47 protein-coding genes and 1 tRNA gene (2 of these 48 running past the window's edge) are annotated in these 57,671 nt (G+C 69.7%); 27 read left to right on the top strand and 21 right to left on the bottom strand.

What is annotated here, in order from left to right:
* The 9 genes from OG257_RS05635 to OG257_RS05595 all read left to right on the top strand — a co-directional run.
* A protein-coding gene (locus tag OG257_RS05635) for an FG-GAP repeat domain-containing protein (protein ID WP_329205276.1) crosses the window boundary here: on the top strand, positions 1-642 show its end. It extends 942 nt beyond the left edge of the window; 642 of the gene's 1,584 nt are visible here — the last part of the coding sequence; its start codon lies off the left edge, out of view; it ends in the stop codon at positions 640-642.
* A 23-nt stretch (positions 643-665) separates the two neighbouring features.
* Entirely contained in the window at positions 666-4,310 is a 3,645-nt protein-coding gene (locus OG257_RS05630) for a LamG domain-containing protein (RefSeq protein ID WP_329205275.1), read from the top strand.
* A 160-nt stretch (positions 4,311-4,470) separates the two neighbouring features.
* Positions 4,471-11,328, top strand: a complete 6,858-nt coding sequence (locus OG257_RS05625) for an RHS repeat-associated core domain-containing protein (protein WP_329205274.1) — start codon at positions 4,471-4,473, stop codon at positions 11,326-11,328.
* Positions 11,321-11,740: a hypothetical protein gene (locus OG257_RS05620; protein ID WP_329205272.1), complete on the top strand. Its 420-nt coding sequence runs from the start codon at positions 11,321-11,323 to the stop codon at positions 11,738-11,740. Before OG257_RS05625 ends, OG257_RS05620 begins: the two co-directional genes overlap by 8 nt.
* A gap of 455 nt (positions 11,741-12,195) precedes the next feature.
* Complete coding sequence (locus OG257_RS05615; RefSeq protein ID WP_329205271.1) at positions 12,196-14,232, top strand: ATP-binding protein; 2,037 nt, start codon at positions 12,196-12,198, stop codon at positions 14,230-14,232.
* Positions 14,229-14,663 carry a roadblock/LC7 domain-containing protein gene (locus OG257_RS05610; RefSeq protein ID WP_329205269.1) on the top strand — a complete coding sequence of 145 codons (435 nt, stop codon included), beginning with the start codon at positions 14,229-14,231 and terminating at the stop codon, positions 14,661-14,663. Before OG257_RS05615 ends, OG257_RS05610 begins: the two co-directional genes overlap by 4 nt.
* A gap of 2 nt (positions 14,664-14,665) precedes the next feature.
* Positions 14,666-15,037 (top strand): DUF742 domain-containing protein, encoded by a 372-nt coding sequence (locus OG257_RS05605; protein WP_277330725.1) that lies wholly within the window; start codon positions 14,666-14,668, stop codon positions 15,035-15,037.
* Positions 15,015-15,635 (top strand): GTP-binding protein, encoded by a 621-nt coding sequence (locus OG257_RS05600; protein ID WP_329205268.1) that lies wholly within the window; start codon positions 15,015-15,017, stop codon positions 15,633-15,635. The genes OG257_RS05605 and OG257_RS05600 overlap by 23 nt, the downstream gene beginning before the upstream one ends.
* Positions 15,632-16,213 carry a GAF domain-containing protein gene (locus OG257_RS05595; protein ID WP_329205266.1) on the top strand — a complete coding sequence of 194 codons (582 nt, stop codon included), beginning with the start codon at positions 15,632-15,634 and terminating at the stop codon, positions 16,211-16,213. The genes OG257_RS05600 and OG257_RS05595 overlap by 4 nt, the downstream gene beginning before the upstream one ends.
* Before the next feature lie 9 nt (positions 16,214-16,222).
* Here the strand turns inward: OG257_RS05595 and OG257_RS05590 are convergent, their stop codons facing one another.
* Positions 16,223-17,248 (bottom strand): LacI family DNA-binding transcriptional regulator, encoded by a 1,026-nt coding sequence (locus tag OG257_RS05590; RefSeq protein ID WP_329214917.1) that lies wholly within the window; start codon positions 17,246-17,248, stop codon positions 16,223-16,225.
* A 243-nt stretch (positions 17,249-17,491) separates the two neighbouring features.
* On the opposite strand from OG257_RS05590, the gene OG257_RS05585 reads away from it, so the two are divergent.
* The 3 genes from OG257_RS05585 to OG257_RS05575 are packed head-to-tail and all read left to right on the top strand — an operon-like array spanning position 17,492 to position 20,230.
* The gene (locus OG257_RS05585) at positions 17,492-18,355 is read left to right on the top strand and encodes an ABC transporter permease (RefSeq protein ID WP_329205264.1); all 864 of its coding nucleotides are present in this window, start codon (positions 17,492-17,494) and stop codon (positions 18,353-18,355) included.
* Between the two features lie 25 nt (positions 18,356-18,380).
* Positions 18,381-19,400: an ABC transporter substrate-binding protein gene (locus OG257_RS05580; protein WP_329205262.1), complete on the top strand. Its 1,020-nt coding sequence runs from the start codon at positions 18,381-18,383 to the stop codon at positions 19,398-19,400.
* Positions 19,397-20,230, top strand: coding sequence for an ABC transporter ATP-binding protein (locus OG257_RS05575; protein WP_443054301.1), 834 nt, complete (start codon positions 19,397-19,399; stop codon positions 20,228-20,230). The genes OG257_RS05580 and OG257_RS05575 overlap by 4 nt, the downstream gene beginning before the upstream one ends.
* Before the next feature lie 63 nt (positions 20,231-20,293).
* Here OG257_RS05575 and OG257_RS05570 read toward each other — a convergent pair whose 3' ends face one another.
* Both OG257_RS05570 and OG257_RS05565 read right to left on the bottom strand, forming a co-directional pair.
* Positions 20,294-21,151 carry a sugar phosphate isomerase/epimerase family protein gene (locus tag OG257_RS05570; RefSeq protein WP_329205258.1) on the bottom strand — a complete coding sequence of 286 codons (858 nt, stop codon included), beginning with the start codon at positions 21,149-21,151 and terminating at the stop codon, positions 20,294-20,296.
* A 4-nt stretch (positions 21,152-21,155) separates the two neighbouring features.
* Positions 21,156-24,653, bottom strand: coding sequence for a ThuA domain-containing protein (locus OG257_RS05565; RefSeq protein WP_329214915.1), 3,498 nt, complete (start codon positions 24,651-24,653; stop codon positions 21,156-21,158).
* Between the two features lie 201 nt (positions 24,654-24,854).
* Between OG257_RS05565 and OG257_RS05560 the strand changes: the two genes are divergently transcribed.
* Complete coding sequence (locus tag OG257_RS05560; protein WP_329205256.1) at positions 24,855-25,226, top strand: MmcQ/YjbR family DNA-binding protein; 372 nt, start codon at positions 24,855-24,857, stop codon at positions 25,224-25,226.
* Positions 25,227-25,233: 7 nt separating this feature from the next.
* On the opposite strand, the gene OG257_RS05555 is transcribed toward OG257_RS05560, so the two are convergent.
* Together OG257_RS05555 and OG257_RS05550 are read right to left on the bottom strand one after the other, a co-directional pair.
* Complete coding sequence (locus tag OG257_RS05555) at positions 25,234-26,133, bottom strand: transketolase family protein (RefSeq protein WP_329205254.1); 900 nt, start codon at positions 26,131-26,133, stop codon at positions 25,234-25,236.
* Between the two features lie 53 nt (positions 26,134-26,186).
* On the bottom strand, positions 26,187-26,891 hold the full coding sequence (locus OG257_RS05550) for a transketolase (protein ID WP_329205252.1): 705 nt from the start codon (positions 26,889-26,891) through the stop codon (positions 26,187-26,189).
* A 128-nt stretch (positions 26,892-27,019) separates the two neighbouring features.
* Between OG257_RS05550 and OG257_RS05545 the strand changes: the two genes are divergently transcribed.
* Positions 27,020-27,093, top strand: a tRNA-Pro gene (locus OG257_RS05545).
* Between the two features lie 121 nt (positions 27,094-27,214).
* Here the strand turns inward: OG257_RS05545 and OG257_RS05540 are convergent.
* The 5 genes from OG257_RS05540 to OG257_RS05520 all read right to left on the bottom strand — a co-directional run bounded on the left by OG257_RS05540 (position 27,215) and on the right by OG257_RS05520 (position 32,360).
* Complete coding sequence (locus OG257_RS05540; protein WP_329205250.1) at positions 27,215-27,625, bottom strand: ATP-binding protein; 411 nt, start codon at positions 27,623-27,625, stop codon at positions 27,215-27,217.
* 127 nt (positions 27,626-27,752) lie between these two features.
* Positions 27,753-28,175, bottom strand: a complete 423-nt coding sequence (locus OG257_RS05535; protein WP_329205249.1) for an STAS domain-containing protein — start codon at positions 28,173-28,175, stop codon at positions 27,753-27,755.
* Positions 28,172-29,266, bottom strand: coding sequence for a cobalamin B12-binding domain-containing protein (locus OG257_RS05530; protein ID WP_443054300.1), 1,095 nt, complete (start codon positions 29,264-29,266; stop codon positions 28,172-28,174). Before OG257_RS05530 ends, OG257_RS05535 begins: the two co-directional genes overlap by 4 nt.
* On the bottom strand, positions 29,263-30,945 hold the full coding sequence (locus OG257_RS05525; RefSeq protein WP_443054299.1) for a PP2C family protein-serine/threonine phosphatase: 1,683 nt from the start codon (positions 30,943-30,945) through the stop codon (positions 29,263-29,265). Before OG257_RS05525 ends, OG257_RS05530 begins: the two co-directional genes overlap by 4 nt.
* A gap of 236 nt (positions 30,946-31,181) precedes the next feature.
* Entirely contained in the window at positions 31,182-32,360 is a 1,179-nt protein-coding gene (locus tag OG257_RS05520; RefSeq protein WP_329205247.1) for a PP2C family protein-serine/threonine phosphatase, read from the bottom strand.
* 37 nt (positions 32,361-32,397) lie between these two features.
* On the opposite strand from OG257_RS05520, the gene OG257_RS05515 reads away from it, so the two are divergent.
* On the top strand, positions 32,398-32,946 hold the full coding sequence (locus tag OG257_RS05515; RefSeq protein WP_329205246.1) for a MarR family winged helix-turn-helix transcriptional regulator: 549 nt from the start codon (positions 32,398-32,400) through the stop codon (positions 32,944-32,946).
* A gap of 31 nt (positions 32,947-32,977) precedes the next feature.
* Here the strand turns inward: OG257_RS05515 and OG257_RS05510 are convergent, their stop codons facing one another.
* Entirely contained in the window at positions 32,978-33,334 is a 357-nt protein-coding gene (locus tag OG257_RS05510; RefSeq protein WP_329205244.1) for a hypothetical protein, read from the bottom strand.
* Positions 33,335-33,917: 583 nt separating this feature from the next.
* Between OG257_RS05510 and OG257_RS05505 the strand changes: the two genes are divergently transcribed.
* The gene (locus OG257_RS05505; RefSeq protein ID WP_329205242.1) at positions 33,918-34,922 is read left to right on the top strand and encodes a YdcF family protein; all 1,005 of its coding nucleotides are present in this window, start codon (positions 33,918-33,920) and stop codon (positions 34,920-34,922) included.
* Between the two features lie 138 nt (positions 34,923-35,060).
* Here the strand turns inward: OG257_RS05505 and OG257_RS05500 are convergent, their stop codons facing one another.
* Entirely contained in the window at positions 35,061-35,960 is a 900-nt protein-coding gene (locus tag OG257_RS05500) for a DUF2510 domain-containing protein (protein ID WP_329205240.1), read from the bottom strand.
* Positions 35,961-36,512: 552 nt separating this feature from the next.
* On the opposite strand from OG257_RS05500, the gene OG257_RS05495 reads away from it, so the two are divergent.
* From OG257_RS05495 to OG257_RS05465, 7 genes are all read left to right on the top strand, one after another.
* Positions 36,513-37,802, top strand: a complete 1,290-nt coding sequence (locus tag OG257_RS05495) for an ATP-binding protein (RefSeq protein ID WP_329205239.1) — start codon at positions 36,513-36,515, stop codon at positions 37,800-37,802.
* Positions 37,799-38,203, top strand: coding sequence for a roadblock/LC7 domain-containing protein (locus tag OG257_RS05490; protein WP_329205238.1), 405 nt, complete (start codon positions 37,799-37,801; stop codon positions 38,201-38,203). Before OG257_RS05495 ends, OG257_RS05490 begins: the two co-directional genes overlap by 4 nt.
* The gene (locus tag OG257_RS05485) at positions 38,200-38,586 is read left to right on the top strand and encodes a DUF742 domain-containing protein (RefSeq protein ID WP_329205237.1); all 387 of its coding nucleotides are present in this window, start codon (positions 38,200-38,202) and stop codon (positions 38,584-38,586) included. The genes OG257_RS05490 and OG257_RS05485 overlap by 4 nt, the downstream gene beginning before the upstream one ends.
* Positions 38,567-39,160 carry a GTP-binding protein gene (locus OG257_RS05480; RefSeq protein ID WP_329205235.1) on the top strand — a complete coding sequence of 198 codons (594 nt, stop codon included), beginning with the start codon at positions 38,567-38,569 and terminating at the stop codon, positions 39,158-39,160. The genes OG257_RS05485 and OG257_RS05480 overlap by 20 nt, the downstream gene beginning before the upstream one ends.
* Positions 39,157-40,614 (top strand): cytochrome P450, encoded by a 1,458-nt coding sequence (locus OG257_RS05475; protein WP_329205233.1) that lies wholly within the window; start codon positions 39,157-39,159, stop codon positions 40,612-40,614. The genes OG257_RS05480 and OG257_RS05475 overlap by 4 nt, the downstream gene beginning before the upstream one ends.
* The gene (locus tag OG257_RS05470) at positions 40,611-41,708 is read left to right on the top strand and encodes a cytochrome P450 family protein (RefSeq protein ID WP_329205231.1); all 1,098 of its coding nucleotides are present in this window, start codon (positions 40,611-40,613) and stop codon (positions 41,706-41,708) included. The genes OG257_RS05475 and OG257_RS05470 overlap by 4 nt, the downstream gene beginning before the upstream one ends.
* 172 nt (positions 41,709-41,880) lie before the next feature.
* Positions 41,881-42,603 (top strand): FadR/GntR family transcriptional regulator, encoded by a 723-nt coding sequence (locus OG257_RS05465; RefSeq protein ID WP_329205229.1) that lies wholly within the window; start codon positions 41,881-41,883, stop codon positions 42,601-42,603.
* 87 nt (positions 42,604-42,690) lie between these two features.
* On the opposite strand, the gene OG257_RS05460 is transcribed toward OG257_RS05465, so the two are convergent.
* Entirely contained in the window at positions 42,691-43,884 is a 1,194-nt protein-coding gene (locus OG257_RS05460; protein WP_329205227.1) for a PP2C family protein-serine/threonine phosphatase, read from the bottom strand.
* Between the two features lie 258 nt (positions 43,885-44,142).
* Between OG257_RS05460 and OG257_RS05455 the strand changes: the two genes are divergently transcribed.
* The 3 genes from OG257_RS05455 to OG257_RS05445 are packed head-to-tail and all read left to right on the top strand — an operon-like array spanning position 44,143 to position 47,083.
* Entirely contained in the window at positions 44,143-44,910 is a 768-nt protein-coding gene (locus tag OG257_RS05455) for a (Fe-S)-binding protein (protein ID WP_329205225.1), read from the top strand.
* On the top strand, positions 44,907-46,451 hold the full coding sequence (locus tag OG257_RS05450; protein ID WP_329205223.1) for a lactate utilization protein B: 1,545 nt from the start codon (positions 44,907-44,909) through the stop codon (positions 46,449-46,451). Before OG257_RS05455 ends, OG257_RS05450 begins: the two co-directional genes overlap by 4 nt.
* On the top strand, positions 46,448-47,083 hold the full coding sequence (locus OG257_RS05445; protein ID WP_329205221.1) for a LutC/YkgG family protein: 636 nt from the start codon (positions 46,448-46,450) through the stop codon (positions 47,081-47,083). Before OG257_RS05450 ends, OG257_RS05445 begins: the two co-directional genes overlap by 4 nt.
* Here OG257_RS05445 and OG257_RS05440 read toward each other — a convergent pair.
* The 6 genes from OG257_RS05440 to OG257_RS05415 all read right to left on the bottom strand — a co-directional run bounded on the left by OG257_RS05440 (position 47,080) and on the right by OG257_RS05415 (position 54,585).
* Positions 47,080-48,984 (bottom strand): DUF2264 domain-containing protein, encoded by a 1,905-nt coding sequence (locus OG257_RS05440; RefSeq protein ID WP_329205219.1) that lies wholly within the window; start codon positions 48,982-48,984, stop codon positions 47,080-47,082. The two genes, OG257_RS05445 and OG257_RS05440, sit on opposite strands and share 4 nt — an antisense overlap.
* Positions 48,981-50,009 (bottom strand): hydroxyacid dehydrogenase, encoded by a 1,029-nt coding sequence (locus OG257_RS05435; protein ID WP_329205217.1) that lies wholly within the window; start codon positions 50,007-50,009, stop codon positions 48,981-48,983. The genes OG257_RS05440 and OG257_RS05435 overlap by 4 nt, the downstream gene beginning before the upstream one ends.
* 37 nt (positions 50,010-50,046) lie before the next feature.
* Complete coding sequence (locus OG257_RS05430; RefSeq protein ID WP_329205216.1) at positions 50,047-50,922, bottom strand: carbohydrate ABC transporter permease; 876 nt, start codon at positions 50,920-50,922, stop codon at positions 50,047-50,049.
* Positions 50,919-51,920 carry a carbohydrate ABC transporter permease gene (locus OG257_RS05425; RefSeq protein WP_329205214.1) on the bottom strand — a complete coding sequence of 334 codons (1,002 nt, stop codon included), beginning with the start codon at positions 51,918-51,920 and terminating at the stop codon, positions 50,919-50,921. The genes OG257_RS05430 and OG257_RS05425 overlap by 4 nt, the downstream gene beginning before the upstream one ends.
* 49 nt (positions 51,921-51,969) lie before the next feature.
* On the bottom strand, positions 51,970-53,334 hold the full coding sequence (locus tag OG257_RS05420; protein ID WP_329205212.1) for an ABC transporter substrate-binding protein: 1,365 nt from the start codon (positions 53,332-53,334) through the stop codon (positions 51,970-51,972).
* 102 nt (positions 53,335-53,436) lie between these two features.
* On the bottom strand, positions 53,437-54,585 hold the full coding sequence (locus OG257_RS05415) for a substrate-binding domain-containing protein (protein ID WP_329205210.1): 1,149 nt from the start codon (positions 54,583-54,585) through the stop codon (positions 53,437-53,439).
* 157 nt (positions 54,586-54,742) lie between these two features.
* On the opposite strand from OG257_RS05415, the gene OG257_RS05410 reads away from it, so the two are divergent.
* Positions 54,743-55,591 carry a sulfite exporter TauE/SafE family protein gene (locus tag OG257_RS05410; RefSeq protein WP_329205208.1) on the top strand — a complete coding sequence of 283 codons (849 nt, stop codon included), beginning with the start codon at positions 54,743-54,745 and terminating at the stop codon, positions 55,589-55,591.
* A 26-nt stretch (positions 55,592-55,617) separates the two neighbouring features.
* Here the strand turns inward: OG257_RS05410 and OG257_RS05405 are convergent, their stop codons facing one another.
* Positions 55,618-57,147: an amino acid permease gene (locus OG257_RS05405; protein WP_329205206.1), complete on the bottom strand. Its 1,530-nt coding sequence runs from the start codon at positions 57,145-57,147 to the stop codon at positions 55,618-55,620.
* A 75-nt stretch (positions 57,148-57,222) separates the two neighbouring features.
* A protein-coding gene (locus OG257_RS05400) for a hypothetical protein (RefSeq protein ID WP_329205204.1) crosses the window boundary here: on the bottom strand, positions 57,223-57,671 show its end. The gene runs 559 nt beyond the window's last position; 449 of the gene's 1,008 nt are visible here — the last part of the coding sequence; the start codon falls outside the window, past its right edge — the gene reads right to left on this strand; its stop codon occupies positions 57,223-57,225.

Here is a 57,671-nt window from a genome sequence, read left to right as displayed (position 1 = left end):
GCGGGTGACGCTTTCGGCACCGCCCTCGCCATGGTCCCGTACCGGCCCTCGGGCGCCACCTCGACGACCGAGGTCCTCCTCGCCGTCGGCGTCCCGGGCGAGGACCTGTCCACGACGGTCGACGCGGGAGCCGTTCAGGTCTTCCGGGTCACGGCCTCAGGGACCTTCACGCAGGTCTACTGGCTCGACCAGAACACCGCGGACGCCGAGGAACAGACCGAGGCCGGCGACTTCTTCGGACAGCGGCTCGCCGCGGTCAACACCGCCCCGAACAGCACGGCTTCAGCCACCACCACCCGGCTGGCAGTCGGCGTGCCGGGCGAGGAGTCCGACGAAGAACACATGGAGAAGGGCGGAGTGCAGATCTTCCCGCTCGTCGGTGCGCCCGGCGCCTCCGACGCCTGGCTCGACCCCGGCTCGGGCATCCCGGTGGAACCCGCTTCCCGCCAACTCGCCGGAATGAGCCTGGGCTCCACCCCCTCCGCCCTGTACGTGGGCATGCCCTACGGGCCCGCCGCAGGCCACGCCGTCCACTCCTTCAGCTGGAACACGGCATCGGGCGGCGCACCCACCCACACCTTCAAGCCCGGTGAGGGCGGCATCCCCACGGGTGACGTCGCGTTCGGAGCCGTGGCACGTTGATGAACGACCTGGAGAACACACGCATGTCCAGACGCATACGACGCGGCCCGGTGCTGCGCGGCGCGCTCGCCGCAGTGGTGGCGGGTGCTGTGATGACCGGCGTCCTCAGCGCCCAGTCGGAGGGCCCCGCCCCCGGCGAAGCCCCCGAGCCGTCCATCGCCGCTGCCGGCAAGCCGGTTCGGACCGAGGCCGAAGCGCTGACCGTTGCCAAGAAGAGCGGCGAGAAGGTCGAGATCCTCGGCATGCGCACCTCGCGCCGGGAGATCTACGCCGAACCGAACGGCACCTTCACGGCCCGTGAGTACACCGACCCCGTCCGTACCTTCCAGGACGGTACGTGGGTCGACATCGACCGGACCCTCGTACGGCACGCAGACGGAACGGTCACGCCGAAGGCAGCGGCGGTCGCCCTGTCCTTCTCCGACGGCACGGCCGGCAAGCCGTTCGTCACCATGAACCAGGCAGGCCGCGAGATGGCCCTGACCTGGCCGTACGGGAAGCTGCCCGCTCCCGCGCTCGAGGGCGACACGGCCACGTACAAGGACGCACTGCCCGGCGTCGACCTCACGGTGCGCGCCGAGGCGGACGGCTTCGGCCACCTCCTGGTCGTCAAGACCCCCGAAGCCGCAGCCGACCCGAGGCTGGCCAGGCTCGATCTGGGCCTGAGGACCGACGGCCTCAAGGTCAAGGAGGACGCCTCCGGCGCCATCAAGGCCGAGGACGCGGCCGTCGGCGGAACCGTCTTCGAAGCCGGCAAGCCGGTGATGTGGGACTCCGCCGCGGTGAAGGAAACCGCGGCCAGGGCCCAGGGTCCCAAGGCGGTGTCGAAGGCGCTCGCCGCCGCGGCCGCCGATGCCGCACCCGCCCCGGCGGTCGCGCCGAAGGCGGCCCTCGCCGGCCCCGGCGGCGGTGGCCGGACCTCGCCGCTGGGCATCGAGGTGGGCAAGGGCAAGCTGTCCCTCGTCCCCGACCAGAAGCTGCTCCAGGGCGACGACACCGTCTTCCCGGTCGTCATCGACCCGATCCAGCGCACCACTTCGCGCACGGCGTGGACCGGCGTGATGTCCGGCATGCCGGGCGAGCAGGACTGGAAGTACTCGGGCAGTGCGGGCGTCGGCAAGTGCCCCACCGACTACAGCCCGGTGTCCTGCAACGGTGTGGGGGTACGCCGGACCCTGTTCACGATGCCCATGTCGTTCTACAAGGGCAAGCAGATCCTCGGCGCGACGTTCTCCGCACGCGTCGAGCACATCTACAGCGCCTCGCCGACCGCCGAACCGATCCGGCTCTACCGCATCGGCGGCAAGAACTACAGCATCACCTCCTCCTCCAGCTGGTCCAACACCTCGGACGACTGGACCGACCACATCGGCACCGTCGACAAGGCCATCTCGCCCACGAGCTGTTCCAGCCAGGCCAACCTGCACTTCGAGTCGGGTGCGACCGGCGAGCTGACCGCGGAGGTCAAGACCGCGGCGGCCGAGGGCTGGTCGTCCATGACGCTGGGTCTGCGGGCCGCCGACGAGTCGCGGCTGCCCGAATGGAAGCGGGTCTGCGGCAACGCCTACCTGTCCATCAGCTACAACAACCTGCCGCGGAAGATCACGACGCTCTCGCAGAACCCGGGCGGCATCTGCACCAGCGGTGCCGGCCGCCCCTTCTCCGAGGTACCGCCGCAGCTGCAGGCCGTGGCGAGCGACCCCGACCACGGCAACGGCCTGACCGACAAGGTCAAGGTCGAGTTCAAGGTGGACTGGACGGACCCGGTCACCAAGGAGGCCAAGACCTACTCCTACCTCACCCCGTCCTGGCTGGCGCCCACGTCCGGCACCAAGTTCACCCACACGGTGAAGTCGTCCATCCCGCAGAACACCGTCATCTACTGGAGCGCGCGCGCCTACGACGGTGACGGATACGGCCCCTGGAGCTACGACGGGGACACCGTGCGCTGCGAGTTCATGTACGACAAGACGCTGCCGGGCAAGCCGAACGTGCTGTCCAAGCAGTACCCGTCCGACACCGTGTACCACGACGGTGTCGGCACCTACGGCTCCTTCACCTTCGCACCGAACCCGAACGACTCGGTGCCCGACACCGACGTCGTGAAGTACCGGTACGCGTTCGACGGCACCGCGACCCCGGCCACCACGGTCAACGCCGCCACACCCGGCGGACCCGCGACCGTGAACTGGATGCCCACCCGCTCCGGACGCCACTGGGTCGACGTCATCGCCGTCGACAAGGCGGAGAACCCGAGCACCAAGGCGCACTACGAGTTCCTGGTGACCGAGGGCACCCCCGTCGCCGGCCAGTGGAACCTCGCCGACGAGCCGTCGAGCACCGAGGCCCACGACGAGACCGGAGCGTTCTCGGCCGACACGGGCACCGGCGTCACCTTCGGCGTGGAGGGCCCCGGCGGCAAGGCCGACTCGGCCGCCCGCTTCGACGGCACCGGCGCCGCGTACGCGGACGTCAACGAAACGGTGCTGGACTCCTCGAAGAGCTTCAGCGTCAGCGCCTGGGTCCGCCCGAACGGCACCCCCACGCGCGACATGGCCGTCATCAGCCAGGACGGCACCGGCGAGCCCGGCTTCACCCTCGGCTACGACCAGGTTGCGGGCACCTGGGCGTTCTCCGTCCCGGTGACCGACGTCGACACACTCGGCGAGTGGAAGGCAGTGGCCACCGGCGTCAGCGTGGTCCCCGACCAGTGGGTACTGCTGACCGGCGTCTACGACGCGACCAAGTCCGAGCTGCGCCTCTACATCAACAAGGACTCCAAGGGCACCGCATCCCGGCGCTCGCTGTGGAAGTCGTACGGGCCGCTGCAGATCGGCCGGACCACGGCCAAGAGCGGCTACCGGGACAACTTCTCCGGTGACCTCGCCGAGGTCCGTGTGTTCGACCGCGTCCTGCCCGCCGCTCAGGTGGCGGAGATGATGACGGTCAAGCCGACCCGGATGAACTACTGGCAGCTCGACGCGGCGGCCGCAGGCGCCTCCGCGGACACGGGCACAGGCCAGAAGCTGACCCTCGCGGGCAACGCCTCGATCTACAACGCGCCCACGGACCCGCTGTCGCCCGATCCGTTCCCGATGGTCGGTGCGGGCCACCTGGTGCTCGACGGTAACGGTGACTTCGCTTCGACAGCGACGGCACCGGTCACCGGTGCGTCGAGCTTCACCGTGACCGCGCGTGCCCAGCTCACCGCCTCGGACGCGACCTCGGCCCAGACGGTGTTGTCCCTTCCCGGCACGGCGGCCAACCGCGTCGCCGTCCGCTACCGGCCTGCCGACGACGCCGAATCGACGTCCAGGTGGGAGCTCGCGGTCGCCGAGTCGGACTCCGCCACGGCACCGGTGAAGTCCTTCACCGACGATCAGGCGCTTCCGGACACCGATACGGCAGGCCAGCACCTGGCCGTCGTCTACGACGCGTTCGGGAACGAGATCCGGCTGTATGTGAACGGTCAGCTCGCCGACATAGCGCACGGCACCGACGACACCCTCTGGGGCGCCAGCGGTGGTCTCCAGGTGGGCCGTTCGGCACTCGGCGGCGGCGGCGAGTACTTCGCCGGCGCGATCGACGAAGTCCGTGTCTACAGCGGTGCGGCGGACAGAACCGCGATCCAGCAGCTGGCCAACCCGATGGCGCTGCCGGACATGTGATCCCCGTAGGAGGTGTGCCGGCATCCCACGCCGGATGCCGGCACACCTCCTGCGTTCCGACCCATTCCTCTTCGACGTGTGGAGACACGTGATGCGATTTCATGGCCGGCCCCTGCGCCGGCGCATGGCCGGGCGGTTGTTCACAGCGACCGTCCTGGGCATGATCATCACCTTGGCCGGGAGTACGGTGTACGCCGTCCCGGCCGAGGACAAGGGCCGGGGCAGACCCGGTGTGCAGAACCTGGGCGACCCCCTGGAGGGGAAGAACGCCAAGGCCGGGCCACGGCCCGCGGATCCCGCGAAGAAGGCCTCGATCAAGCGGCTGGACAAGGCCACCTGGCCCGCGGGCGGCAGTGCGGAGATATCCGTCGGTGCCGCCTCGTCCCCCGCGGTGAAGGTCGGCGGGCTTCCCGTCACTGTCACGGCCGTGCCCTCGAAGGCCGCCAAGAACAAGGCCGCCAAGAACAGGACGGCCGGCACCACAACTCCACCGGCGAAGGTCGCCGTCGACGTCCTGCCCACCGAGCGGGCAGACGACCTCGGGGCCGGTGCCGTCCTGCGCGTCCGGCGTGCCGACGCGTCCGACGTCGACGGCAAGGTCCGAATCGCCGTGGACTACTCGGCCTTCGAGGAGGCCTACGGCGGTTCCTACGGCGCTCGATTGCGTCTGGTCCAGCTTCCCGCCTGCGCGGCGGTGGCCACACCGGGCAGCAAGGCCTGTCCCTCCCTCGGTACACCACTGCCCACGGTCAACGACCCGGTCGAGAACACGGCCACCGCAGAGGTCACCGCGTCCGCGGGGGAGACCGGCACCTCCTCCGCCACGTCGGCGAAGGGTATGTCGCTCGTTGCCCTGGCCGCTGCGAGCTCCTCCTCACAGGGCACCTACGGAGCAACCTCCCTGACTCCGTCGGCCAGTTGGAACGTCGCACAGTCGACGGGCGGCTTCTCCTGGTCCTACCCCATGCGTACCGTGCCGGTGGCCGGAGGTCTGGCTCCCACGGTCGGGCTCTCCTACCAGTCGCAGTCGACCGACGGGCGTACATCGGCGACCAACAACCAGGGCTCCTGGGTGGGAGAAGGATTCAGCTACGAATCCGGCTACATCGAGCGCCAGTACAAGCCCTGCACCGAGGACGGCCACGACGGGTCGGCCGAGCAGTGCTGGGCCTTCGACAACGCCACGATCATGCTCAACGGCAGTGCGTCCCAGATCATCAAGGACGACAAGACCGGCGACTGGAAGCTCGCCAACTCCGACGGTTCGAAGGTCGAGAAGCTGACCGGTGCCACCAACGGCGACGACAACGGTGAGCACTGGCGGATCACCACACCGGACAGCAAGGAGTACTACTTCGGTCTCAACCGCCTTCCGGGCTGGACCACCGGCCAGGAGGAGACCGCTTCCACCTGGACCGTCCCGGTCTTCGGTGACGACTCCGGTGACCCCTGCTACAAATCGACCTTCGCCGACGCCCACTGCAAGCAGGCCTGGCGCTGGAACCTCGACTACATCAAGGACCCGCACGACAACGTGGTGTCCCACTTCTACGCGAAGGAGGTCAACCACTACGCCCTGAACGGCAAGACGGACGTCAACGGCACCGCCTACGACCGCGGCGGATACCTGAAGCGGATCGACTACGGCCAGCGGGACACCCAGGTGTACGCGGCGAAGGCCCCGGCCCGCGTGACATTCGACGTCGGCGAACGATGCCTGCCGGACAGCGGATTCGACTGCGCGGAGAGCAAGCGCACCACGGCCAATGCCTCCCGGTGGCCGGATGTGCCCGTCGACCGGGAGTGCAAGGCATCGACGAAGTGCGGCCCCGACCAGACGTCGGCCACCTTCTTCACCACCAAGCGGCTCAAGGCCGTCATCACCCAGATACGGAAGGACGCGACGAACTACCAGGACGTCGACGCCTGGTCCTTCACCCACCAGTTCCTGGACAACGGTGACGACTCCAAGACCCTGTGGCTGTCGAAGATCGACCACGAGGGCCGGGTGGGTACCGCGGTCAAGGTGCCTTCGCTGGAACTCTTCGGCGAGCAGATGGACAACCGTGTCGATGCGGTCGGCGACAACATCGCGCCCTTCAAACGGCTCCGGCTCTCCGCGGTGCTGAGTGAGACGGGCGCGCAGTTGGACGTCAACTACGCTCCGGCGGAGTGCACCGTGCCGACCCTGCCCGAGCCGGGCCTGTCGACCAAGCGCTGTTACCCGGTCAAGTGGGCCGCGCCCGGACACATCGAACCGATCGACGACTGGTTCCACAAGTACGTCGTCGCGGAGATCGTCGAGACGGACCGCACCGGCGGCGGCGACAAGATGGTCACGCGCTACGACTACCAGGGGCCGGCCGGCTGGCGGCATTCCAAGGCCGACGGCATCACCCCGGAGAAGTTCCTGACCTGGGGCGAGTGGCAGGGCTACGGGAAGGTCAAGGTCACCAGCGGTGCCGAGGACCAGCAGCGGTCCCGCATCGACTACACCTATTTCCAGGGCCTGAACGGCGACAAGAAGCCGGGCGGCGGCACGCGCTCCGCGAGCGTCACCGACTCCACGGGCGCGGAGTACACCGACGACGAGGACTTCACCGGTTTCGAGCTCGAGACCCAGGTGTACAACGAGGGTGCGGTCACCACCAAGGTCGTCAAGAAGCCGTGGAAGCACCATGCCGCGACCCAGACCAAGGACTGGGGAACGGTCAACGCGACCCTGGTCAAGCCCCTGGTCACCCGAGGCTTCACCGCGTTGAAGGCGGGCGGCTGGCGCGAGAGCCGTTCGGAGACCGAGTACGACACGACGAACGGCACCGGGCGCGTCACGAAGGTCGAGGACCTCGGCCTGGTGGTCCCCGCCACCGCCACGCAGGCGCAGAAGGACGCCGCGGCCGAGGACGACACCTGCACGCGTACCTGGTACACGGACAACACCGACGGTACCCAGAACTTCCTGGACCGTGTGGCCCGGGTGGAGACGGTGGCGGTCGGTTGCTCCGCAACGCCGGACCGCAAGAGCCAGGTGCTGTCCGACAGCAGGTCCTACTACGACAACCTCGCGCACGGTGCGGCACCGGTCCGCGGCCTGGAGACATCCGCCGAGCGGCTGGCCTCGCACAACGGAACGACCGCCACCTACCAGCAGACGTTCAAGAACGTCTACGACACCTACGGGCGACCCACCTCGTCCACCACACCCGGGACGGGAACGACCACAACCACCTACACCATGGTCAACGGTCTGACGACGCAGACCAAGGCGACCAACAGTGCGGGCCACGCCTACACCACGGACTACGAGCCCGCCTGGGGCCAGGCCAAGGGCAAACGGGACGCGAACGGCAAGCGCACCGATGTGGCCTTCGACGGTCTCGGCAGAGTCTCCGGTGTGTGGCTGGAGGACCGCAAGAAGGCTGACAACCAGACACCGAACACCAAGTACAGCTACCTGGTTCGCAAGGACGCACCGCTGGCGATCAAGACCGAGATCGTCGAGGAAGGCGGAACGTACTCCACCGAGTACACCCTGTACGACAGCATGATGCGTGCCCGCCAGCGCCAGGCCCAAGGGCCGGGCGGCACCCGTCTGGTGGCCGACACCTTCTACGACAGCCGAGGCAAGCTCAAGACCGCGTACGACACCTACAACGCCGCCGGCGCACCGTCCGACGAGCTGCTGATCGTGCACAACGGTGAGGTCGAGTCCCAGACGCGTCACGAGTACGACGACATGGGACGCCTGACGGCTACGATCTTCGCCGTCGCGGGCGTCGAGCAGTGGCGTACCACCACCCTGCACGAGGGCGACCGCACCCATGTGGTCCCGCCGCAGGGAGGGGTCCCCACCACGTCCCTGACCGATGCCTCGGGCCAGGTGACCGAACTCCGGCAGTACCAGACCGGCAGTCCCGCGTCGTCGGGTCCCTCGTCGTACACGTCGACGAAGTACACGTACAGCCCGGCCGGTCAGCTGAAGACCGTGACCGACGCCAAGCAGAACGTCTGGTCCTTCGACTACGACCAGCGTGGGCGCAGGACGAAGACGGTCGACCCCGATGCCGGGACGATCATCACCGGCTATGACGAGGCCGACCGGACCGTATCGGTGAAGCACGAGGGCCGCGACACGACGGTCACCACCGCCTACGACGGCCTCGGCCGGGTTCTGGCGACCTACGACGGCCCGATCAGCGGTGGCAAGAAGCTCACCGAGAACCGGTACGACCGTTCCGGTGCGCTCGGCAAGCAGTACGCGTCGCTGCGTTACACCAGCGCGACCGAGTACTACGCGACCTCCGTCCAGTCCTTCGACGACCAGTACCGTCCACTGACGACCGCCTATGTCGTGCCGGCCTCCGAGGGGGCGCTGGCAGGCACGTACACGTACACGAACGCCTACAACAGGGACGGCACGGTGCAGTCCGCGGGTCTTCCCGCCGCGGGCGGACTGTCCGCCGAGGCTGTCACCTTCGGCTACGACGAACTCCAGCGGCCCGTCACGATGACGGGCCTGTCCACCTATGTCACGGACACCGTCTGGTCGGCCACCACCGAACTGCTGCAGTTGGAGCAGAACGCCGGAGGGAAGAAGGTCTGGCAGAGCTTCGACTACGAGCGCGGCACCAAGCGCGTGTCGCGGTCGACGCTGGACATCGCGGGATCGGCGAGCGGACCGGCCAAGGTCAGCGGATACAGCTACGACAAGGCCGGGAACATCCTGTCCATCGCTGACACGGGGTCGGGTGCGGTCACACCGGACGTCCAGTGCTTCCAGTACGACCAGAACAGGCGTCTGTCCGAGGCGTGGACTCCCGAGTCGAGCGCCGAGGCAGCTCAGGGGACGGGAACGGTCGGTACCACGGCACCCGTGGACGGTTCCACTCCCGCGGCCTGCTCCGCCGCCCCCGGTGCCCAGGAACTGGGCGGCCCGGCCGCTTACTGGAAGTCGTACACGAACGACGAGATCGGAAACCGGACCCAGGACGTCACGCACGACATCGGCCTGGACGCGAGCAAGGACGTCACCCGCACCTTCACCTACGGTGAGGGCCCGGCCGGACCGCACGCCGTCACCAAGGTCGTGGAGAAGTCCCCGACCGGGGAACAGCAGTCGCTCTACGGCTACGACGCCGCGGGCAACATGGACGAGCGGACCCTCGGCGGAAACACCGAGACCCTCTCCTGGGACGTGGGAGGCAAGCTGGACAAGGTCTCCCACCCGGACGACGCCACGACACCGCAGAACGAGGCGTCGGAGACCACCTACCTCTACGGTCCCAGCGGGGACCGGATCAAGCGCAAGGACACCGACGGCACCACGGTGTACCTGCCGGGGACCGAGCTCTACCTGAAGACGGGCACGTCCAAGGTCGAGGCCACACGCACCTATGCGCACGCGGGTCAGGACGTGGCTGTGCGCACCGACGACAACAAGGTCACGTTCCTCTCCGCGGATCACCACAACACGGGTGACGTGGCCGTCGACGCGGCGACCGGTGCCGTCACACAGCGGCGCTTCGACCCCTACGGCAACGCCCGGGGAGCCGAACCCGCATCGTGGCCCGGCAGCAAGGGATTCGTCGGCGGGACCATCGACGAGAGCACCGGGCTCACCCATATGGGGGCACGGGAATACGACCCGGTGCTGGGCAAGTTCATCTCCGTCGATCCGCTGATCGACTTCGGCAACGCCCAGCAGATGAACGGCTACGCCTACGCCAACAATTCACCTGTCACGTTCTCCGACCCGACCGGGGCCATTCCCGCCGAATGCTGGGAAGGGCTCATCACCTGCCATATGGGGCCCAACGGATGGGAGTTCGGCGACGCCAAGCCCCCGCCCTCGGAGGAGGAGCAGGAGGTTCAGGCGGCACAGAGCAACAGTGCCTCCGTCGATCGGGTGGTCACCCAGGTGACCGAGAAGATCATCGAAGAGGTCAAGGACATCGTAGGAATCAACGCGCTTCAGGACTGCGCGTCGAATCCATCGGTGGGCACGTGCCTGAAGGCCGCGGTGGAAGTCGGATCCCTCTTCGTCGGATCAGCGCTGAAGGCGCTGTTCAAGAGCAAGAGAATCTACAAGGCTCTCACGCTGATCGACGACCTCTACGACTCGATCAACCGCATGCGCAAGGCCGAGAAGAGGTTGGACAAGGCCAAGGACGCGCTGGAGAAATCCAAGAAGGCGAAGGCGAGGGAGAAAAAGAAAAGGAAGGACAGGGACTCGTGTGAGAACCACAGCTTCCTGCCCGGCGCGAAAGTCCTGATGGCCGATGGATCCACGAAGGAGATCAAGGAAGTCGCCCTCGGGGACAAGGTCACCGTCACCGATCCGGGCACCAGGAAGAACTCGGCACGCGAAGTCGTCCGCACCATCGTCACGGAGGACGACAAGCACTTCGTGCAGCTGACGGTCGCCACCACCGACGGGCCGTCCAGCCTCACCACGACGGTGACCCATCCCTTCTGGGTCGATTCCGAGCAGCGGTGGGTCGATGCAGGTGACATGCGGGCCGGCATGGAGCTGCTCACTCCCGCCGGCGACAGGGTCCAGCTGACGGGGCAGCGCTTCTTCGACGAGCGGCAGCGCACCCACGACCTCACCATCGCCGGTGTGCACGCCTACTACGTGGCCGCGGGTACGACTCCCGTCCTCGTGCACAACTGCGACGACATCGCGCTGGGCAAGCAGACAGTCGACGGTGACGACAGTGCCCTGGACATTTTTGCCATGGAGCGGGGGGCCACCACCTACAAGGAATGGGACGACAGCGCCTGGTGGTACCAGCACGTGAACAATTTCCTCAAGGACGGCAAGACGAACATCCACGTCAACCTCGACGGAATCGATGATCCCGTCGCGTATGCCAAACTGGGCAGTTCGCTCACGCCGGAGCCCGAGATGCAGGGGGCGACACGGTGGGAGATGTATCGGCTCAGTAAGTCGTCCGGCGCATGGAGCAGGGTGACCTGGTACCGCAAGGGGAAAAAGGTGGGGAACCCGTTTGAGTGAGGCACAGAACTCCGGGAAGAAGGTCCTCTGGTCGAGTCCGCTGACCTTCCAGCTGTGGCTCTACGGCATCGGGCACTCCCAACTGCTCATCCGTAGCCTGTCGGGCCAGGGCCAGGACGCGGAGCCGATCGGTATCCGGTTCGAGGCGGTGGAGCGGATGAACATCGGCCGCACGTTTCGTGGTCTCAGTCTGGAGTCGGCCGACGACGCCCTTCTGGAGGAGATCGCGGCCACGGGCTACCTCCGGCCGCGACCGAATCCGCTGCTGGCGCTCGCGCTGCGCAGTGAGGACGCCGTGAGCTGGGTCGTCTGCTCGAAGGTGGCGGTCGGGGTGTCCGACTTCGTCGACGGGAAAGCCGGATTCTCCCTCGAACCGGTGCACTTCGCCGCGCGGGCGAGGAGACCGGACTGACCTGATCCAGCGAACACGACGCGGAGGACCGCCTTTCACGAGGCGGTCCTCTTCGGTTTTCCCGCCGTCACACATCGACGCCTCGGACGCCGAAGAGGCGGGCTCTCGGCCGTATCGTCCCCTGCGGGCCTCGGAATTCAAGGAGTGGCAGGCGCACGGTTCTGGCGGCGCCCCGCCGTGGTGTGTCAGTTCGACTGCGGCATAACCGGTCGGGTGCGGCGCCCGACATATTCGGCCACCCATGCGACCCCTCATACCAGAGCGGGACGCATGGTGGGCAAGTTCGACAACTGCACGGCGGACACGGGCGATACGCGACTACCGTGTGTTGCCGGTGATCAACGGTGGGCTCATATCGGTCGGGCCTGTCCAGCCGTTGACCCTGGCCTGACCGACCACCGTAGGTGTCACCACACGAATGCCGATTCCTGGTGCCCCACGTACCGAGGACGATGATGTCTCAACTTCGCGCACCCACCGCGCGACCGGAACGCCGCGAGGGTGGACGGCACGGCCGTCCGGGTGGCCGTTCGGGTAGCCGATCGCACTCGGCCGCGAGCAGGCCGCGCGCCGCGCAGCCCGCCCCCGACGCCCGAATGCGACCACAGCTGCTGCGGACGGCCGTGCTGCCTGCCGTCGCCGCCGTGCTGAGCGGGGCCGCGGCCGTCATCTTCACCATCCGGTCATCCGGCGTGCGCCCGTCCGGCAGTCTCCTGGCGGCGCTCGGCGGATCCGGGGCGCTGGCCGTCGCCGCCGTGGCGGCGGCCTTCCTCGGTGCGAACCGAGTCGTCACCGGGGTCCTCGACCGCTGCCTCGCACTCCGGCGCGCCAGCGCGCAGAGCGACGCCGATCTGCAGCGGCTCGTGGAGCAGCTCCGCAACGGCGAACCCGTGCCCGCCCGGCGGACCCCGACGCCCGCCGCGCCCGACGCCGACGCCTTCGACCTGCTCGCCCAGGAACTCGGCCGCTCGCAGGACGGGGCCGTCGCGGCCGTCGTCCAGGCTTCGCAGCTCTTCAACAGCACGGGGAACGAACAGAAGGTCGAGGTCTTCGTCAACCTGGCCAGACGACTGCAGTCCCTCGTGCACCGGGAGATCCAGATCCTCGACGAGCTGGAACACGAGGTCGAGGACCCGGATCTGCTCAAGGGCCTCTTCCACGTCGACCACCTCGCCACCCGTATCCGCAGGCACGCCGAGAACCTCGCGGTTCTCGGCGGCGCCGTTTCGCGGCGTCAGTGGAGCAATCCGGTGACCATGACCGAGGTGCTGCGCTCGGCGATCGCGGAGGTCGAGCAGTACCCGCGGGTCAAACTGGTGCCGCCCATCGACGGCACCCTGCGCGGGCACGCTGTCGCCGACGTGATCCACCTGCTGGCCGAACTCGTGGAGAACGCCACCGTGTTCTCCGCCCCGCACACCCAAGTCCTGCTCCGCGCCCAGCGTGTCACCGCGGGGCTCGCCCTGGAGGTCGAGGACCGCGGGCTGGGCATGCCGGGCCCCGAGCAGAAGCGGATGAACGCACTGCTCGCCGACCCCGACCAGGTCAATGTCGCCCATCTGCTCCAGGACGGCCGGATCGGGCTGTTCGTCGTCGCGTCCCTGGCCCGCAGACACGGCATCGCCGTACGCCTGCAGAGCAACATCTACGGCGGCACGCAGGCGGTACTCGTGCTGCCGCAGGTACTCCTGGGCATCGACGACGAGACCGCGGCGCGGGAAGGCGCAGCGCCGGTTCCGCCGCTCGGAGCCGTACACCGGCCCCCCGCCCAGGACGCCGCCCCGCTGCCCCCGGCTGCGGCCCAGCCCCCACTGCCGCAGGCCGCCCCGGCCCCTCTGCCGCAGGCGGCTCAGGCGCCACCCCGGTTGGACCAGCCGCCCCGGCAGACACGGCGCACGGGAGAGGGGCCCCCGCTGCCGCTCCGTGCCGAGCGGGTCGACGGCCCGAACCCTGCCGCGTCCCCGCCCGGAGCGAGCTTCTTCCCGGACAACGTTGCCCGTACCGGAACGGCGGCCCCGCCCCAGGACGGTGCGGGGGCGGCCACGAGTGCGCCCGGTGCCGTCGCAGACGCTCCGGGCCGTCCCCAACTCCCCAGGCGCAGCAACCAGGAGCACCTGGTACCGCAACTGAGGGAGGCCCCCGTCCCCCGTACCGAGGACGAGGACGCCCTGCACGACCCGGGCCTGATGGCCGCCTTCCGGCGCGGGGTCGACCTCGCCGAGGCCCAGTCGGCCGAGGACCCGGAGCCCGCACCCTCCTACGACCCCGCCGACGGCTCCCCGCTGCGCGCGACGCCGGACACCCGGCCCGTGACGACGCCAGGTCACTTCCCGTCCGTCGGTGCGCAGCGGACCCACGCCCCGGCCCCGCTGCCGGTCCGCGGCCTCACGGCCACGCAGGCCGGTGCCGAGCCGCCCGGGGAGGACTTCCCGGGCCTCCGGCTGCCCGAATCGGATCCACGAACCGAGAACACCTTCAAGGAGTCACCATGACGAGCGACATGCCGTCCGGTCAGGTCTCGGACCTCGACTGGCTGCTGAGCGGGCTGGTCCAGCGCGTTCCCTACACGCGCAGCGCGGTCCTGCTGTCGGCCGACGGCCTGGTGAAATCCGTCCACGGCATGGACGCCGACAGCGCCGACCACATGGCCGCCCTGGCCGCGGGTCTCTACTCCCTCGGCCGCAGCGCCGGCGCCCGGTTCGGTGACAACGGCGATGTGCGGCAGGTCGTGGTCGAGCTCGACTCGACGCTCCTGTTCGTCTCGACCGCCGGATCCGGAACCTGTCTCGCCGTCCTCTCCGGCCGTGAGGCGGATGCCGCCGTGCTCGGCTACGAGATGGCCATGCTGGTCAAGAGCGTCCGCCCGTACCTGGCGACCCCGCTCCGGCAAACCGCCGGGGCACCGTTCACCCCGGGGCTGTGAGAGTGCCGGCCCCGCAGGACGGGCCGTTGCTCGACGACGCGGCCGGCCGGCTCATCCGCCCGTACACCGTGAGCAACGGCCGCACGCGGCCGACCACCGTGCTCGATCTGCTGTCCCTGGTGATGGCGACGGGGAGCGACCCGCAGGTACACCTCGGCCCCGAGCACACCGTGGCGCTGGAGCTGTGCGGCGGCCCGACCTCCGTGGCCGAGATCGCCGCCCATCTCCGGCTGCCCGCCGTCATCACCAAGGTCCTCCTGTCCGACCTGGTCGACTGCGGCGCGGTCACCGCGCACGCCCCCGCATTCCATGACATGCCCACCGACCGATCTCTGCTGGAGGCAGTGCTCGATGGTCTACGACGACAGCTCTGACAGCACCCGAGGCTCCGAATACTTTCCCGTGGCCCTCAAGGTCCTGGTCGCGGGGGGATTCGGCGTCGGCAAGACGACGTTCGTGGGCGCCGTCAGCGAGATCGCGCCGCTGAGCACCGAGGAGTTACTGACCCAGGTCAGCGTGGGGACCGACAACCTCGAGGGCATCGAGTCCAAGACGGCCACCACCGTGGCCATGGACTTCGGCCGGATCACCCTTTCCGACCAGCATGTGCTCTACCTCTTCGGCACGCCCGGCCAGGAGCGGTTCTGGTTCATGTGGGACGAACTCTCCAAGGGCGCGCTGGGAGCTGTCGTGCTGGCCGACACACGCCGGCTCGCCGAGTGCTTCGCCGCAGTCGACTTCTTCGAGCGGCGGGGCATCGGATTCGTCGTCGCGGTCAACGAGTTCGACGGCGCCTACCGCTACGAACCCGACGAGGTGCGGGCCGCACTCGACCTCGGACCCGAGGTGCCGGTCGTGCTCTGCGACGCCAGGATCGCCAGCTCGGGCACCGGGGCGCTCGTCACCCTGGTCCAGCACCTCATCAACGCCACCGCCCCGGCGCCGCTCTCCGGCTTCGGGGCCCGTTCGTGATCCCTTACGGGACCGAACGGCCCCTGCTCACACCGGTCGACCGGGACGGGCCTGCCAGGGGCGCACGGCTGCGCGGACTCGGGCTGGGGGAGCGCACCGACACGACGTTCGACAGCTTCGACGCCTTCGCCGACAGGGTGGCCGAAGTGACCGCGACGCCGTTCTCGATGGTCAACTTCATCGATGAGAACCGGCAGTTCTTCGCCGGGCTGCACACCCCGGCCGGCACCCGCAAGGGGTCCGGCCTCGGTGCGGCCGCAGCGGGCAGCGGCCGCAGGATCCGCCATCTCGCCAGGGACCACGGCTACTGCCCGCATGTCCTCGTACGGCGCAAGGCCCTTGTGCTGGAGGACGTCTGCGACTACCCGCGCTTCGCCGGCAATCCGGTCGTCGACGACATGGGAATCCGCTCCTACCTCGGAGCTCCGCTGATCGACCGCACGGGCATCGCGCTCGGTACGGTCTGCGCCGTCGACACCGTGCCGCGCCCCTGGGGCCGGGCGGGGCTGGACACCATCAAGCTGCTGGCGCGCGAACTCGTCGGGCAGATCGACCGCAGGGAGGGGGCCCGCGGCTGAACCCGCCGGTCACCCCGCCGGCGGCCGGCCCGTACTGGCACGCAGGACGACCTCGCCCTCGATGCGGACCACCCGCGAACGGTGCTGCCCGCCCCCCGGTTCGCGCAGAGCCAGCGCGATCACGCTCTCGCCCATCGCGGTGAGCGGCAGGGCCACGGTCGTGAGCGGCGGCGACAGTTCCCGTACGAGGGGGATGTCGTCGAACCCTGCCAGCGACATGTCCCCCGGCACCTCCAGCCCCTCCTCCCGGAGCGCGGCCAGCGCGCCGACAGCCATCACATCGGTCACCGCGAACACACACGTCGGCCGGGGGCCTTCGCGGGCGAGCAGCCGGCGCGCGGCCTCATGGCCGCCCTCCCGGGTGAACGCGCCCTCCACGACCACCTCGAGAGCGATACCCGCCTCCGCGAGCCCTTCCCGGAATCCCGCGAGCCGGTCGGAGACCGTCGTCAGCGACGGAGGTCCGGTGAGCACCGCGAACCTCCGGTGCCCGAGCGCCACCAGCGACCGTGCGAGCGCGGCCGCACCCGAACGGTTCTCCGGTTGTACGGTGTCCACCCGCAGACTGCGGTGCCGGCTGACCACGGCGACCCGGCCGCCGACGCGTACGTACGGTGCCAGCTCGGCGTCCATGGCGCGCTCCCACTCCCGGTCCTGGAAGCCGGAGCCGATCAGCAGGATCGCCCGGGCTCGCTGGGCCCGCAGCATGGACACGTACGCGATCTCCCGCGACGGCTCACGGAAGGTCGAGGCCAGCATCACCAGCAGGCCCTGCTCGGCCGCCGCCCGCATCACGCCGCTGGCCACCCCCGCGAAGTACGGGTCACTGACGTCGTGACAGATGACGCCCACCGTACGGTTGCTGCCGGCGCCGGCCAGAACCTGGGCGTGGGCGTTCGGGATGTAGCCGAGCCGGCCGGCCGCGGTGCGCACCCGCTCCCGCAGGTCGTCGCGGACCCGGGTGGTGCCGTTGAGCGCACGCGACGCGGTGGCGAGCGAGACCCCGGCCTCGCGGGCCACGGCGTCGAGGGTCACATGCGTCGTCCGTACGCGGTCCGGCGGAACCGGCCGGTCCGGTGCTTCCTGTTCACTCAACTCGACCCCCGAGGGTGCGGTGGTGGCAGAGCCCCGAACTTCGGGACGACCTATTGACCCTGCGCGCCATGAGTCATTAGCGTGGCCAGACCTTACCAGAAAGCGCTTTCTGAAAGCGCCTTCTCAGGCACCTGAAAATTACCCGGCAATCAACAACTCGCCTACGAATGCAGGGAGTTTGCAGTGAGCCAGAGCGCTTTGGCCAAGAGCCCCGCAGAGATCGCGGGAGTCACCCGGCGCGCGGGGCCCTCCGTGGGGGAGCGGCTCGCCCGAGCGGCCGAGCAGAGCTGGCGTCCAGTCGCGCTGCTGCTGGCCTGCTTCGCGGTCTGGTGGGTGATCGCGGCGGCCGAGCTCGTGGAGCCGTATCTCGTACCGTCACCCGGCGCGACGCTCGACGTGCTGACCGGCAAGACGAGTTATCTGTGGCAGCACACCTGGGTGACCACCTACGAAACGCTGCTCGGCTTCCTCATCGCTGTGGCCGTCGGCGTACTGGCGGCCGTGATCATGGTCTACTCGTCGACCGTCGAGCGGACGCTCTATCCGATCCTGCTCTTCGCACAGGTCGTCCCCAAGATCGCGATCGCCCCGCTGTTCGTCGTCTGGCTGGGATTCGGTATCGCGCCGAAGATCCTCATCGCTGTCCTCATCGCCTTCTTCCCGGTGGTGATCTCCATGGTCACCGGGCTCAAGGCGGTCGACCCGGAGATGCTCCAGCTGTCGGCGACGATGGGCGCCAAACCCTGGCAGACCTTCGTGAAGATCCGCTTCCCGGCCTCGCTGCCGCATCTCTTCTCGGGGCTCAAGGTCGCGGTCACGCTCGCCGTTACCGGCGCGGTCGTCGGCGAGTTCGTCGGCGCCAACGAAGGACTCGGCTACGTCATCCTCCAGGCCAACGGCAATCTCGACACCCCGATGCTCTTCGCCGGGTTGCTCGTGATGTCCCTGATCGGCGTCGTGCTCTTCGTCGCCGTCGAGATCGCCGAGAAACTCCTGCTCCCGTGGCACGCCAGCCGCAGGGAAACCTCTGCCACCACCTCGTACTGACCTCGTCGTGAGAAGGGCCAAGCCCATGCATGCGCGCAGACTCCTGATCGGTGTCGTCCCCCTTGCCCTGATGGTCACCGCCTGCGGCGGGAACGATCCGGCGACCACCACCAGCGACTCCGGCAAGAAGCTCGACCAGGTCACGCTGACACTCAACTGGTATCCGTACGGCGAGCACGCGCCGTTCTACTACGGCAAGCAGCAGAAGATCTTCGAGAAGCACGGCATCGACCTGAAGATCCAGGCCGGCCAGGGTTCGCAGAAGACGGTGCAGGCGACCGCCGCCGGGCAGACCGACTTCGGCTGGGCCGACACCCCCGCGCTGCTCGCCGGGGTCGACAGCGGCGTCAAGGTGAAGAGTCTCGGTGTCTTCCTCCAGACGACCCCCGCCTCGGTGCAGTCCTTCGACGCCAAGGGCATCAAGACGCCCGCGGATCTCAAGGGCACAACCATCGCCGGCACCGCGGGTGACGCGCTGTCGAAGACCTTCCCGATCTTCCTGAAGAAGAACGGGTTGAGTGATTCGGACGTCAAGGTCCAGAACACCGACCCGGCGGGCAAGATCGCCGCGGTGATCTCGGGGAAGACCGACGGTCTGCTCGGCTATGCGAGCGACCAGGGACCCACCATGCAGCACAAGGCCGACAAGCCCGTGTCGTATCTGCGCTTCTCCGAGCACGGGCTGAACTTCTACTCCAACGGCCTGCTCGCCGGTCAGAAGATCCTCGCGTCCCAGCCCGATCTCGCCAAGCGCATGGTGCAGGCGGTCAGCGAGTCGTGGGCGGCGGCGGAGAAGGCCCCGGAGCCCGCCGTCAGCTCGATGGAGGGCGCCTCGGAGCAACTGCCGCCGAAGACCGTCCTGGCGGAGCAGTTCGCCACGACGCTCACCCTGCTGCACACCGCTTCGACCCAGGGCAAGGCACCCGGAGTCAACACCGACGCCGACTGGCAGCAGACCGTCGACGTCTTCGCCGAGGCGGGAATGGTCAGCAAGCCCAAGGCCGTGTCGGACTACTGGGACCAGAAGTCGGCGCTGAAGGGATGACGATGTCGAAGGAGGACGCGAGGACGCGGCAGCGGACGGCGGACGGAGCCGCGAAGGGCACCCCGGCCGTCGGACTGACGGACGTCTCGGTCAGGTTCCGCGGCAGGGACCGTGATGTCACGGCGGTCCAGGGGGTGTCGCTCGATGTGGCGCCGGGCGAATTCGTCGCCGTCGTGGGCCCCTCGGGATGCGGCAAGTCGACGCTGCTCAAGCTGGTCGCCGGACTGCTGAACCCGTCCGCGGGTGACGTCAGGGTCGGCGGGGAGCAGGTCAAGGGGCCGCGCCACGACATCGGTTACGTGTTCCAGCGCGCCGCTCTCCTCGAATGGCGCTCCGCGCTCCGCAACATCCTGCTCCAGGCGGAGATCAGGAAGATGGCTCCGGCGGTGGCACGCGAGCGGGCCGATGCCCTGATCCGGATGACGGGCCTCGGCGGCTTCGAGAACGCCTACCCCCACGAGCTGTCCGGCGGAATGCAGCAACGGGTGGCCCTGTGCCGGGCCCTGCTCCATGAACCGCCGGTGCTGCTGATGGACGAACCGTTCGGCGCGCTGGACGCACTGACGCGCGAGCAGATGAACATGGAGCTCAACCGGATCTGGCGGGAGACCGGAACCACCGTGATCCTGGTGACGCACTCGATCTCCGAGGCGGTCTACCTGGCCGACCGGGTGGTGGTGATGAGTCCGCGTCCGGGCACCGTCGCCGAGATCATCGAGGTGGGTCTGCCCGCCGAGCGCGAGTACAGCGAGACCCTCGGGCGCCCGGAGTTCCACGCGGCGGCCACGCACATCCGCGATCTGCTGGGCGCGGCCTCGGCGCACGACTGACCGACACGGCCGGGGGAGCAGCCCGGTCCGGCCCCGGTCTCCCGGGGCCGGACCGGGCCCGCCTCAGTACCGCAGTCGCGACAGATACGTATAGCTGGCGAGTGCCGAGGCGAACGGGTCAGCCGGCGCGTCGTGCTCCACCAGCCACTGCTTCACCCCGCCCCGCCGAGCCGTGTCGAACATCGCCGGGAAGTCCAGCACGCCCGACCCGACATCCTCGAAGTCCCCGTCGGGCGCCATGTCCTTCACATGGAGCGCGGGGAAACGCCTGGGATGGCGGACGAAGAGCTCACCCGGAGCCGAGGCGCCGCCGTTCGCCGCCCAGTACAGGTCCAGTTCGAAGCCGACCAGTTCGGGATCGGTCTCGGCGAGCAGGATGTCGTACAGGCTCACCCCGTCCACGACCTCGTGATCGCTGCCGTGATTGTGGTAGAGCAGTTTCAGCCCGGCCTCGCGCGCGACCTGACCCACCCTGTTGAACTCCCGGGCCACTTCCCGGTATCCGGCCGGTGAGTGCAGGGACCCCGGCAGGCTGGGCACCACGATCCACCGGCCGCCCAGCGTGTGGATGTCCTCCAGGGCCTGCGGCAGCCCCGCACCCTTCACGATGTCGTACGCGACGTGTTCGAGGACCGCTTCGAGCCCGGTCCCGTCGAGCATGCGGCGGATGTCCGCCGCACTGTTGCCGTGCCGCCCGCTCACCCCGACCGTGGCGTAGCCGATCTCGGCGAGCCGCTCCAGGGTGCCCCCGAAGTCCGAGGCCAGCGGCGTACGCATCGTGTACAGGTGCATACCGATGCCGGACGGGGGGATGCGCCTGCGGCAGCCGGACGGTGCGGCCCACGCCGTCCCCGTACCCACCGCCGCGGCTGCGGCGACGCCCAGGGCCGAACCGAGAAACGCTCTTCGTGTGCCGTTCATGCCGTCACTCGCCTCCACTCACGTCGATGCGGACCGATCCGGTGCTGGTGTCGCCCTTGTCGTCGGTCACCGTCAGATGCGCGGTGTACGCACCCGCGCGGGCATAGGTGTGCGTGGCGGTCGCGCCCTCCGGGGCGGCCGGATCCGTGTTGTCGCCGAAGTCCCAGTGGTACGAGGCGATCGTGCGCCCGCTCACCGGCTCGACCACACTGCTCAGCGACACCGCGAGCGGCGCGCCACCGTCGGCCGGGGCCGCCTTCACACCGACCTTCGTGCCGGGCTTCCTCTCCACGCCGGAGCCGTTGAAATGCAGCCAGTCGACCGCGAACAGATCGGCCTTCTCGCTGCTCCACACGGGGTTGGTGAACACCGCGTACAGCTTCGTGCTGCTGCCCGGGTTCGCGAGGGCCGTCGTCGGCGACACGACCGTGCCCCAGCCGCCGGTGTTCGGGACGGTCACCGAGCCGAGGAGCCGGCCGGCCGGTGAACCGGCCCGGAATTCGACCGTCCCGCCGAGACCGCCGGAAGCCGCACCGACCGTCACCGACGTGATGTTCTTGAGGTTCACCGGATCGAAGGCGACCCAGTCGCCGTCCTCGATCTCCGTCAGCCGCTTGCCGCCCGAGGCGTCCGCGCGGTCGGCGACCACGACACCGTCGTGCGTGCCTCCGGTCGAGGTGAAGTGCTCGGCCTCCCGGAACGCGGTGCGCAGCGTCAGTGAGGTCGAGCCGGTGAGCGCGGGGGAGTCCGCGGCACCCTTGTCCGTGTACTGCGCGGTGATCCCGTAATAGAGGTTCTGGCCCGGCCCGTGGCTGTCACCGGCGTCCGTGACGATCTCACCCGTGCACCCCGTGTAGTTGTCGAGAGGGTGCAGATGCGTGTCGTGGCCGAGCTGGGACTGCACCACGACGCGTGAGCAGTCGATCGGGGCGTCCCGGCCGTCCTCCTCGTCCTTCACCTTCACGGTGAAGGGAATGGTGTCGCCGAAGCTGAACATCCCACCGTCCGGAGGCTGTTGGATCGTCACCTGCGGTCTGTTGTTGCCGACGGTGATGTCCTGGACCGCGAGCGCCGTCAGGCCGCCCGGCCCGGTGACCGTGAGGTGCGCCGTGAACAGGCCCTTGGTCCGGTAGGTGTACGAGGGGTTCGCCTCCGTCGAGTCGGTGCTGCCGTTGCCGTCGAAGTCCCAGGCGTACGTGACCGGTTGCTCGCCCGGGAGTCCGGATCCGGCGCTGGAGAACGCGACGGTCAGGGGTGCTGAGCCGTTGTCACGGTCGGTGGTGATCTTCGCGTCGGGCAGTCGGCCGTCACCGACGTAGTCGATGCGGTAGATGCCCGCACCCTCGTTGCTGCCGCCGCGGCCCGTACCGCTGCCGAGACCGAAGTCGATGACGTACAGCGCCCCGTCCGGGCCGAAGTCGGCGTCGAAGGGCTGGTTCCACTCCATGTCCGCGAAGACGCCGTTGACGGACTGGAGATCGCCGGCCGCCACGGGAGCGAACCTCGGATCCGAGAACGTCTGGCTCTCCCGCTGGAAGGAGAAGGTCTTGAACCAGCGGCGGGTCAGCTCGTAGTTGAGCCACTTTCCTTCGAAGTACTCGGGGAACTTGGTGCGGTAGGTGTTCTTCGGGTCGTAGTCGTAGACGGGGCCGCTCATCGGGCCACCGCCCCCGGTGCCGAGCTCCGGGAATTCGGCGGACGCGGAGTAGGCGTACCAGACGGTGGCCGGCTGGGCGGGCGGCAGTTCGCGCAGACCCGTGTTGTTCGGCGAGTCGTTGACGAGCGCGTCGCAGTCGAAGGCCGGACCCGAGGTCTTCGTCGTGAAGTCGTAGTCGTTGAACGGGGTGTTGTTGCCGGTGCAGTACGGCCAGCCGAAGTTGCCCGCCTCGGTGATCCGGGTGTACTCGACCGTCCCCTCGGGCCCGCGTCCCGCGACGGCCTGCCTGGCGTCGGGGCCGTAGTCCGCGACCATCAGCGCACCGCTCAGCGGGTCCGTCGTGATCCGGAACGGATTGCGCATGCCCATCGCATAGATCTCCGGGCGGGTCCTGTCCGTGCCCGGTGCGAAGAGATTGCCCTCGGGCACGGTGTAGGTGCCGTCGTCCTGCGGAGTGATCCGGAGAACCTTGCCCCGCAAGTCGTTCGTGTTGCCGGAGGTGCCCTGTGCGTCCCAGGCGCGGCGGCCTTCGCCCTCGTCGATGGGCGCGAAGCCGTCGGAGGCGAACGGGTCCGTGTTGTCGCCCGTCGCCGCGTACAGATTTCCGGCCTTGTCGAAGGTCAGCGAACCGGCCATGTGGGAGTTGGCCCTGCCCTCACCCCGGAGCGTCGGAATGGTCAGCAGGCGCTTCTCGGACGCGGGATCGACGGTGTTCCCGGAGACGGTGAAGCGGGAGAGGTTGAGCCGTTTCTCGGTCTTGTCGGAATGCAGCAGATAGAGCCAGTTGTTCTCGGCGAACCCGGGATCGAGCGTGAGGCCGAGGAGGCCGTCCGACTGACTGGTCATCTCCGGTGTGTACGCGAAGTCCAGCGCCGTGGACACCTTCATGGTCTCCTGGTCGATGACCTTGAGCTTTCCGGTGCGCTGGGCGAAGAACACCCGTCGGTCGGGGGCGACGGCCAGTTCGAACGGGTCGGCGAGATCGCTGGTGGCCAGCGGAGTGCGCTGGAACGAGCCCGTCCGGGTGGCCGTGCAGTCACCCTGCTTGGCGCCCGCGGCCCATTCGATGCCGCCCAGCAGGTGCTTGACGAAGCCCTCCTCCTGGAAGGCCGAGGCCGCATGGCCGCCCGCGGTGAACCAGGAACGGCCGCCGTCGTAGTTCTGGCACCAGGACCACGGATGGTCCACACCCTCGTCGAGGCCGTCGATGCCGTCGCGTACCTTGATCTGCGCGAGGGTGTGCACCTTGGAGGTCGGATTTGTGCGCCAGTTGTACCACTCCTCGGTACGTTCCCAGAGGTCGGGAAGGTCCTTGGTCGAGGGGTGCGCGTGGTCGAGGACCTTGACGCGGCCGGTCTGAACCGCCGGGTGCTGGTCGAAGATGGCACCGACGAGACCCTCGTACCAGTCCCAGTCGCGCTCACTGGCGGACGCTGCGTGCAGACCGACCCAGCCGCCACCCGCCCGGATGTACTTCTGCAGGGCGGCGCGTTCGTCGGCGGTCAGCAAGTCACCCTTCTCCGGCGTGGAGTTGGTGTTGTTGAACACGATCGCCTGGAAGCGGGCGAGATCCGTGTCGTTGAAGACGGCCGAGTCGTCCGTCGCCTCGACCTCGAATCCGTTCTCGGCGCCGAGTTTCCTGACCGCTTCGATCCCGGCGGGAATCGAGTCGTGGGTGAAGTTCGTGACCTCGGAGTACACCAGAACGCGGAACGGCGCTGCCTGGGCTCTTGGCGGCGAGGCCACGAGCAGACCGAGGATCAGCGCCAGTAGTGCGGTGAGGGCGATGAGGGGCGGGGGGAGGGCGTGGGACGCGGGACTGCTCCGTAACGGGCGGCTGCTCATCATTGGGCGCTCCCTGTGCGGTTGAAGCCGACTGTGGGGTGTAGAAAGCGCTTTCTGGAGTGCGTTGTTCAGAGTAGGTTCACGTCTTCGGCGGGGTCAATGGGTCGGCAGCGCCCGGTGGGACTTCCCCTGATTGTCGGTGCCGGACGCTACGGTCGGATCGACCGCAGCCGCTGGAACCCACCGGAACGGGGACCGTCGATGACCACCACCGCCGACGATGTACGCACCATCGCACTGGCCCTGCCCGACACGGCCGAGAAGCTCGCCTGGGGGCAGCCCACCTTCCGGGTGGCGGGCAAGATCTTCGCCGCGCTGGGCGACGACGACACCACCATGGGTGTGAAGTGCCCGGTCGAGGACCGGGCCGAGCTGATCGCCTCCGAGCCGGAGAAGTTCTTCGTCCGCGAGGGCCACGACGACAACTACGCCTGGCTGCGGGTGCGGCTCGCCGCCCTGGAGGACGCGGCCGAGCTGACCGCCGTCCTCACCGACTCCTGGCGGCAGGCCGCCCCGCGCAAGCTTCTCGACGCCCACCCGGAGCTGAGCGTTCCGCCCGCTGCCGGCGGCTGAGGGGCACTCAGGGAGTCAGGAACTCCGTGATCCGCTGCCGCAGGCCGCGAGGATCCAGGCCGTGCGCCGCCAGGTGTTCCGCCTGCTGTCCGTACTTGCGCAGCTCGGCCCGGCCCACCCCGAGTCCGAGGACGCGGTGGGGCAGGTCGACGAGTGCGTCGCCCGCCGCAGCCGTGGACGTACCCGCCAGGTAGGGCTCGACGACCACGACGTCGGCGGTGGGGCCCGCGCCGGCCGCCCGGCGCAGTCCCGCCGCGTCGAAGGGCCGCACCGTGGTCGCGTACAGCACGGTCAGATCCAGGTCCTGCGTCGCCGCGAGCACGTTGTCGAGCATCGGTCCCACGGCGATCACCACGCCGCCCTTTCCTTCCCGGACCGTGCCGAAGCCGGTCCCGCCGACGGGGCGGCCCTTCCCGTTGGACTGGAGGGAGAGGCGCACGTACACGCGGCCGTCCGCCGCGACTGCCTGCCGCACGAGCGCCTCGGCCTCGTCCGGGTGGCCCGGCACGTGCACCGTCCAGCCGTCGAGTGTGTCCAGGAGGGCGATGTCGCCCGGTGACATATGGGTGAAGCCCCCGGCCGGCCAGTCGTACGAGGCCCCGGCGCTGACCAGCACACCGCCGACCCCCTGGTGCCCCAGGTCCAGCTTCACCTGCTCGAAGGGCCGCTCCACGAGAAAGCTGGCGAACGTGTGCATGAGCGGCCGCATCCCGGTCAGGGCCATTCCGGCTCCTGCCCCGATGAGCAGCTGTTCCCTGATCCCCACGTTGATCACCCGGTCCGGGTGCGTCCGCTCGGCCCGGTCGAAACCGTCCCGGCTGATCTCGGCGAGCACCAGGGCGAGGCGGGGGTCCTCGTCCAGCAGTCGCGAAGTGGTGTCGATGAACCGGTCACGCATGGTGTCCATAAGAAGTGTCTCCGTTGTCCTGTCTCGGCGTCGTCCTGCTCGGGGCGGGGTGTTCAGCGCTTGGGCGTCACGCGGGCGATCACGGCGTGCGGCCTGCCTGGATGCGGCGCGGTGAAGGCGTCGTACAGCGCCTCGTGGTCCCGGCCGTCCACACTCAGGACCGACCAGCCGGCGGCCTCGAACCGTGCGGCGATGCCCCCGGGCCTGGCGTGGGAGGCGGAGGCGTTGTCGATCACCAGGGTGTGGAGCTGGTCGAGGCCGGCCGGTCCGGCGTAGGCGATCGCCTCGTGATTGCTGCCCTCGTCCAGCTCCGCGTCCCCGGTCAGGACCCAGACACGCGGGTCGGTCAGCCCCTGCGCCCGGAGCCCCAGCACACTGCCCACGGCGAGGGGGAGTCCGTGCCCGAGGGACCCGCTGCCGATCTCGGCTCCCGGTACCAGCAGCCGGTCGGGGTGGTGCCCGAGCGGTGAGTCGTACGACCCGAAGCCCGGGAGGAGCTCCTCGCCGAAGAAGCCGCGTGCGGCCAGCACGGCGTAGTACGCCATCGGCCCGTGGCCCTTCGAGAGCAGGAGCCGGTCGCGGTCGGGGGAGTCGACGCTGCCGGGCGAGACCCGCAGCACCCGGTCGTACAGCACCCAGAGGGCGTCGAGTGTGGACGTCGCGGCGGGCCCGTGCTTCTCGTCACCCGTCATCAGGCTCATCAGCCGGTTCAGGTCGCTGTACCCGTGGACCGGCGCGGCGGCAGTCGTGTTCGTCATGCCGCCCAGCGTTGAACATCAAGCATGGTTGAGGTCAAGGGCGGGAAACGGTTCGTGACCACCCGTCCAAGTGCGGTATTGTTCTCATGCGCGTTCGGCCAGGGGAAAAGACCAGGTCAGACGGGCAACGGGACGTGGCGCAGCTTGGTAGCGCACTTGACTGGGGGTCAAGGGGTCGCAGGTTCAAATCCTGTCGTCCCGACTCGAAAGAGTCGCAGATCAGAGGCCGTATCGGAGTGATTCCGGTACGGTCTTTCGATTTTCCGTGGCCGCTTGCGGACCGGGCCTGTGTGACGCACCTCGACGTCGATCGACGGGTCGGGTCACCGGCTGAGGACGGCGCGTACGCACTTGCCGCCGCGCCCGGAGGGATCGACGGTGACCGTGCGGGCGAGGGACCGGACCAGGGGCCAGCCGAATCCGCCCCCACCCCCGCTCAGGTCCGGCGGGCGCTCGCGCGGCGGTGCGTGGCTCGGGTCCCGCACGACGATCTCCAGCGTGACCGGATCCGCGGCCAGGCTCATCGCGGTGAGGCCCCCCGCGTGCCGTAGCGCGTTCGTCACCAGCTCGGAGACCACCAGGGCCGCGTTGTCGACGCACTCCTGGCTGGGGGCGGGCGACAGCTCCGAGAAGAACTCGCGCATGTCGTCGCGTGCTTGTGCAGCCGTGGCCGGACGCGTGGTGCGCCGGGCGTGCTCGCTTCGTCGTTCCCTCGTGATGTGCGGCCGACTCATGTTCTGAACCCCCATCGCTGTGACGCTTTGCTCCGGTGAATTGCTCCTGCCCCGATCGCGAGGGGGCTAACTCATCCGGTGTCGTCCCTGGAGGAGCGCGGGCGGAAGCCGAGAGTCCGGCGTCCGGTCAGACGGTGGGCCTGCGCGTCGGAGCGGTGGGCGGGTGCGAGGTGGGCCCAGCTTCGTTCGTGTGTGTCTGCTCGTCCTGCTCGGACGCGGGCGCGTGCACGAAGAGCTGCCGGATGCCCGTGAGGTCGAGGATGCGTTCCAGGAAGGGCGGGGGGTTGTCCAGATGGAGCGCTGTCTTCCGGGCGCTGGTCCGGCGGTGGATCATCAGGAGCGTGGCGACGCCCATGGAGTCGCACACCCGGAGCCGTGCGCAGTCGAGGTGCAGCTCGCGCAGGTCGGGAATCTCGGTCAGGCAGACGTCGGCCTGGCGGGTGAGTTCTCCGCTGGTGTCGTAGTCGAGGTCGCCGACGAGATGGAGGCGTGCGGTGCCCGGCCCTGCTTCGACGACGAGGGTGAAGGGCCGGCTGGGCTGTGCGGTCATGCGAAGGCTCCGGGGTGTCGGCCGGTGGTGGTGATGGCGCCGTCCAGGGCGAGTTGGGCCCGGTTCAGCAGACGCGTGGCACGGGGGAAGTCCTTGAGCTCGGTGGCAAGGGCGTCCAGGGCGGGATCCAGCGACCGGGCGGGGACCCGGCGTGCGGAGAGGATGCCCGCGGTCCAGGTCATGAAGGTGGTGAACAGGTCGTCGTCGTCGACGTACAGGGAGCCGGCCAGGAACTCGACGATGTGGGCGATGTCCTCGGCGGTGCGTTCGCGTTGCTGGTCGGTGTAGGAGGCCATGGCGGGAATGCGCTCCTCCAGGTGTGCCAGTACCTGCTTGACGAGCTGACCCTGGGCGCGGGCGACCAGGGTGTACTCCTGGTCGGCGAGGTGCGGAAGGTCGTCGAACTGCTGCCGGCCTTCGGTGAGGCTGTGCATGGGGATCCCGTCCGCGAGCTGCTGAGCTCCGCTGCGCGCGTCGGCGGCCCAGGCGTTGGCGCCCAGTCTGCGGGCGTAGCGGCCGTCGGGCCCGAAGGCGGCGCCGCCGGCCAGGACAGGTACGCCGACGGCTTTGCACGCGCTGATCGCGGCGTGAGCCGCGGGCAGCCGGGTGGGCAGGGTGGAGGAGAGGGCTACGGCGTCTGCCCCGCTGCTGTGCAGGTGGGCGATGAGGTGCGGGGTGGGCACCTGGGCACCGAGGAAGTCGACCTGCCAGCCCCTGAGAGTGAGGACCTCGGCGAGGAGGCGGGCGGGGAGGACGTGCCATTCCTGGTCCACGCAAGCGACCGTGACACGGCCGAGTCGGGGCGTGGGCCGGGCTGCGGGGCGATGGGCGAGGGCTGCGATGACGCGCTCGGTGATGGCGCTCGCGGCGTGTTCCTGGGCGACGGTGAGCCGGTTGGCCGCCCACTCGGAGCCGACTTTCGCCTGCACGGGTGCGATGAGGTCCAGCAGGGCGTTCTCGGCCTCCATCCCGTTTTCCAGGGCAGTGAACACGACGTCTACGGCCCCGTGCTCGTCCCGGCGGGTCACGGCCGCCCACAGTTGGTCCCGCAACGTCCGGAGTTCGTGGCTCCGCTCGGTCATCACGTTCATGCGGTGTACCTGCCCCGTGTGTGGCCGTTCACCGCGCTCAGGTGGGTGGTACGGGGTGCGGTGATCGCCACCACCGCCATGTCGTCGTGGCGGCCGCTGCGCAGCCACTGCGCGGCCAGCATCTGGATGTGCTCGACGACGGCCTCACCGGGCATGTCGGCGCACTGCGACAGCGCCCGCTTCAGGCGCTCCTCGCCGAACATCTCGTCGCCGAGCGGTCCGCCCCTGGCCTCGGTGATGCCGTCGGTGTAGAGCAGGCACGTCTCTCCGGGAAGGAGGACCGCCTCGACGGATTTCGCCTCGATGTGCGGGAGGGCGCCGACCAGGGTGCCGCGGGTCCGGATCTCCTCGACGCTGCCGTCGGTCCGCACCAGCAGCGGGGCAGGATGGCCGGCCGAGGTGAGACGCAGTCGGACCTGGTTCTTCGTGCGCCGGACCGAGGCCATGACCATGGTCGCGAAGCGCGTGTGGTGGGAGTTGAGGAGTGCGCCGTTGAGGAGCTGCAGCATCCGTTCGTGATCCTCCGCCATGGGCATGAGCGCCTGCATGGTGTTGCGGATCTTGCCGGTCAGGACGGCCGCGTCCAGACCTTTGCCGCAGACGTCGCCGAGAATGACGAGGGAGGCTTCGGAGTCGGTGCTGCCGGGGTGGACGTCGTAGAAGTCCCCGCCCACGCGTTCCCTGTCGCCGGCCGGCTGGTAGGCGCCGGCGAACTCGACACCGTTCACACGGTGGAGCCGCGGCGGCAGCAGGTCCCGCATGAGGGTCTGCGTGATGTCGTTCTGCTCGGCATAGAGCCGGGCTGCCGAGAGGGCGGCGCCGGCCCGGGCGGCGAAGAGCCGGGCGAAGACCTCCTCGTTCTCCGTGAAGCCGCTCTGCGCTGTCCCGCGCAGCAGGATCAGGGCCCCGGCGGGCACACCGTGGCCGGGCAGGGGAGTGACCACGACCGACCCGATCGTTCCGGTGAAGTCCTCGGGAAGCACCCAGTCGGGCAGGGCCGCCGGATCGATCCACCGGGAGGGTACGGGCGGAAACCCCTGCAGCGCTTCGCTGAGACCCGGGACCTGCGCGGCGTCCGCGGCGACGAGGGTGCGGGTGACGTCCTGGCCCGGGGCGGCGTGCGCCACGGGCAGCTTCTGGCCGGACGCGGGGGCGACGACCACAGCGACGTCGGCCAGGTACTCCGAGGCGAGCCGAGCGGTGGCGCGCATGCACCGGTCCGTGTTCAGCGAAGCCAGCAGCACGTTGGACGCCTCCGCGAGGAACATGGTGCGTTCCCGCTCCGCGGCGAGCGCTTCCTCGGCGAGCCGCCGGTCGGTGTCGTCGACCAGCCACCACACCACGTTCCCGTCCTGGCCCCAGGTGGGATGCGCCTCGAAGCTCTGCGCCGAGATCCGCCCGGAAACCGAGCGGAGAGCCGCTGCGTCCTGAGAGCTCTGCGTCGGGAGCCCGGCATGCACCAACGTCTCCTGATGGGCCCGCGCCAGCCAGTCCGGAACGGCCTCCTCCATGCGCGTCCCCGGCAGCACGTCGCCCAGGAGGCAGACCGCGGCAGGATTCACCATGGCGACGGCACCGACCTGGTCGGCCACGATCACGGGGTAGGGGGCCAGGTCCCAGATTCCGGACACGGTGCGCTGCTCAGTTCTCGTAACGGAGTTTCCCTCGGTAGAAGCCATGAAGGGGGGCCCGCCTACGGTGGGCCGCACCACCTTCCAACTGGACGAAAAAACAATTACCTTGCGGCAACCATCTCGTACGCCTCCCCCGCATGGCAACCGAACCCCCGCCCGGCATCGCCCGAAAGAGCCATGCTGCGTACGCAATTCACGCCACGGTGTCCGAACCTTCACAGGAGAACCACAGGGGGAGTGTCAGTAGTCCTTCACGCGGAAGCAGCCCAGGTCGGCATCCGTCAGACAGCTTCCGGACGACCGTGCCAGTCCAGGCACACCACAAGGGAATCGTCCGCGACCGGACCCGGCCCCCGGTGTCCGAGCAACTCCTCCAACATCGCCCGGGGCACCTGTGAAGCGGGCAGCCGACGCGTGCGGGTGATCGCCCTCGCCAAGGCGTTGAGGCTGTATTTCTCACCCGCGGGGGACAGAGCGTCGTAGACCCCGTCGCTGATGAACAGCAGTCGGTCGCCGGGCTCGACGGTGAAGTGCTGAGGGGTGTAGACGGAGTCCTCGAACATCCCCAGGGGGATCTGCGGGTTCAACTCGACCGGCTCGACCACCCCTGCGCGAAGCCGCCAGATCCGGGGGGATCCGGCGTCGATGATCTCCACGTTCCCGGTCGGGAGGTGGAAGCGGAGCAGCAGGGTGGAGAGGTACTGGAGTCCTTGGTGCTGGCCGTAGACCGCCTGGTCGGCGAGAAGGGCCTGGCCGGCCAGGTCCAGGCCGGCCCGTCGGGCGTTGCGCAGCGCATTGACCGCGAGATTGGTGAGCAGGGCGGCGTCGATTCCTTCGCCCATGCCGTTGCTGACGGTGAGGACGAGGTCGTCGGCGGAGGCCGACCAGTCGAAGCTGTCGCCGAAGATGGCGTAGGCAGGCTCGAGCTGGGCGCCGATGCTGTACTCCGGCCGGGAGCACGAGCGTCCCGGGAGCAATTGCCACTGCATCTCCGCGGCGAGGGTCAGGCGCTCGGTCCGGCGGGCCTGGAGGAAGAGATCCGTGTCGCGCTCCGCCACCACGATCTCGTGTGCGAGGGCGTCGGCGCTCTCCTGCAGCTCCTGCTGTACGTCATCGCCGATGCGGTCGTCATCGGCCGGCAGGCAGACGCTCAGCACCCCGAGCCGGTCACCGCGGACACTGACGGGCACAAAGACCGTTACCGTGGACGCGGGGCCAGCGGCACGGTGAGGCTCCTGGGTCGTGAAAGCGCGGCCCGCAGCTGTGCCGAGCAGGGGGATCGGGGGAGCGGTGTGAGGCAGAACCCGTACCAACTGCAGCTCGGTCATGGCGTAGTCGGCCATCAGGAGTTCCACCGACACCGCACGGTGCCGGCGTTCGATCAGGGCACGGAGTGCGTCGAAAATCTCGTGCGGCGCGGCTTCACGCAGCACGCGCTCGACCGCCCAGGGTCTCTCCACCGGTTCCGGACCTGCTTTCCTTGACCTAGTCTTCACCGTGCGACTGCCCACAACGACCAGCCGCAACGAGCACACCGTGCTCCACCGGGAGTGTCACATGCGCGAGGACCCCGTTCGCCTCCAGTCACAGGCGCCCATGGACGTGCCTGAGGTCAGCCACGTGCTGGAACTCCTGGAGAACGCCTGGGAGCAGGGCCGCGACATCCTGAGCACGGCACCCGTGTCCACCGCGCAGATCCGAGTGATGTACATCATCGAGCGTGAGCCCGGGATCAACCTGAGCACGCTCCGGCGGCATCTCGACGTGGGCGCCCCCTCGACCACCCGTCTCTGTGACCGGCTGCAGGCCGCCGGGTTCCTGCGCCGGACCCCTCGCCCCGAAGACCGCCGTGAGACACAGCTGCAGCTCACCGACGCCGGCACCGCGCACTTGCGCGAGATCCGGCGCCGCCGCGAGCGGGCCCTGCGCCTGACGATGAGCCGCATGACACCGGACACGCGCGACGCCCTGGCCACGGGGCTGGCCGCGTTCTGCGAAGCCGTGGCCGAGGTGGGCCCGCTCTCGGCCGAGCTGCCTCAGCGCTAGAGCAGAGACGGCCGCCGAACTGCTCGCGCTGTCAGTGGACCTGGACCTCGCCCAGGAACCAGCCGTTCACCCCTGCGAGTCCTATGCGGAACAGCCCGCCGTGCTCGGGGAAGACTGATCCTGCGCTGACGACCTTGCCGCCGTTCAGATGGACGTAGTCGCCGAACCGCTCGGGTTGTTTCTTCTCCCACGCGAAGTCGGTGGAGAAGACACTCGCGCGGCTCCCGGACTCGGCGAGCTGCTCGGCGATGTGATCGGCCCAGACGGCGTGCGGCACCACCTCTCCGGTAATGGTGGTGCCGTTGACGACGAGAGTGATCGGCAGGGAGAGCCCCTCCCTCTCCACTCGGTCGGTCAGCCTCTTCAGCAGGGGATCAATGTCGCTCATGCCCGGAACAGTAGCCCCGTGCCGGCACACCGGCCCACCCCGGAATGAAGCCCGGGACGGTGCCACGCAGGGCCCGCGAACTGTGCGTGCATGGGCGGCCGGGAGCAGGGCACACGGGTGGAGCACGACAAACGTCCTGCCGCCGCCGATCCCGCGACGGCCAGGATTCCACCTGGCACCGGTTGCGCGGCTGACAGGAACAGGGTGCTGCGGGCCTGTCGAGTACAGAGCCCGTACGTACCGAAGCAGACGTGAAGATCGGAATCGAAATGATTGTACTTGGCGCTATATTGCTCCTTATCGGCATGCTGGTCGGTGTCTCGTTGCTGACGACGGTCGGTGGCGTCCTCGTGGTGGTCGGTGCGGTCCTGTGGATTCTGGGCGCGAGCGGACGCAGCGTCGGCGGGCGCAAGCACTACTTCTAGAGCCCACCCGCTGCGAGCGACGGGGCCGGCGGAGATGTCCATCCGCCGGCCCCGCAGTGCCGGGCCCGGTCGACCCCTACCGTGATCACCCGCGCGGATCAGCGCTTTTGCCGCACTGCCGGCCCGGTGACGCCTTCGCACCCACCTACCATGTGCGCATGGTGGTCTACGCTCCCGCGGTCCTGTTCTTCCTTGCCTTCTGCGTCGGAGTGCTGCGCGACCGCCGCCGGTTCAGCAACGCCGTGTTCCTGGGCCTCGCAGCCGTGTTCGCGCTGGCCGCCTGGCTGGTCGAACTCATCCGCGAAGACGAGCAGTTGGGCAGATCGGTCGTCGTCGGGCTCCTCGTTCTCGCGACGCTGGGCATCGTCGTCCTCGCCGGATTTCTGGTTTCCAACGGTGTGACCATGATCCGCAAAGAGGGGCGAAGCCCGGCAAACCTTCTGTCACTGCTGGGAGGCGTCGCGTTGGTGGGGCTGCTTGCGCTGCTGGTTGCCGCGTGGGTCCTCCACACCCACACGTTGCTGGTCGTGGCGGGAACAGCTGTCGCCCTGGCGGGATACGTCGGGTTCCTCTTCCTCTGCTTCATCTCTTACGCGTTCCTCTACGGGCGTCTGCACATTCGCCGAAGGGCCGACTACGTGGTGGTCCTCGGCTCGGGACTCGTGGGCGGTTCCTCGGTGCCCCCGCTGCTGGCCAGCCGTCTCGAACGGGCCCGTGCCGTCCACGCCAGGCTCTCGGTGCGAGGGAGGCAGCCGGTGCTCCTCACCTCCGGCGGTCAGGGGCCGGACGAGGACCTGCCGGAGGCGCACGCGATGGCCGACTACCTCGTGGAGCGCGGGTTTCCGGCCGAGCTGGTCGAGCGTGAGGACCGCTCGGCATCGACCGAGGAGAACCTCAGGTTCAGCAAATCGATTATGGAGAAGGCGAATCCGGACTACCGCTGCGTGATCGTCACGAACAATTACCACGTGTTCCGCGCGGCGATGACATCACGGCAGGTCGGGGTGAGGGGCCATGTGGTGGGCTCTGCGACAGCCTCGTACTTCTGGCCCAGCGCGATGATCCGTGAGTTCGTCGCGATCTTCCTCGCCTACCGGCGCACCAACCTCGGCATCTGCCTCGCCCTTCTCCTCGGCGGCGCGCTCATCTGGTGGATGCGATGAACCGGGGCGTCGGCGCCGGTGGTGCCTCCGGTCGAGAGGCGAACGGCGAACGGCGTCTCCACTCTTCGAAGTCGTAGCGCAGCGCAGAGGCCGTACCGGAAGGATCCGGTACGGCCTCTGCGCTGTCGGGGGGCCTTCTCAGGCTGTCTGACCGGAGCCGGAACCCGTTCCCGTCGCGGCCTTGATGCCCTTGGTGATGTCGTCCATGACGGAGACCTTCGGCGCCTTGGCGTTGACGTCGAATCCGGAGCGGACCAGGACGATCATGTCCTTGATGTTGGGGGAGGGGAACGCGAGCGACTGCACGTACCCGTCGTCGCCGTTCTTCGTCACCACCTTCCAGCGCACCAGGTAGCCCTTCTGGCCGGCCACCGTGACCGCCTCGGACTTGAGCTGCTGGTGAGAGGTGATCCCGCCGTAGATCTCCTCGCCGTACGACTCCTCGGAGTTGGCCGTGATGTCCTTCTCCGCTGCGGCCTTCGCCGTCGTCGCCGCGTTCTTCAGGGCCTGTGCGGGGGCGGAGAACACACCGCCGCGCACGCACTTCTGGCTCTCGTCGCCGGGGCAGGTGTACTCCCCGGTGGTCACGCCGGCACCGACCGGACCGGACTGGCCGGTCCATCCGTCGGGTACGGGGATGCTGATTCCGCTGGCCAGGTCGGTCGCGTAGCCCTCCTCGGTCGGGACCTGCTCGCGGGGGTTCTGCCCGCTGCCGCCGTCCTCGCCGTCCTCGCCGCCACCGGGTGCGCCCGGGCGGTCCGGGTCGCCCGAAGGTGCGGGCGCGGGGGACGCGGCGGAGGTTCCGGCCCGGTCGCCGGAGTCGTCCCCCAGCAGGTAGGCGCCGCCACCGACGGCAGCGAGCACGACGACACCGGCGGCGATGCCGGCGCCGATGCGTATCCGACGGCGCCGGACGGCCGCGGGCGGTATGCGGAGCTGGTCGGTCCACCGGCTTCCGTCCCACCAGCGTTCCTGGCGGGGGCCGATTCCTGAGTACCCGGGGTCTGGATGCCAGCCGGGCGGGGTCGTCTGGGTCACGAGGAGCACCGTAGGCGCACCGGGTGAGAATCGTATGAAACCCACAGGGTGGCCGTGGTCACTTCTCGCCGGTGTCGTGTCCGATGGGCGAGCCCGCGGCACCGTTCACCGGCGGGCGGCTTCGGGTGTACGCGAAGGGGCGACGCATTGCCCCGTCCGACATGTGGCGCAGTGTGGCGAGTTGAACCCCTACTGTGATCGTTCCTTTGATGTTTTTGCTCAGTCGTGTTGCGGTCGACGCCGTGGGGTGAGCATCCTTGGACGTAGTCACGAAGCGTTCCGGAGGCGTTGCTCCGAGTGGCTGGCGACCCTGCGTCGCATGACCGCCCGTTGGACACGCCGCCCAGGAAGATGCCGTGATGGCCCGCCCCGAGGTATTCCGCCTGCCCCCGAACGGGCATCGCCGGAACGACCCGGCGGGATCTCTCCCCGGCCCCTGCGCCGTTGGTGCCGACGCCCGAGAACTGCCCTGCAGCGCCGCAGCATTCGCCATCGCGCAGGGCGCGGGAGACGGCCACTTACCCCATCCGCCCGCCTCCGCCCGAGGAACTGATGACACTGTCTCTGCCTGCCGTGACCGCCTGGCTTCTGGCCGCGGCCATGATGGCCACCGGGATCCTGGCGCTGCGTTACCGCAACTCCGCCGCCCTTCGCGCCGAACGCATCGCCTTCCTCGAACGCACCCTGCGTGCCCAGGAGGAAGAGACCCGGCATCTGCTCGAACGGCGGCTGCCCGCACTGAAGGACGTTCTGTCGCAGGGCAGGCCGGGTGAGATACCCGGGCCGCTGCACCCCGAACTCGCCGGTTCGCCGTTCGCCCGCGCCCACGACGGAGTGCTCGCCGTCTACCGGGACGTGGCGGCCGACGCCGAACAGTCCTCCCAGGGACTCCTGCTGGCGGTGGCCCGCAAGCTCCAGGGGCTGGCCAACAACCAGCAGATGAAGATCACCGAGATGAACCAGCGCCACGACGCGCCGGAGTTCCTCCAGGATCTGATGGACATCGACCACACCAACGCCCAGATCCTGCGCCGCGCCGTGGGCATGGCCGTGATCTGCAAGGCCTGGCCGGGACGCCAGCACAACGCGACGCCGCTGCACGACGTGGTACGCGGAGCGGTCGGCCGGATCCTGGACTACCGGCGTGTGCACATCGTGCGGATCGAGGACTCCCGGGCGGTAGCGGGCAGAGCCGTCGAGGCGCTCGTCGTGACGCTTGCCGAACTGCTGGAGAACGCGACGCGTTCGTCGAACCCGAGCACCCCCGTCCAGGTCCACGTCCAGCTCACGCACGGCGGAGTCGCCGTCGTGATCGAGGACGCCGGTGTCGGACTGAACGCAGCCGAGCGCGAGAAGGCGGCCCGTCTGCTGCACGACGACGCGCTCGGCCTCTCGGGTCTCGGCAGCCCGCCGCGTTTCGGCCTGGCCGCCTGCGGCTCCCTGGCGCGGCGCTACGGCTTCGCGGTGTCCGTGGACTCCGCGTCGGCCTTCGGCGGGGTACGGGCCGTCGTCAACATCCCGTCCGTGCTGCTCACCGATGCCCCGCCCGCATCGAGGCCCGCACCGGCCCGGCCCGTCCCGGCGCCCGCCGTGCCCCGGCAGGCCGGTGAGCCGACGGTGGCGGCGCCCCCGAGGGCGACCACGGCCGGCGGCCTGCCCAAACGGACCAGGCAGCCCGCCGCCCGGGCGGCAACTCCGGCCCCGACGCCCGCGGATCCCGCCCGGACGACCGCACGCCGCAGCCCGCGCGAGGCCGCCGCCCCACTCGACGCCTTCCTCCGCGGCAGCCACGCCGCAGCCCACGACCACCGCCCGACCAGCGAGGGGACCCCCGAGGCATGACCCAGAACCGCGACGCCTGGATGCTCAAACAAGTACTCGACCAGCCCGAGGTATACGACGCGATCCTGGTCGCCGCCGACGGCCTCGTGATGGCCTTCTCCCCGGGACTCGACCGGGACGAGGCCGACCGCATAGCCGCTGCGCTCTCCGGCGTGCAGGCCACCAGCAGCGCCACCGCGATGTTCTGCCGCGCCCCCGCCGACTCGTGGCGGCAGAGCCTCGTCGAGTTCGACGGGGGCTTCGTCATCACCATCCACGCGGGGGACTCGACCTATCTGTCGGTCGCGACCTCGGGCGCCGCCGATGTCGGGCAGGTCGCCTACCGGATGCACGAGGTGGTCGACCAGCTCGGCCGGGAGATGGGCAGTTCACCGCGCCAGGACGTCGGCAGCCCGACGTGACCCCGCGGCGCAGGCGCGATCTGGTGCGCTCGTTCGTCCTCACCCAGGGACGGGCGCGCCCCACCCGCAACACCCATGTCCTGGACGTGATCACGATGGTGACGACCGTCCCGGGCAGCTCGGTCGCGGGCCTGCTGCCGGAACAGCTGGCAGTGGTCGAGCTGTGCCGCGGCGGATATCTGTCCGTCATCGAGGTCGCGGGCCATCTGGGCCAGCCGCTCACCATCACCCGCATCGTCCTCGGCGACCTGCTCGACTCCGGGCACGTCGTCACCCGTACCGCCCGGACCGCCGACGCGCAGTCCCCGGAATCCGGCGACGCGGCGGCTCCCACCACCGCACACATCTTGGAGAAGTTGCTGCATGGCCTCCAGGCTCTTTGACGGCATCTACGTCCGCGACACGGTGCAGCTGACCGCCAAACTCATGGTCGTCGGCCCGTTCGGCGTGGGCAAGACCACCCTGATCGGTGCCGTCAGCGAGATCGAGCCGTTGCGCACCGAGGAACTCATGACGCAGGCCGGTGCGACGGTCGACGACAACAGCGGTGTACCGCGGAAGACCACCACGACCGTCGCCCTCGACTTCGGCAGGGTGACGCTCGCGGACGATCTCGCCCTCTACCTCTTCGGCACGCCGGGCCAGGAGCGCTTCGCCCGGATCTGGCAGGACCTCGCCCGCGGCGCCTACGGCGCGCTCGTCCTCGGGGACTCCCGGTACCTCGACCGGTCCTTCGAGGCGCTGGCCCTGGTGGAGAGCTACCGGCTGCCGTACATCGTCGCGCTCAACCGGTTCCCCGACACCCCGGCGTATCCGGAGGAGGAGCTGCGCGAAGCCCTCGACCTCGACCCCGGGACGCCCCTGATCATGTGCGACGCCCGAGACCGCGAATCCGCGAAGAACGCGCTCGTCGAGCTCGTCCGATACCTGTTCGCCCGCCACCAGGAGATGTCGTGACAACGCTGCCGACCGGCCCGGGAACACCGCCGCCGGGCTGTCCTGCCCACCAGGCCGTACCCGGTCAGGACCCCGCGTCCGGACTGCCCGTCCTCTACGGGGCGGAGTTCGCCGCCGATCCCCACGCCACGTACGAACGGCTGAGGAAGGAGGGCGTCGCGCATCCGGTCGAGCTGGCCCCCGGCGTCGAGGCCGTCCTCATCACCGGATACGAGACCGCGCTCGAGGTGCTGCGCAGCCCGTACTTCAGCAAGGACGCCCGCCGCTGGACCGCGCTCGCCGAGGGAAAGGTCCCGGCCGATAACCAGGTCGTACCGATGATGGGCTGGCGGCCCAGCCTCTGGTTCGCCGACGGGGAGCGCCATCTGCGGCTGCGGGCCTCGGTCGACGACGCACTGGGCAGGGTCAACCCCCATCAGCTGCGGGCCTATGTGCAGCGCAGCGCCGGACAGCTCATCGACCGGTTCGAGCACGAGGGCAGGGCCGACCTCGTCTCCCAGTACGCCGACCCGATCCCCGCACTCGTCTTCGCCCAGCTGTTCGGCTGCCCCGACGAACTCACCAGCAGAATGGCGGCGGCCTGCGTGCGGATGATGGACGCGGAACCCGCTGTCGCCCAGGCGGGCGGCGGCGAACTCGCCATGTGCCTCGGCGAGTTGATCGCGATGAAGCGAGCCAGCCCTGGTGCGGACGTGACCACCTGGCTGCTGGACCACCCCTCCGCGCTCTCGGACGAGGAGATGATCCACCAGCTCGTCGTCCTGATCGGCGCGGGTACGGTGCCCCAGTCCGCGTGGATCGCGACGGGGACGATGATGCTGCTCGCCGACGACCGCTTCGCCAGCGACCTGACGGGAGGCAGCCTCACCGTCGCCGACGCGCTCAACGAAGTGCTGTGGCTCCACTCCCCGCTGTCCAACTTCTCCTTCGTCTACGCGGTCCACGACCACACGCTCCGCGACCGGAGCACCGGTGCCGAGACCGCGATCCGGGCCGGTGTCCCCGTGCTGATCAGCCACGCCGCCGCGAACACCGATCCGGTGCTGGACATCGGGGCGGGGCAGCGGGCGGCGAACACCTCGCACCTCGCCTTCGGTGCCGGACCGCACGCCTGCCCCGCCAGGGACACGGCCGGTGTCATCGCCGAAGTCGCCGTGGAGATGCTTCTGGACCGGCTGCCCGACATGGTCCTCGAAGTGGATTCCGCCGAACTCACCTGGCGCCCCGGTCCGTTCCACCGCTCGCTCACCGCTCTGCCGGTGCGCTTCGACGCTGTCCGTGCGACCTCCACCCAACCGCCCGTCGCTGCAGTAGGAGAACCGACATGGAATCCCGAACCTGCCCCGTCCTCGATCCCACCGGCGCAGACCTCCACGCGGAAGCCGCCCGTCTCCGAGCCCAGGGGTCTGCGACGCTGGTGGAACTCCCTGGTGGGGTCACGGCCTGGTCGGTGACGCGGCACGACACCATCAAGGAACTGGCCGCCGACCGCAGGGTCTCCCGCGACCCGCGCAGGCACTGGCCCGCCCTCGACGGCGTCCCCCAGGACTGGGCCCTGAACGTCTGGGTGCGGGTGGTGAGCGCCTTCACCTCCTACGGCTCCGACCACCGCCGGCTGCGCAACCTCATCGCCACGGCGTTCACCCCGCGCCGTACCGAGGCACTCCGCCCCCGGGTGCAGGACCTCGTCGACCGACTGATCAAGGACCTCAGCGAAACGGCCCCGGGAGAGACCGTCGACCTCCGCGCCCGGTTCGCCTACGTCATCCCCACCGAGGTCATCTGCGACCTGTTCGGCGTCCCGGCCGACATGCGGCCCTGGATGCGCCGGGTCATCGACGCGGCACTCAACACGGGGGCGACGCCCGAGCAGGCGGCCGCGGACTACGGTGACCTGTTCGGCTGCATGGCTGCCCTGATCGCGGCCAAGCGCGCCGAGCCGGGCGAGGACATGACGAGCGACCTGATCGCGGCCCGCGACGGAGAGGCGAAGCTCGACGAGGAACAGCTCGTCTCCACCCTGATCCTCATGATCGGCGCCGGCTCGGAGACGGCGGTCAACCTCATATCCAAGGCCACCCTCGCCCTGGTGACGCACCCGGACCAGCTCGCTCTGCTGCGGTCCGGCGCGGTCGGCTGGGACGACGTGGTGGAGGAGACCCTGCGCCTCGAAGCGCCGATCATGCACATGCCTCTGCGGTACGCCGTCGAGGACATCGACCTCGGGGACGTCCGGATCGGCAAGGGCGACGCGATCCTGCTCGCCTTCGGCGCCGCCGGCCGTGACCCCTCTGTCCACGGCGACAGCGCCTGCGCGTTCGACGCGGCGCGGGAGTCCTTCGACCACCTCGCCTTCGGCCACGGCGTCCACTACTGCCTGGGAGCCCCGCTCGGCCGGATGGAGGCGGACATCGCGCTCCGGGCGCTGTTCGCCGCGTTCCCGGACATCGCGCTCGCCGTGCCCGAGGACCGGCTCGTACCCCAGGCGTCGTTCATCGCCAACGGCTACCGGGAGCTGCCGGTGGTGCTGCGGCCCGCTACGGCCTGACCGTTCACAGACGTAGGTGACGGCAGTGCGCCCGTAGCCCCGGCCGGGGGCACGGGCGCACTGGAGCCTGAGCCGCGTGCGGCGCTCCCGTCGGCGCTCGGTCTTTGGTCCGACCACATGCCCTGTGTGACATAGTCGGACTATGCGTATCGCTCGGAGCAGGGAGTAGCGGATGCCCGTCGAGTGGCAACCCGTACGGCAGTCCCGCACGCACGAACTCGTGCTCCAGAGCATCGAGGAGCGTGTCTTCGCCGGAGAGCTCAAGGCGGGCGACCGCCTCCCGCCCGAGCGGGAGCTGGCACCGGTGCTCGGAGTCAGCCGCTCCGCTCTGCGTGAGGCGCTCCGGGTGCTGGAGACCATCGGCGTACTGGTCGCGCAGCCGGGCCGGGGTCCGGACTCCGGGGCCCGGATCGTGCGGAACCCGGACGACGCCCTGGGCCGTCTGCTGCGCCTGCACTTCGCCCTCGGCAGCTACAGCCTGCATGACGTGCTCGAGGCGCGCGTCGTACTGGAGCGCTCCAGCTGGGAGGCCGCCGCACGGTACGCCCCGGCCGAGGATCTCGACGAGGCCGAGCAGCTCCTCGTACGCATGGGCGATCCGGAGGTGGGGGTGGCCGAGTTCAACGACCTCGACACCCGCTTCCACGTGCTGATCGCCGGGAGTTCGGGCAACGCGCTGACCTCGACGCTCACCTCTGCGGTGCGCGAGTCCGTACGTCCGCTGATCCTGCGGGCGCTGGAGGAGGCCGAGGACTGGCCGGCCACCGCGGGCGCACTCAACGCCCAGCACACACGGCTGCTCGCGCTGGTGCGCGAGGGGCGGGGCGGCGAGGCGGCCGACCTGGTCGAGGAACACATCCGTGGCCTGCACGGGACGCTGGTGGACGAGACATAGCCCCGCACGGGGGAGCGGGGAGCGGGGGGCGGTGTGCGACGAGCGCCGTCCCCGCTCCTGTCCGCCCGGTGAGCAGGCCGTTGCGGGTCAGCGGTGCGGGGCCGGTCTGGTCCGGGCTGCTCGGCGGGGATTGCCGTGCCAGTCCAGCACCAGGACCGTTGCGTCGTCCTTGAGGTTGCCGTGGCAGGCGTCCAGCACCGCGCAGGTCAGGCTCCGCACGACCTCTCGCGGGTGCAGCGCGCCGGTGTCTTGAACGACCGAGGCCAGGTCGACGGCGGCCGCACTGCGGTCCTGCATGCCGTCGGTGAGCAGGACCAGGCGGTCTCCGGGACGCAGGTGGAGCTGCTGGAGGTGATAGCCGGTGGGGGCCGCCACGCCGAAGGGCATGTCGACGGCGAGTTCGACCTCTTCGACGGTGCCGTCGCGCAGCCGCAGGGGGCGGGGGTGGCCGGCGTTGACCAGTTCGCACAGGCCCGTGTCGAGATCGACGCAGAGCAGCTGCCCGGTGGCCAGACCACGGCTGTGACTGAGCATGGCCTGGTGGGCGTGATGGGCCTGCTTGAGGGCGTCACAGCCGCTGCGGCGCGCCTGTCGCAGCGCTCCGACCAGCAGGGTGGCCAGCAGGGCGGAGTTGGTGTCGTGGCCCATCGCGTCGGTGATGGACAGGTGCAGGGTGTCGCGGTCGAGGGTGTAGTCGTAGGTGTCGCCACCGATGTCGTCGGCCGGGACCAGCCCGGCGGCGAGGGTGAACTCCGCCGCCTCGCAGCAGGGCGCCGAGGGAAGCAGCTGGTGCTGGATCTCCGCTGCCAGACTGGTCCGGGTGGTGCGCCGGCCCAGGTGGTACAGATCGGTGAAACGGCGGTCCGTGACGATGATGTAGGCCAGTGCGTGGGCCGCTTCGCGGACCTGCCGGAGCACGGTGTCGTCGCCGGCCTGCAGCGTCACCTCCAGGACACCGATGCGGTCGCCCCGGTTGGTGACCGGCGTGATGACGCGCCGGCCTCCCTGCCCGTCCGTCTCCACGTGCTGGCGCTGGCTCTGCAGGACACGGTCGTAGACGCTTCCCTGCAGCTTGACCGGCTTGTCGGGGTCCTCGGCGGCATCGCCGGCCGCGGCCAGGCGTACCAGTCGCTCGCCGATGAGGTCGACGAACAGGAAGGACACGCACTCCGCGCCGAACCGCTTCTGCAGGTCGAGCGCCACCACCTCGACGGACTCACCGGGCGGGGCGGCCTCAGCGGCGGCCAGCAGTTCACCCAGTTCCAGATCTGTGCCCTCCACAGCAACCTCCCATTTCGGCTGCCGAACCTCCTGCCCCATATCCCCGCAACCTCACCTCCTGAGCTCGTTCTGCCTGGTCAGGACGGAGGGCCAGGTCCGTTCAGCGGGTCCCGGGCGCGTCAAACGGGTCTGGAGCCCGTTCAAGACGCACCACTCCCGCCCGGGGACTCTCCGGCTCGTCGCTTTCCCACGCGCCCCAGGTTCCCCACTTGGACCGAGGCTAGTATGGTCGGACCATAAAACGACCGGGGAGGCCCCATGCGCATCGGACTCTTCGCCACCTGTCTGGGAGACACGCTCTTCCCCGAGGCGGTGAAATCCACCGCGGTACTGCTCGCCCGCCTGGGACACGACGTGGTGTTCCCGCCGGACCAGACGTGCTGCGGCCAGATGCACGTCAACACCGGCTACCAGCGCGAACCCGTCCCGCTGGTGCGCAGGTTCGCCGAGCAGTTCGGGGACGCGTCCATCGACGCGGTCGTCATGCCGTCCGGATCGTGCGCCGGCTCCGTACGGCACCAGCACGAGATCATCGCCGAGCGGTACGGGGACGCCGCGCTGCGCGCCGGAGTCAGCACCGTCAAGGCCAAGACGTACGAGCTGTCGGAGTTCCTCGTCGACGTCCTCGGCGTCTCCCGGGTCGGCGCGTACTTCCCGCACCGGGTGACGTACCACCCCACCTGCCACTCCCTGCGGATGCTCCGGGTCGGCGACAAGCCGCTGAAGCTCCTGCGCGCCGTCGAGGGGATCGACTTGGTCGAGCTCCCCGAAGCCGACTCCTGCTGCGGCTTCGGCGGCACCTTCGCCCTCAAGAACGCCGAGACGTCCACCGCGATGCTCCAGGACAAGATGCGCAACATCGCCGCGACGGACGCCGCCGTGTGCACCGCCGGAGACTCCTCCTGCCTGATGCACATCGGCGGCGGACTCTCCCGCATCCGGTCCGGTACGCGCACCCTGCATCTCGCCCAGATCCTCGGATCCACCCGTACCGCGCCGTACGCACTGACGGAGGCCGCCCGATGAGTACGTTCCTCGGAATGCCCGCCACGCCGCCCCGGTCCCCGTACGGAACGGGAAACCTGCGCGGCGACCGGAAGTTCCCCAAGGCCGCCCACGACGAGCTCCGCAACGAACAGCTGCGCCGCAACCTCGGCAAGGCCACCCGCACCATCCGCACGAAGCGGCTCGGCGTCACCGGCGAACTCCCCGACTGGGAGCAGCTGCGCGACGCCGGATCCGCCATCAAGACCGACACGATGAACCGGCTCCCCGAACTCCTGGAGCAGCTGGAGCAGAAGGTCACCGAGCACGGCGGAACCGTCCACTGGGCGCGCGACGGAGCCGAGGCCAATGAGATCGTCGCCCGGCTTGTCCGGGCGACGGGCAGCAGCGACGTCATCAAGGTCAAGTCGATGGCCACCCAGGAGATCGGCCTCAACGAGCACCTCGAATCCATCGGCATCACCCCGTACGAGACCGACCTGGCCGAGCTCATCGTGCAGCTCGCCGACGACAAGCCCTCGCACATCCTGGTGCCCGCGATCCACCGCAACCGCGACGAGATCCGGCAGATCTTCCTCGACGAGATCCCCGGCGTCGACCCGGACCTCGACAACGTCCCCGCACATCTCGCCGCCGCCGCCCGCGCCTATCTGCGCGAGAAGTTCATGACGACCAAGGTGGCCGTCTCCGGAGCCAACTTCGGCATCGCCGAGACCGGCACGCTGTCCGTGGTCGAGTCGGAGGGCAACGGCCGGATGTGCCTGACGCTTCCCGACACCCTCATCACCGTGATGGGCATCGAGAAGGTCCTGCCGCGCTACCAGGACCTGGAAGTCTTCCTGCAGTTGCTGCCGCGCTCCTCGACGGGCGAGCGGATGAACCCGTACACGTCGATGTGGACCGGCGTCACACCCGGCGACGGGCCGCAGGACTTCCACCTGGTCCTCCTCGACAACGGCCGCACCGCCGCACTCGCCGACACGATCGGCCGCGAGGCCCTCAACTGCATCCGCTGCTCGGCCTGTCTCAACGTCTGCCCCGTGTACGAGCGCACCGGCGGTCACGCCTACGGATCGACGTACCCCGGGCCCATCGGCGCGGTCCTCACCCCGCAGCTCGCCGGGATGGACGCGGCCGAGGACGACCCCAACAGCTCGCTGCCGTACGCCTCCAGCCTCTGCGGCGCCTGCTTCGACGCCTGCCCCGTCAAGATCGACATCCCGTCGATGCTCGTCGAGCTGCGCCACCAGCACACCGAACAGTCCGGCACCACGGCGGAGAAGCTCGCCATGAAGGCCGCCGCCGGCGTGATGAAGCGGCCGAAGCTCTTTGCCGCCGCGCAGAAGGCCGCCGCTCTCGGCCGGATCGCCGGCGGACGCGACGGCACGATCTCGCACCTGCCCGCCCCCCTCAGCGGCTGGAGCGACAGCCGCGACACCCCGGCACCGCCCAAGCAGACATTCCGCTCCTGGCTGGCATCGGCCGAGGGCGCGGCAACGATGAGCGCCGCCGCCGAAGAAGGCGCCCGGCACACCGCAGACGACCACGAGGAGGACCGGTGACGACGACCGCCCGCGACACGGTGCTCGGCCGGATCAGGGACGCCCTGGCCCTCGCACCCGTGCCCGACACCAGCGTTCCCCGCGACTACCGCACCGGCCGCACCCTCCCCGACGAGGAACGCCTCGCCCTCCTGACCCACCGGCTCGTCGACTACAAGGCGAAGGTGTACCCCTGCACACGCGAACGCACAGCCGAAGTGATCGCCGACGTGCTGCGTGAACGCGGCGCCCGGCGGATCGGAGTGCCGGCCGGGCTCGACGAGCAGTGGCTCACCGCCTACGACGGCGAGGTGCGGCAGGACTCCGCCGACATCCCCGCCCCGAGCCTCGACGCCCTGGACGGTGTGGTGACCGCCTCGGCCGTCAGCTGCGCGGAGACGGGCACCATCTTCCTGGACGGTTCGGCCGACCAGGGCCGGCGAGCCCTGTCCCTGGTCCCCGACCTGCACGTGTGCGTCGTCGACCTGTCCTCGGTCGTGGTGGGCGTCCCGGAAGCGGTGGCCCGGCTGGTGCCGGAGCGGCCGACGACCCTGATCAGCGGTCCGTCGGCCACCTCCGACATCGAGCTGGAGCGGGTGGAGGGCGTACACGGCCCCCGCACCCTCGCGGTGGTGATCCGCACCGACGCCTAAGAGGTGTGGGTGACCTCCAGGGGCGCGAAACCGATACGGGTCGTCGCCCCGTCGTCCGTCCAGCGGACCGTGACCGTCCCACCGTCCACGTCGACCCCGCTCACCGCCGAGGCGAGCGGGGCGGCGTCCGGTTCGGCCGTGAGGCAGGCCAGGGCCACCAGCACCGCGGTCCCCTCCACCTCCGCCGCGAGCCGGGGCAGCACGGCCCACCGCGTGAACGCGGTGCCCTGCGGCGCCCGGACCTCCTCCTGCTCCGCCCAGCCGTGCAGCCCGTGCAACGTCGAGCGCACCCCGCCTCCGGGGTCCGTCGCCCAGCCGGTCTGCTCCGCCAGCGACCCGGCCGGAGCGCCCAGGATCCGGTGCACCCGCAGCTCGTACCTGCCCCGGACGACCGTGACGCTCTCCACCCGCAGCCCCGGCATGGTCGGCGAGCCCTCCGGGAAGACCGGGCAGTGCCAGGAGGCGGCCCAGCCCCAGTCCCCCTCGTGCCCGGCGCCCAGCGGGTGGATGCGGAAGCGGCTGCTGCGGATCCCCGCGACCCGCACCGACAGATGGTTGTCCGCGGTGTTCTCCGCCGCCGTCGGACCGGTGACGGTCGAATAGGCGAGCCGCGCGTAGTGCGGATCCGACAAGGCAGCCGAATCGCCCTCGTGCGGCCGGGCATGGTCGCTGCCGTGGTTGTGCAGCCGGACGATGCCGTCCGCCTGCGTCGACTGGACCAGTAGCCCCGGCGACGGCAGTGACAGCACCCGGTCGGGTCCCTCGCTCGGGGCGGGCTCCTCGGTCGCCGCCCACAGCGGATGCTCCGCCGGGGCGAGCAGCGCGACGAACGCCTTCGACGCCCAGTACGGCGACGCGGGACCCGAGTACACCTGGAGCGTCGCGTCGTGCGGACCGTGCCAGCCCAGGTTCAGCAGACCGTCGTCCGCCGCCGCACCCCGCTCCAGGAAGTACCGCAGCGAGCCGCTGATCAGCCGCCGCGAGACGCCCGGCGCCAGGGGAGTGTGCCCGGACACCGCACCCATCCCGACAGCCGCGCCCGCCGCGAAACGGTAGGTGAGGGAGCGTCCGAAGTGCAGCGGGGCGCCGTCCGCGCCGAACATCAGCGAGAAGCTCTCCAGATGTTCGCTCAGCCGTGCGCCGTAGCGCGTGGCGAGTTCCGTGTCGCCCGACAGGTACGCGTCCAGTACCGGATACAGGTGCAGCGCCCAGCCGTTGTAGTGGTCGAAGGCCCGCCCGTCCCCGTCGGCGTACCAGCCCTCGCCGCGGTACCAGACCTCCAGCAGGTCCAGCGCCCGCTGCCGTGCCCGCGCCGTTTCGGCGTCGCCGCGGCCGACCGACTCCAGGAATCCGGCGACGGAGTAGGGGAACAGGTACCAGTTGTTGGGGGCGGGAGTGTGCCGCAGGGCGCCGCGCAGCCACTCCTCCGTCCGGTCCTGGGTTCCCGGGTCGAGCCGGTCCCACAGCCACGGCCGGGTCAGCCGGAGCCCGATCGCCACGGACGCGGACTCGACCATCGGCTGGCCGAAGACCGTGTGGTCGAGGATCAGCGGCCAGGACTCGGCGTCGTCGCGTCCCGCCGTGCGCGTCCCCGCACCGAGGCCGTCGGCGTACCGCTCCAGCCAGTTGTGCGGATCCTTGCCGTCCGCACCGGCGACCCGGAACGCGGCGGCGAGGAACGTACGGGCGTAGCCCTCCAGGCCGTCGGAGCGCACCCCGGAGCGGGACGGTCGCCCCGGCAGGTCGAGCAGGGCCCGGCCGGGGGTGGCCCACTTCCAGGCGGAGTGCAGCAGGCCGTCGGCCGCCGCTTCCCAGTGCGCCCGGGTGTAGCCGGTGTGCGGGCTCGACTCACGGTCCTCGGCGGGGAGTTCGAAGGGGTACGGGGACGAGGTGGAGGTCATGCGAGGAATGCCAGCCTTTCGCGTCGTACGGGATGGGCGAATCCGTCGCCCGCGGCCCAGCGCGCGACCTCACCGACGGCCAGATCCGCCAGCCGGCGCAGCTCGTTGCCCTGGGAACCGGCGAGATGCGGGGTGATGGTCGCGTTGTCGAGGTCCCACAGCGGATGACCGGCCGGCAGCGGGTCGGGATCGGTGACGTCGAGCACCGCCCGGATCCGGCCCGTACCCAGTACGTCGGTGAGCGCGTCCTGGTCGACGACCGCGCCCCGGGAGGTGTTGATCAGGACTCCGTCGGGCCGCATGGAGGTGAGGAGTCCGCGGCTGACGAGCCCGGTGGTCGCGGGCAGCAGCGGGGTGTGGACGCTGACCACGTCGCTCTCGGCGAAGAGCCCGGCGAGCGTGACGGGGCGGACCCCGAGTTCGGCCGCCTCGCTGTCGGAGACGTACGGATCGTGGAGCAGGACCCTCAGGTCGTAGGGGCGCAGCAGCTCGATGACCCGGCGGCCGATCAGGGAGGCGGACAGGATGCCCACCGTACGGCCGTAGTTGCCCACCTCGGGCGGGGTGGCGAGCCAGGCGTCGCGGTGACGGGAGGCCCGGAAGTCCCGGGCCCGCTCCAGCACCCGCTTCCCGGAGAGCAGGATCATCGCGAGGGTGTACTCCGCGACCGGCAGCGCGTTGGCCGCCGCGGCCGACGACACCGCGATGCCCCGGTCCCAGCAGGCCTCGGTGACATGACCCCGGACGGTGCCCGCCGTGTGCACGACGGCCCGGAGTGCGGGCGCCGCCGCCAGGACGTCCGCGTCGATGGGCGGGCAGCCCCAGCCGGTGACCAGGATCTCCGCATCCGCGAGAGCGGCGCGCGCCGGAGCGGTGGTGAAGTCGTCGATGACGGGCAGCGGCGCGAGCGTGCTCACCGCGGAGAGCGCCGCCATGGAGCTCGGTGAGAGCACGGCGGCCGCGGCCGACGGACTCATGGCGAGCGCGGCGCGCGGCCGGCGGTGGGCGGGGGAAGTGCTGGGCATGGTTCTCCTGTGCGGTGGTCCGGTCGGGGCGGCACGGCTACTTGACGGCGCCCGCCGTCAGACCGGACCGCCAGAAGCGCTGGAGCAGGGCGAAGGCGAGGATCAGCGGCAGCACCGCGAGCAGCGAACCCATGATGACGACCGGGTAGTACTCGGGGGAGACGGACGCGGAACTGTTCCAGGTGTAGAGGCCGAGACTGACCGGATACAGATCCTGGTCGGAGAGCATCACCATGGGCAGGAAGAAGTTGTTCCAGATCGCCGTGAGCTGGAACAGGAAGACGGTCACCAGCCCCGGCCCGAGCATGCGCAGCGCCACCCGGAAGTACGCGGTCAGTTCGCCCGCGCCGTCCATCCGCGCCGCTTCCAGCACCTCGTCGGGCACGTACCCCTGGCTGAAGATCCGGCCGAGGTAGACACCGAACGGGTTGAAGAGGACCGGGATGAAGACCGCCCAGTACGTGTTGACCAGACCGGTGCCGGACGCCATCAGATAGAGCGGCAGCGCGAGCACGGTCTGAGGCACCATCACCGCGGCGAGCACGAGGCCGAACAGCTTCTCCTTGTGGGCGAAGCGGTACTTGTCGAAGGCGTACCCGCAGGCGATGCTCACGAGTGCGCCGAGGGCCGCGCCCAGGACCGCGTAGAGGAGGCTGTTGCCGTACCAGCGCCCGTACAGCCCGCCGTCCATGGCGAACAGGTCCTTGACGTTCTGCACCAGGGAGAAGTTGCCCAGCGACAGGATGTTGCTGCTGAACAGCGCGTTGCGGTCCTTGGTCGACGCGAGCACCAGCCACAGCACCGGCAGCAGGGTGTACGCCACCGAGACGCCGACCACGAGGTTGACGACGGAGCGCCCGAGGAGCCTGGGCCGCAGCGGTGCGGCGGTGCGAGGTGCGGTCGACGCGCTCATCGGGTGTTCTCCTCTGCGGCGTTGGCGCGGTTGGTCCAGCGGGTGACGCCGTAGGAGAGGGCGATCGTGCACACGAGCAGGACGACGGAGGCGGCTGCCGCGAGACCGTAGTTGTTGCGGGTGAAGGCGGCGTCGTAGATGTACATGCTGGGTGAGAAGCGAGAGTTGATCATCGGCGTCGACTGGCTGAGCAGCATCGGCTCGGTGAAGAGCTGCAGCGCGAAGATGAGGGTGAACATCGCCACCATCACGACCGACGAACGCACCAGCGGAGCCTTGACCTGGAGAGCCGTGCGGACCGGGCCCGCGCCGTCGACGACCGACGCCTCGATCACCTCGCGGGGGACGGCCTGCAGCGCCGCGTAGAACACGACCATGTTGTAGCCGAGGTTGCTCCACAGCGCGATGTTCACGATGGACGGGAGCACGGTGTGCACCCCGAGGAAGTCGATGGTGATGTCGGCCTTGCCGAGGAGTTCGATCACCGGACTGATGCCGGGGGTGTACAGGTACAGCCAGATCAGCGCGGCGATGATGCCGGGCACCGCGTGCGGCAGGAACAGCGCGAGCTGGGCCGTGCCCCGCAGGCGCACCACGCCGGAGTCGAGCAGCAGTGCCAGGGCGAGGGCCCCGATCACCATGAGCGGGATGTAGACCAGGCAGTACAGGGCGACGATGCCGAGACCGCCGAGGAACGTCGGGTCGGTGATGACGGCGGTGTAGTTGCGGAGCCCGGCGAAGACCGTGCGTTCCGGGCCGAAGCCGAGTCCGGGCTGGTCGTCGCTGAAGAAGCTCAGGTAGACGGCGGTGGCGACCGGGATCAGGAAGACGGTCACCAGAAGGACGAAGAACGGCGTCATCAGGGCGCCGCAGGCACCGAGTTCACGCCGTCGGGCGGACCTGCGGGCCATCGGCGCGGGCGCGGCGGCGGCCGGGCTCTTCGGTGAGGGCCGGGCGGTGGTGTCCGCCGTGACGGATACGGGGGTGGCGCTGGTCATGGGTGTCACCTGCCTCTCTGCTGCTGGGAACGGGGTTGCGGATCGCCGGTCAGGTGGAGTGCAGGGTGGTGGAGAGGCCCAGTGCCTTCAGGTCCGGCATGGTGCCCTCCTGTGCCGCCCTGACCGCTCCGAGGATGGAGCCCTGGCCTCCGCTCGCCCGCGCCAGCCCGTCCTTCATGATCTTGCCGGTGGCTGTCATCCGGGGACCCCAGACCCAGCCCGCGCGAATCTTGTGGGCCTCCTGCTCGAAGAGGGTGTAGATGTCCTGGCCGCCGTAGTAGGTGCGGTCGAAGGCCTTGCGGCCCACCTCGACCAGGCCGGGCGCGGCGGGGTACTGGCTGCTGGCCCCGCTGGAGAGCCGGGCACGCAGGGCGTCCGGGTGCGAGACCTGCCACTCGATGAACTCCATCGCGGCCTCGGGGTCCGCGCTGTCCTTGGTGATCGCGAAGGTCGAGCCGCCATGGGTGCCGACACCGGGGTCGGCCGGATCCCACTGGGGGATCGGCGCCAGGGCCCACTGGCCCTTCTGGCCGGGTCGGGCCTTCATCTGGGCGCCGGCGTCCCACGCACCGCTCAGCCGGCTGAGCACCAGGCCGTTGGCGATCTGGACGTCGCTGTGCCGGCTCTCCACCGCGTTCATGAAGACCAGGTCCTGGTCGGTCAGCCGCTGCCAGAAGGCGGCCACGCGACGGGTGGGTGCGTCGGCCAGCGAGACGTTCCAGGCGCCGCCCGCCGTGTCGAACCACTGGGCGCCCGCCTGCCACGCGAAGGCGGCGAGATGGGTGTCGCCGTCGGTCGGGAAGAGCGCCATCCTGCGGTCACCGCTTTTGCGGCGTACGGTCCTTGCCGCGTCCTCGAAGTCCTCCCAGGTGCGCGGGGCGGTCAGCCCGTACCGCTCGAAGAGGTCGGTGCGGTAGTGCAGCACCATCGGCTCTATGTCGAGCGGAACGCTGAAGACCCGCTTCTCGAAGGTGGTCAGCCCCAGTGCCTGCGGCAGCAGTTCGGCGCGCAGCCTGTCGCTCACCAGGTCCGTGATGTCGCGGCAGACACCGTCGATGGCGAAGCCGGGTACCTGGGGGTACTCGATGGTGGCGATGTCCGGGGCGTTGCCGGCCCGGGCCGCGTTGCTGAGCTTGGCGTAACCGCCCTGGGCCCCCGAGGGGACCTGCTGGAAATCGACCTGAAGGGTGTCGTGCCCGCGGTTGAACGCGTCCACGACCTCCTGACTGCCCCGCAGCGCGGACCAGAAGGTGATCCGCTTCTTCCTGCCGGTCCTGCTGCTTACGGTCCTGCCGGTACTGCTCGTGCCGCCCGATCGTGGCTCCTCGCCGCCGCTGCAGGCGCTGAGCGCACCTGTCAGGGGCAGCGCGGCGATCGTGGCGAGTACGGATCGACGGCTCTGTCGATCAGGCATGGGTGCCTCCCGCGGCTCCTGATTCAAGACACGGGGAATACTGATCGGCTGATCGATAGCGGTCAAGAGATCGATCAGAAGAAGCTTGAAGCGGTCAAACGCTCATTGCTTCGGGAGGGGGAGAGCTTGTGCCGATCCGCGTACTTTGAGCGCGGGGAGCAGCTCCACCCTGCGCACCGGCCCCGTCGTACCCTCCGGGTGCGCCAGCCGGTGCAGCAGCAGTTCGGCTGCCGCCCGTCCGATGTCGGCCCTGGGCGGAGCCACCGCGGTCAGCGGCGTACTGCCCAGCGAGGAGACCACATCGTCGTACGCCACGACCGAACAGTCCTGCGGCACCCGTACGCCGCACTCCGTCAGTCGCTGCACCAGCATCAGCGCGTCCTCGTCACCGTGCAGGACGGCGCCCGTGACCCCGCGCTCCCGCAGCAGCGCGGCCAGGTCCGCAGGCGGCTCCTCCGGTGCGGTGGGGGACAGGGAGTCGGTCCGGATCCCGGGGCCAGGCCCCGCGTTCGAGGAGCTGAGCACCACCGACCAGTCGTCCACCTCCGGGCGGGCGGCCGCGATCTCGGCGAACGCCGCCCGGATCGAGCGAGCGGTGGGGCTGTCGTTCCTGGCGGCCAGGACGATCCGGCGGTGGCCCAGCGAGACCAGGTGGTCGACGGCGAGATGCACCCCGTACCAGTGGTCGGAACAGACCGAGTCCAGGGCGTGCAACGCGCTGCCCGGCCGCGGCCGCCGCTCCATCAGAACGGTCGGCACACCCACCTCGGCGAGCCAGCCGTAGTCCGCCTCCTCGCCGACGGCGCTGCGCCACCGCGGGGCGATCAGCAGCCCGCGCGCCCCGCCCGCCAGGGCCCGTTCCACCTGCGGCCGTTCGGCCCCCGCCGACTGCGGCGCGATATGCAGGGCGATCCGCATCCCCGCCGCCTCCAGGGCGGTACGGGCACCGTGCAGGGTCTCGTACAGGTACGAATGCCGCTCGGGCACCACCAGGGCGACCGGACCGCCCTCCGCGGCAGGCTCACCGGTCCGTGCGACCGGGAGTGCCGTCGTCTCCGCGGCGTCCCCCACCGGGCGGGCCACCCCGTGGCCGCGCCGCAGCCTGCCCGCCCGGGCCAGCTCCTCCACGTCCCGCCGGAGCGTGACCACCGAGACGTCCAACTCGGCGGCGAGCGTGGTCACCTTGACCGCCCCACGTGCGTGCACCACCGCGAGTATGCGCTTCCGCCTCATTTCAACCGGCTCCCGCATGCTGCTGGCCCCCTTGCCGTACCGCTGCGCGTTGTTCGTTTGAGCGTTTCCGTGAGCGCTTCGCTGGCAGCATAGCGAGCGATCTGCCGTCCCGGGTGGTTCACGGGATGGGCCGATGATCCGAAAGAAAGCCGGTGTACCTATCATCTGATCCGCAATGGACACCATCACACTGTGGCAACTGGCCGTGCTCGCGGCGGCATCCATGCTCGTCGGCTTCTCCAAGACAGCCGTCAGCGGTGCCAACACGATCAGCCTCGCGGTCTTCGCGGCCGTACTCCCGGCCCGCGAATCGACCGGAGTGCTGCTCCCGATCCTCATCGCGGGCGACATCCTCGCCGTGCTGATCTACCGTCGGCACGCACACTGGCCCACGCTGCTGCGGCTCTTCCCGGCCGTCGCCGTGGGCGTGGTGGCAGGCACCGTCTTCATGCTGTGGGCCGATGACGACGCCGTGGCCAGGTCGATCGGCGCGATCCTGCTCTTCATGGCGGGCGTCACCGTCTGGCGGCGGCGCACCGCGGCCCGGTCCGAAGAGGTTCCGGAACAGCGGGACACGGAACAGCAGGCCACGGACAAGCAGGCCAAGGACAAGCAGGCCACGGAGCAGCGGGACACGGAACGGCCGGACGAGGGCAAACCGTCGCTGGCCGGGCGGGCCAAGGCCCGGTCCTACGGGGTGCTCGGCGGCTTCACGACCATGGTCGCCAACGCGGGCGGCCCCGTGATGTCGCTCTATCTGCTCTCCGCGGGGTTCCGGAAGCTCGGATTCCTGGGAACCTCGGCGTCGTTCTTCCTGATCGTCAACACGTCCAAAGTGCCCTTCAGTGTGGGCCTCGGGCTCATCGACGCGCAGTCCCTGCTGCTCGACGCCGTCCTGGTCCTGTTCGTCCTCCCCGGCGCGTACCTCGGCCGCGCATGCGTGGGCCGGATCAACCAGAAGCTCTTCGAACAGATTGTGATCGGCGCCACCGTGCTGGGCGGCCTCCAGCTCCTGCTGCGCTGAAGGCCGACCGGCGGCGGACGAGGCGGTCAGACGATGCTCTCGGCGATCTCCGCCTGCTCGCGGGCGTTTCCGTACGCGGCGGGAGTGCTGTACGAGCGGCGCGCGACGAACCACCACACCGTCGCCAGCACCAGCACGGCGACCAGGGCGATCGACGCGTAGTTCATCGAATCGACGGTCACCGGCGAGGACTGCGGCAACAGGAACAGCACGCTCACGATGGCGACCCACACCACGGCGATCCAGCCGATCGGCTTGGACCAGCGCCCCAGATGCCACGGCCCGCGCTCGAACCTGTCGCCGGCGCGCAGCTTGAGGTAGATGGGGATGGCGTACGCGGGAGTGATGCCGATGACGTTGATGGCAGTCACCGCGCCGTACGCGGTCGTCGAGTACAGCGAGGGCACCGCGAGCAGAGCGGCGACGCACACCGACAGCCACACCGCGGGCACCGGCGTCTGGGTGCGGGAGCTCACCTTGCGCCACAGGGCCGAGCCCGGCAGCGCGTTGTCACGGCTGAACGCGAAGACCATCCGGCTCGCGGCGGCGACCTCGGCATTGCCGCAGAACAGCTGCGCCGCGATCACGATCAGCAGCAGGGCGGTGGCGCCCGCCGTACCCAGCGCGTCGATCAGGATCTGCGCGGGCGGCACCCCGGTGGCACTGTTCTGGGTGCCCGCGTAGTCCTGGATGGCGAAGGTCAGACCGGCCAGCAGCACGAAACCGGCGACCCAGGAGACCCAGATCGCCCGGACGATGCCCTTGGCCGCCGTCACGGACGCGTTGGACGTCTCCTCGGAGAGATGGGCGGAGGCGTCGTAGCCGCAGAAGGTGTACTGGGCCAGGAGCAGACCGATCGCCGCGACGTAGAGCGGGTTCTCCCAGCCGGTGTCATTGACGAACTCGGTGAAGACGAACGACGGCGACTGGTGGTGTGAGGGCACGATGGCCAGCACCGTCACGATCACGGCCACACCGCCCAGGTGCCACCACACACTGATCGAGTTGAGCACACTGACCAGGCGGACACCGAAGAGGTTCAGCACGGCGTGCAGCAGCAGGATGCAGAGGAAGATCACCATCGTTGACCCGGGTGTGGGGTCGAACCCCCACTGCAGATTGAACAGCGCACCCGTGAACAGCGCGGCGCCGTAGTCGATGCCGGCGATCGCTCCCAGCAGACCGAGCAGGTTCAGCCAGCCGGTGTACCAGCCCCACTTGCGGCCACCGAGCCGGTCGGCCATGTAGTACAGCGCCCCCGACGTCGGATACGCGCTGGTGACCTCGGCCAGGGCCATGCCCACGCACAGGACGAACAGGCCGACACCGGCCCAGCCCCAGAGCATCACCGACGGGCCGCCGGTCGACATGCCGAAGCCGTACAGGGTCATGCAGCCGGACAGGATCGAGATGACGGAGAAGCTGATGGCGAAGTTGCCGAAGCCGCCCATGCGGCGGGCCAGAACCGGCTGGTAGCCGAGTTCGCGGAGCCGCTGCTCCTCGTCCTTCTGTGGAGCGGCCTCCGGGCTGGAGGGGGCCGACGCGGATATGGACATGGGGAAGAACCTCCGTGAGGGGACGGTGGGATGACGAGAGGGAAGGCAAGGAGAAGGAGGACCGGGTGCCCGCGGTCAGCTGTGCGGTCTTCGTCCGGGCTCGCCCTCGGCGGCGAGACACCGGCCGCGGGCCCGCAGGAACACGTCCTGCGCCCCGGCCGGACCGTCGGGCGTCCGGGTGCGGTACGCCCACGGGATCGAGGTGTAGTACGGGCCCAGTGCGCGGAACACCGGTGCCGCGTCGGCGAACTGGAGCGAACCCCACAGCGCGTGGGCCAGATGGTTCAGGTCGAGCAGGGACTGCGAGGCCGGGTCGGTGCGCGCGAACCAGATCTGCAGCGCGCGGCGGGAGTCGCGTTCGCCGTCCTCGGTGACCCAGTGCAGGTCCAGGGCCTTCTCGTTGCCGTGCTCGCGCCGGTAGCGCTCCACACGCACGTACAGCGGAAGGACATGGAGGGGGGAGCCGTCAGGCGCCGAAGAGGCGGCCCACTGAACGAAGTTGACGGCCTCCGAGAGCGTGCCGC

The sequence above is a fragment of the Streptomyces sp. NBC_00683 genome (assembly GCF_036226745.1).
In the GTDB taxonomy this organism is placed as follows: Bacteria; Actinomycetota; Actinomycetes; order Streptomycetales; family Streptomycetaceae; genus Streptomyces.
This window is presented reverse-complemented; position numbering and strand designations above follow the sequence as displayed.

Excerpts from the sequence above, each read along its gene's own strand:
- OG257_RS05630 (WP_329205275.1), top strand. The coding sequence starts at position 666 with ATGTCCAGACGCATACGACGCGGCCCGGTGCTGCGCGGCGCGCTCGCC.
- OG257_RS05625 (WP_329205274.1), top strand. The coding sequence starts at position 4,471 with ATGATCATCACCTTGGCCGGGAGTACGGTGTACGCCGTCCCGGCCGAG.
- OG257_RS05615 (WP_329205271.1), top strand. The coding sequence starts at position 12,196 with ATGTCTCAACTTCGCGCACCCACCGCGCGACCGGAACGCCGCGAGGGT.
- OG257_RS05610 (WP_329205269.1), top strand. The coding sequence starts at position 14,229 with ATGACGAGCGACATGCCGTCCGGTCAGGTCTCGGACCTCGACTGGCTG.
- OG257_RS05600 (WP_329205268.1), top strand. The coding sequence starts at position 15,015 with ATGGTCTACGACGACAGCTCTGACAGCACCCGAGGCTCCGAATACTTT.
- OG257_RS05580 (WP_329205262.1), top strand. The coding sequence starts at position 18,381 with ATGCATGCGCGCAGACTCCTGATCGGTGTCGTCCCCCTTGCCCTGATG.
- OG257_RS05575 (WP_443054301.1), top strand. The coding sequence starts at position 19,397 with ATGACGATGTCGAAGGAGGACGCGAGGACGCGGCAGCGGACGGCGGAC.
- OG257_RS05570 (WP_329205258.1), bottom strand. The coding sequence starts at position 21,151 with ATGAACGGCACACGAAGAGCGTTTCTCGGTTCGGCCCTGGGCGTCGCC.
- OG257_RS05565 (WP_329214915.1), bottom strand. The coding sequence starts at position 24,653 with ATGAGCAGCCGCCCGTTACGGAGCAGTCCCGCGTCCCACGCCCTCCCC.
- OG257_RS05560 (WP_329205256.1), top strand. The coding sequence starts at position 24,855 with ATGACCACCACCGCCGACGATGTACGCACCATCGCACTGGCCCTGCCC.
- OG257_RS05555 (WP_329205254.1), bottom strand. The coding sequence starts at position 26,133 with ATGGACACCATGCGTGACCGGTTCATCGACACCACTTCGCGACTGCTG.
- OG257_RS05550 (WP_329205252.1), bottom strand. The coding sequence starts at position 26,891 with ATGACGAACACGACTGCCGCCGCGCCGGTCCACGGGTACAGCGACCTG.
- OG257_RS05540 (WP_329205250.1), bottom strand. The coding sequence starts at position 27,625 with ATGAGTCGGCCGCACATCACGAGGGAACGACGAAGCGAGCACGCCCGG.
- OG257_RS05535 (WP_329205249.1), bottom strand. The coding sequence starts at position 28,175 with ATGACCGCACAGCCCAGCCGGCCCTTCACCCTCGTCGTCGAAGCAGGG.
- OG257_RS05530 (WP_443054300.1), bottom strand. The coding sequence starts at position 29,266 with ATGAACGTGATGACCGAGCGGAGCCACGAACTCCGGACGTTGCGGGAC.
- OG257_RS05525 (WP_443054299.1), bottom strand. The coding sequence starts at position 30,945 with ATGGCTTCTACCGAGGGAAACTCCGTTACGAGAACTGAGCAGCGCACC.
- OG257_RS05510 (WP_329205244.1), bottom strand. The coding sequence starts at position 33,334 with ATGAGCGACATTGATCCCCTGCTGAAGAGGCTGACCGACCGAGTGGAG.
- OG257_RS05505 (WP_329205242.1), top strand. The coding sequence starts at position 33,918 with ATGGTGGTCTACGCTCCCGCGGTCCTGTTCTTCCTTGCCTTCTGCGTC.
- OG257_RS05495 (WP_329205239.1), top strand. The coding sequence starts at position 36,513 with ATGACACTGTCTCTGCCTGCCGTGACCGCCTGGCTTCTGGCCGCGGCC.
- OG257_RS05490 (WP_329205238.1), top strand. The coding sequence starts at position 37,799 with ATGACCCAGAACCGCGACGCCTGGATGCTCAAACAAGTACTCGACCAG.
- OG257_RS05480 (WP_329205235.1), top strand. The coding sequence starts at position 38,567 with ATGGCCTCCAGGCTCTTTGACGGCATCTACGTCCGCGACACGGTGCAG.
- OG257_RS05465 (WP_329205229.1), top strand. The coding sequence starts at position 41,881 with ATGCCCGTCGAGTGGCAACCCGTACGGCAGTCCCGCACGCACGAACTC.
- OG257_RS05455 (WP_329205225.1), top strand. The coding sequence starts at position 44,143 with ATGCGCATCGGACTCTTCGCCACCTGTCTGGGAGACACGCTCTTCCCC.
- OG257_RS05450 (WP_329205223.1), top strand. The coding sequence starts at position 44,907 with ATGAGTACGTTCCTCGGAATGCCCGCCACGCCGCCCCGGTCCCCGTAC.
- OG257_RS05440 (WP_329205219.1), bottom strand. The coding sequence starts at position 48,984 with ATGACCTCCACCTCGTCCCCGTACCCCTTCGAACTCCCCGCCGAGGAC.
- OG257_RS05435 (WP_329205217.1), bottom strand. The coding sequence starts at position 50,009 with ATGCCCAGCACTTCCCCCGCCCACCGCCGGCCGCGCGCCGCGCTCGCC.
- OG257_RS05430 (WP_329205216.1), bottom strand. The coding sequence starts at position 50,922 with ATGAGCGCGTCGACCGCACCTCGCACCGCCGCACCGCTGCGGCCCAGG.
- OG257_RS05425 (WP_329205214.1), bottom strand. The coding sequence starts at position 51,920 with ATGACCAGCGCCACCCCCGTATCCGTCACGGCGGACACCACCGCCCGG.
- OG257_RS05420 (WP_329205212.1), bottom strand. The coding sequence starts at position 53,334 with ATGCCTGATCGACAGAGCCGTCGATCCGTACTCGCCACGATCGCCGCG.
- OG257_RS05415 (WP_329205210.1), bottom strand. The coding sequence starts at position 54,585 with ATGCGGGAGCCGGTTGAAATGAGGCGGAAGCGCATACTCGCGGTGGTG.
- OG257_RS05410 (WP_329205208.1), top strand. The coding sequence starts at position 54,743 with ATGGACACCATCACACTGTGGCAACTGGCCGTGCTCGCGGCGGCATCC.
- OG257_RS05405 (WP_329205206.1), bottom strand. The coding sequence starts at position 57,147 with ATGTCCATATCCGCGTCGGCCCCCTCCAGCCCGGAGGCCGCTCCACAG.